The sequence below is a fragment of the Plantactinospora sp. BB1 genome (assembly GCF_003030385.1).
Lineage (GTDB): Bacteria > Actinomycetota > Actinomycetes > Mycobacteriales > Micromonosporaceae > Plantactinospora.
In genome coordinates this window covers 2,638,332-2,695,643 of the sequence record NZ_CP028159.1, presented here as the reverse complement: position 1 = coordinate 2,695,643, position 57,312 = coordinate 2,638,332, and the positions used below count along the sequence as shown (strand labels likewise).

The window sequence follows — 57,312 nt, the reverse complement described above, 5'->3', positions numbered from 1 at the left end:
CACCGTCCTGGGTCAGTGCGGCGATCGACCGGGCGCTCCTCCGCCGTGGCACGGTGGCGAGGTCGTCGCCACCGACGCGCACCACGCCCCGGCTCGGCCGTAACGCCCGGTAGACACAGCGCAGCGCGGTGGACTTGCCGGAGCCGTTCGGTCCGACCAACCCCACCGTCTGCCCCCGGTCGACGGTCAAGGACAGGTCGCGGACGAGCAGATGACCGTCGACCGCGACCGTGACGGCGTCCAGTCGCAGATCCATCGTCACCGGCCACCGAACAGGTAACCCCGGCGACGCATCAGCGCGATGAACGCCGGAACCCCGACCAGTGCCGTGATCACGCCCAGCGGAAGCTCCCGGGGAGCGACCACGGTTCGGGCGAGCAGATCGACCCAGATCATGAACAGCGCTCCGGCCAGCGGCGTCACGACCAGGACCCGGGCGTGAGAGGCGCCCACCAGGATGCGGACCAGGTGCGGCAACACCAGACCCACGAAGGCGATCGCCCCGCTGACCGCGACCATCGCTCCGGTGACCAGCGAGGTGACGACGAACAGGCCGGTACGGGCCCGGGTGCTGTCAACGCCGAGACTGGCGGCGGTCTCGTCCCCGAAGGTCATCACGTCGAGCATTCGGCTCCGGTGGTGCAACAGGAGTGTTCCGGCGAGCACCGCGACGGCGACCGGCGGCAGTACGCCCCAGGTCGCCGCACCGAAGCCACCCATCGACCAGAACAACAGCGTGCTCGTCGCCTCACTGTCCGGCGAGAAGTAGACGATCATCGCCATGACCGACTGAAAGCCGAACGACATCACCACACCGGTCAACACCAGCCGCAGCGGCGTGAGCCCAGCCCGGCTGTAGGAGGCGAGGAACACCAGCACGGTGGCGACGAGCGCGCCGACGAAGGCACCCGCGGAGACCGCGTACACACCGGCGAACGCAAGCCCGCCGGAGACGGTGACACCGACCGCCCCCACCGACGCGCCCGAGGAGACACCGAGCACGAACGGATCAGCGAGCGCGTTGCGCACCAACGACTGCACCGCGACCCCGACCACGCCCAGACCCGCACCGACCAACGCCGCGAGCAGCACCCGAGGCGTACGGATCTGCCAGACGATCTGATAGCGGGTCACCTCGTCGGCGGTGATGGTGCCACCGGTGAGTCCCGCCCACAGATACCGCACCGTGTCACCCGGCGGCACCACCGCCGCGCCGAGACCGATGACCACCGGCACGGAGACGAGCAGGGCGCCCAGCAGCAGACCGACGAGCAGCACCAGACTCCGCTTCGCCGACCCGGACGTACGCCGCATTCCACGGTGTGGCGCGGCGCGGGCATCCACCGGGTCAGGGCTGTCCACCCGGTCCCGGAGTGGCTGCGTCGACACAACGAAGTCCCCCAGTTACATGAAAGTGATTCTCGCTTTCAATCGGAGGCTAGCACGATCGAGCGGCCGCCAGCGGGCGCCCGACCAGCTCGATCGCACCGTCGAGCCGGCCGGCTCCGCCGCAACCTGCGCGCCCGCGAATCGATCGACCAGGACGCATGTGATGGCGGAGGAGCACGCGGCGCTCGTACCCGCCCGCCGCCCGGTCGTCGCGGAAGTCAGGCCTGTTGGAGCAGCGGGGAACGCAGTGCCTCGGGGCCGAGGACGAAGTCCGGGTCGACCTGTGCCGCGAGGTCCTCGCCGGTCCGGTCGTTTGCCCAGGCGGTGGCGTTGCGGAGGTGGAAGTGCACCGCCTGACGGGTGTACGTGGCCCGGTCCTGCTCCGCCGCGTCCACGGCGCCGCGCATCGTCTCCAGCGCCGCCCGGTTCGCCGGTTCGAGCGTGTCGATCGGGCCCGGCGTGCCCCGCTCGGCCTCCTTGACGTAGCCGGAGCGGCCGAGCCAGGTGAGCAGGTCGTCGCCGACGTGTTCGCGGAGGAACTCGACGTCGGAGGCGTCCTCGACCTTGTTGCCGACCACGTGCACCCGGACGCCGTAGTCGGCGGCGTAGCCGACGTACTGCCGGTAGACGCCGACGCTGCGCTGGGTCGGCTCGCAGACCAGGAAGGTGGCGTCGAAGCGGGTGAAGAGGCCGGAGGCGAACGAGTCGGCCCCGGCGGTCATGTCCACGACCGCGTACTCCCCTGGGCCGTCGACCAGGTGGTTGAGGATCAGTTCCACCGCGCCGACCTTGGAGTGGTAGCAGGCCACCCCGAGGTCCTCGCTGGTGAACGGCCCGGTCACCGCGAGCCGGACGCCGCCGATCTCGCGTACCAGGGTGTCGTAGACCGGGTTGGTCTCGGCGACTCGCAGCAGTCGGGAGCCGCGACCGGGCGGGGTGGTCTTGACCATCGCCGCGGCCGAGGAGATCCGGGGGTTCGTCCCCCGCAGGTACTCCTTGATCTCGGTCAGGTGGTCGCCCAGTGCGGGCAGCGTGATCGCCTCGTCCTCCGCGGCGCCGAGCGCCACGGCCAGGTGTTGGTTGATGTCCGCGTCGATCGCGAGCAGCGGAGTGCCGGCCGGCGCCTGCGCCGCGAGGTGGCGAGCGAACAGGGCGGCGAGCGTGGTTTTTCCGCTGCCTCCCTTACCGACAAATGCGATCTTCACGGCTGATCCTCCGGGAATGGGTACGTTTCCTGTGGTTCCGGCCACACCTTAGCGGACTTGGTAGTCGTTTCCACAAAGCCGCCACGACGTGAGACAGATGTTCCCCGAAAGCGGTACAGCCGTCCGGGCCGCCCGAGGCGGCTACGTCGGCAGGTTCCGGCGGGCCCGGATCTCAGTTGGAGACGGCGAGGTGCGGCAGAACCTCCGCACCGAGGCGCCGGATGGACGCCAGCGTGCGGTCAGGGTGCCCGGCGGCCTCGACGGCCAGCATCAGGCGCCGGGCGCCGGTGGCGGCGAGAGTGGCGGTCAGCCGCGACACGCAGCGGTCGGGTGGGCCGACTGGATGGATCGCGAGCAGGTGCTCGACGTAGGCGTCCAGGTCGCGATGCGCGGGTGGGCTGCCGTCGATCCGGACGTACTCCCGGGTGCGGGCGAGCCAGCCGGGCAGCGTGTCGCGCAGCTCCTTTTCGGCCTCGGCGACGGTGTCGGCGACGTACGCCAGGTGGGCGCTGACGTGCTCCGCCGCCGTGGTGTTCCGGCCGGTGGCCGTGGCCGTGGCCGCGTATCGGTCGAGGGTGGCGGCCTTGGCTGCGTCGTCGACGTGCATGCCGAGCAGCAGCGGGAGCCCTCGGGTGGCGGCGAGGTCCACGGTCGGCGACGTGGTGGCGGCCAGCCACACCGGCAGCGGCCGGCTCGGTCGGGGCACCATGGCGACCTGCCGGAACCGGTGCACCGGACCGCTCCCGGCGACGGTCGGCCGTCCGGAGAGCGCGTCGAGGAGCAGGTCGAGCGATTCCGGGAAGCCGGTGGTGTGCCGATCCAGTCCGGTGCCGAAGACCTCCAGGTCGACCCAGGGGCCGCCACGGGCCACCCCGAGGTCGAACCGCCCGCCGGAGACGGCGTCGAGCAGTACCGCCTCCTCGGCGAGCGCGACCGGGTGGCGGTTGGGCAGGATCGCCGCCGCGGTGCCGACCCGGAGCCGATTGGTTCGGCCGAGCAGGAAGCCGGCGAGCGTCGTCGCCGAGGGGCAGACGCCGTACGAGATGAAGTGGTGCTCGGCGAGCCACACACCGTCGAATCCGGCCGCCTCGGCGGCGATCGCGTAGTCCACCGCGTGCCCGAGGGTGGCGGCGTGGTCGGCGCCGGGGAACTGGCCGGCGAGCAGGAAGAGGTCGACGCGCGGCCGGACCGGCCGCGCGTCGCCCGGTGAGTCAGCAGTCACGCAGCTCGGGTGACTGGTTGAGCAGTTGGCCCCGGGTCGAGATGAAGGCCCGGTAGCGCTCGCCGTCCATGGCGGACGGTGAGAACGCGGCGACCCGGTGGCAGTTCTGGAAGGCCAGCTTCACTCCGAAGTGGCGCTCCAGCGCTCCTCGGATCGCGTCGCTGGCCAGCGCCCGTAGCAGTTGGCCCCGCTCGGCCTCGCTCGGTGGCGGCACCTCGTGGTCGGCGAAGTCGCCGCCGTCGCGGTCGAGGTCACCGGCGACCTCGTTGATCACCGCCCAGGCGTAGGGCAGCGAGTCGCGTACGCAGGCGACGAACTCGGCGTCGTCGACCGGGCCGGCCTCGGCCCGTTCCAGCAGGGCGGTGGGTACGTCGAGGGACATGCAGACTCCTCAATGTCGGAAGCATCACCGTCGGTGTTGGTGAATGTACTAACCGCGATTCCTACCTTGCCTGATCGGCCATTCGCCCGTCCAGCCCTCGTGCCGGCCCCGGCAATCGCCGGATGCGTTCGCCGGGGCGCGGCGGAGGCCGCGTCCCCGACTGTCCGAAGCGGGCCGTCGGGGACGCGGCGGTCAGGACGCCGCTCTCAGCCGACCTGGACCGTGTAGTTGACGGTCGGACTGGCAACTCCGGCGCCACCGTTCGCGGTGGCCCGGAACGAGAGGGTGTAGGTACCCAGCGCCGAGAACGCCCAGTTGCCGTGGGCGTGGCCACCGGCGCCGATGTTGCCGGGCCAGACGGAGATCGGGCAGCCTGCGGCGCTGTTGGAGTTGAGCCGGAAGGTCGGCGTGCCGAAGGAGTTGGTGGTGTAGAGGGCGAACCGCCCGCCGGCCGGCACGGACGACACACCGACCAGTTCCATCCGCACCGGCCCCTGGGCCGCCGGCACGTCCTCGGTGTTCCATCCGGGCCAGATCAGGTTGGGGTTCTCGGCCTGCGGCGCGACGTAGACGGTCGCCCCGGCGGCACCGAGGCAGTTCCAGGCGGATCCGCTGGGCACCGCGATGGCCGAGGTCGACCGCAGTCGCAGCGTCGTCCCCGCCGGGGAGAGGTCGTCGTTGGCAGGGCTGTACGACCTGATGTCGAGGGTGAGGGCTCCGGCGGTGTAGTCGACGTCGAGGACGTCGAGGTGGCCGGTCTCGATAGTTGCCGCGGCCGCCGGGGTGGCGGTCAGGCCGAGGACGGTGGCGGTCGCGGCCGCCACGAGGGCCAGGGTCCGGTGTACGAGTCTCATCGCTGCTCCAGTTCCGCTTCTCGGGTCGTGGCTCAGCTCTGGACCTTGAAGGTGAGCCACACCGGGTCGGAGGTGACGCGCTCGCCCGTCGCGGCCAGCCTGCCGGTGACGTCGACCTTGACCCGGTAGGTGCCGGCCGTCTCGAAGGCCCAGTTGACGTGCATGTGGCCGCCGACCGGCCGGGTGATCACGTCGGGCAGGCCGTCCTCGCTGTCGACCAGCACGTCGGGCGCGCCGAGCGGGTCGGTGACGAAGATGCTGAACCCGTCGGGACCGGTCACCCGGGTGAACCGGATCCGGACGCTGTCGCCGACGAAGACGCCCGCCTCGATCTCCTCGGTGGCCAGGCCGGCCCAGAGCAGGTTCTCGTCCTGGACCTCGGGGAGAATGTGGACGGTCGCGCCCGGGGCGCCGAGGAACGCGTACGCCGGGTCGTCCGGCACGGCCACCGCCGCCTCCGGCCTGGCGACGAAGATCACGTCGGCCGGGTCGCGCTCCACGTCGGGGTCCACGGTCTCGTCGTGGACGGAGATCTCGAACTCACCGTCCTCGAAGGCCACGTCCACCGCGTCGACGTGCCCCTGGGACAGCTGCACGGCAGCCGCCTGGGCAGGTACGGCCCCGACCAGCAGGCCGGCCGTGATCGCCGCAGTGACGCCGGTCAACGCGGTCATCCTGGCTCGCATGCGAATCCTCCTCACGCCACGGCGCCGCGCCGCAGCCAAAGCAAACGGTAACCATTTTCAGTAAACTGTCAAGCGTGTACGCCGCCGGCACCACGAGCCCTTCCGGGGACGGTCGATCGCCCACTCGACATGCCCCCGAGGGCGTGCTAACTTCCCGGCGAATCTGAAACCCGTTTTCATTTCATAGAAGGAGTAGAGGGAGGGATGACGACGAGAAATCCCAAGCGCCTCGCCGCTGCTGCCGGGGCCGCCGTCGTGTGCCTCGGCGGCCTACTGCTGCCCGGTGCCACACCGGCACTGGCGCAGGACAAGGTCGTGCTGTCCACCGGCCACACCGACGCGGTCGACGTGCACTACGAGGACGGCGAACTCGTGCTCAAGGTGCACGACGACACGGTGGAACCGTCGGTCACCCGGGATCCGGCGGACGTGACCTTCCAGGTCCTGCCGGAGGCCGCCGTCGAGGTGCCGGACCTGCCGGCGTACGCCTTCCTCGGGCCGGCGGGCTCGACGATCTGGATGCTGCCGATGACCCAGGAGCCGAACCTGCTGTGGCCGGGCTGGAACACCACCACGCTGCGATCCGGCGTGTTCCAGGGCGACAAGGTGCGGCTGAGCCTGGTCGAGGTGGCCGGGCCGGGCCGGGTGTCGGTCTTCATGACCGATCCGATCGGTCAGCCGCTGATCAAGTTTCGCAGCGACGACGGGCTGCCGGACGCGATCGACGTGCCGATCATGACCCACGCCCACGCCAACTGGGTCTTCAGCGCCCTGGGCAGCTACACGCTGACCTTCCAGGCCGACGCCACCCTGGCCGACGGCACGCCGATCTCCACCGGCCCGGTGCCGTACCGGTTCGTGGTCGGCGACCTGCCGGATCCGGACCCGGAGGTCGAGCTCTCCGTGCAGGGCCTGCAGCCCGGTTACGCCCCGGGCGCGGCGGTGACCCTGAGCGCCGTGCAGAATCCGGTCACCGACCTGGACCAGTACCGCTGGTTCAGCAGGTGCCCGGGAGCGGCGGACTTCACCGAGATCCCGAGCGAGGTGGCGGTGGCGTACTCGTTCACCGCCACGGCGCAGCTCGACGACTGCCAGTACCTGGTCCGCCTCTACCGGGACGGGAACGTGCTGGTGGCCGAGAGCGCTCCGGTGACCCTGAACGTCGAGGACGCCGGCACACCGGCGGCGTCGCAGACGATCAGGGTCACCGTCGGGGCGCAGGGCTCGTTGGTGGTCAGCGTCGACCCCGACGACCGTACGGTGAACCTGCCGGCGGCCATGCTCTCCCCGGCCGGTGACCGGTGGCAGAGCACGGGTGACCTGCGCCCGATCACGGTCACCGACACCCGGCCCGGCTCACCCGGCTGGAACGTCGCCGGTCAGCTCGGTGACTTCACCGCCGGGCAGAACCGGGTCGGCGGGAAGTACCTCGGCTGGGCACCGACGGTGCTGGCCCAGGCCCAGGGTCAGGGAGTCGTCGCGGGGCCGACGGTCGCGCCCGGCTTCACCAACGGGAACGGCCTGGCCGCGAGCAGTGTGCTCGGCACCGCATCTGCCGGCGACGGCCGGGGCACGGCCCAACTCGGTGCCGGACTGAACCTGGAACTGCCGACCGACACCGCCGCCGGTCAGTACGTCGCGACACTGACCCTGACCGCCATCTGAGGAACTTGAACACCGCCTGGAGGAAACCCGTCTCGGCAGCCGTGGGTGCACAGACCACGGCTGCCGAGACGCTTCCCGACGCTGCCCGCGGCGAACCGGAGCACACGCTCGAAGGGGGCGGGCCGGTGCGACCATCACCACCCTCGACAGGAAGGCATACAGCCGATGACGGCCGACCTCTATGCGGAATCCGGTGAGTTCATCGACGTGTTCAGCCGGGACGCCTGGCAGGCGTTCCGGACGCCGGTCGTCACGGCACTGCACCGCGCCGTCCCGGACCAGGGGCCGATCCTCGACATCGGCGCCGGGACCGGGCTGGGCACCCTGCTCGTCGCAGAGACGCTGCCAGGCGCCGAGATCGTCGCGGTGGAGCCGTCGCCGATCCTCCGCGCGGTCCTGCTGTCCCGACTCCTCGACAACGAGTCGCGGCGCCCGAGGGTGACCGTGGTCGCCGCCGGCATCCAGGACTGGACGCCTCCGGCCCGCCTCGGCGGGGTACTCGCGATGAACATGCTCGGCCACCTCGCCCCGGAGCAGCGCCGGACGCTCTGGACCGCCCTGCACGAACGCCTGACACCCTCCGCGCCGCTGATCGTGAACCTGCAACCGCCCGCCGAGGTGACCACCATCCCGCCGACCACCTTCGCGAGCATCACCATCGGCGGCCGTACCTACCAGGGCGGCGGCGAGGCCCGCCCCGCCGGCAACAACACCGTCACCTGGACGATGAGCTACCGCACCCTCGGCCAGGACGGCAACGTCGAACGCGAGATCGTCGTGGCGTACCCCTGGCACGTCGTCTCCCCGACGGAGTTGCTCGACGAACTCGCCGATGCCGGCTTCACCGCCACCGTCGGGAAGCTGGACGTCGTCGTGGCCACCCCGCACAGCTGACCCGGACACCGACCGCTCGGCGGGCGCTCACCTGCTGCAAACACCCCTGGAAGGAGACCGACGTGAACGACAGCACCGAAGCGGACAAGGCGGCCCGTGTCAAACAGGAGATGGCCGGGGTGTTCGACCGTGGCGCCCCGAGTTACGACCGGACCGGCGTGGACTTCTTCGGCCCGATGGGACGGGAACTGGTGCGCCGGGCCGGCCTCCGTCCGGGTGAGCGGGTGCTCGACGTGGGCTGCGGACGGGGTGCCGTGCTGCTGCCGGCCGCCGACGCCGTCGGGCCGACCGGCCGCGTCGTCGGCATCGACCTGGCCCCGACGATGGTCGAGCTGACCCGGGCCGACGTGGCCGCCGCCGGGCTGTCCCAGGTACGCGTCGAGGTCGCCGACGCCGAGGCCCCGCCGCTGCCGGAGGCCAGCTTCGACGCGGTACTCGCCGGACTCGTGGTCTTCATGCTCCCCGCGCCCCTCGATGCGCTGCGCGCCTACCGGCGGCTGCTCCGCCCCGGCGGACGACTCGGCTTCAGCACCTTCGCCGCCCACGACGCCCGCTTCGACGAGGCGCTGCGCACGTTGGCGCAGCACCTCCCCGAGGAGCACCGTCGGCCACCGACGGCCGACCGGGAGCCGTTGTTCGGCACCGCCGAGTCGGTCGCCGCACTGGTCGATGCCGCCGGCTTCCAGCAGGTCACGGTCGACGAGGTGCCGTTCGAGAGCCGGTTCCGCGACGTCGACCACTGGACGGCGTGGGCCTGGTCGCACGGCGCTCGCGCACTGCTGGAGCGCATTCCGGCCGATCGGCTGCCCGCCGCGCTCGCCGACGCGGCCCAGGTGCTGGCCCCGGCCGGCGGCGACCTCGTGCTGGGCACCACCGTCCGGTTCGCCTGCGGCGTAGCTGCGCCCGCACCCTCCGACAGCTAACGCACGGCCGGCGACCCTACGGTCGCAAGGTCGGGGCGCTCGTCCGTTCCCGTCGCGCCGGCGTGCTCTACCGCTGTGCGGCGGCGCCAGCGTCGGGTCAGCAGGCCGTGCCTCGGGGCGAAGAGCCAGGCGGCGAGGAAGACGGCGGTGGCGACCAGCACGATCGTGCCGCCGACCGGGGCGTCGTAGCTCCACGACAGGTAGAGCCCGACCAGTGCGGACGTGCCGCCGATCACGGGGGCGAGCAGCATCATCACACCGAGCCGGTCGGTGAGCAGCCGAGCCGCCGCCGCAGGGGTGATCAGCAGGGCCAGCACGAGGATGTTGCCGATGGTCTGTAGCGAGATCACCACGGCCAGGGTCACCAGCACGTAGAGGACGATGTCGAGCCAGAAGACCGACATGCCCATGGATCGGGCCATCTCCCGGTCCAGGCAGACCGCGACGAACTCCTTGTGCAGCGCGAAGACCAGCCCCAGGATGACCAGGCCGGTGCCGCCGACCAGGTAGAGGTCCCGGTCCGGGATGCCGGTGATCGAGCCGAAGAGGAACTGTTGCAGCGAGCCGGCGTACCCGGGTGCCTGCGAGATGATCACGATGCCGAGGGCGAAGGCGGCGACGAGGAAGACGCCGATCAGGGAGTCCTCCTTGAGCCGCCGGTTCTGCGCGAAGATCGCGATCAGCAGGGCGGTCGCTATCCCGGCGACGGCACCGCCGAGGACCAGGCTGCCCTGTAGCACGAAGGCGACCGCGAGGCCGGGGAAGACCGCGTGCGCGACGGCGTCACCGATGAAGGCCATCCCCCGGAGTACGACGTAGCAGCCGACGACGCCGCAGACGATGCTGGACATCACCGCGATGGCCAGCGCCTTGGGCAGGAAGGCGAGGTCGGGGTTGAACAGGTCGGTGAGAAAGTCGGTGATCGACACTAGGCCGCCCTCACGAGTTTCAACAGCGGGGAGGTCTCGCTGACCCCGAAGGTACGCATCCACACCTCGACGTCCTGGAGTTCGTCGGGTCGCCCGTCGGCGACGACCGTGCGGTTGAGCAGGACCAGTCGGGTGCAGGACTCCATCGCCGCGACCAGGTCGTGGGTGGTCATCAGCACCGCCCTCCCCTCGGCGGCGAGGCTGGCGAAGAGGTCGCCGAGCAGTTCCTGGGTGGGCATGTCGAGTCCGGTGAACGGCTCGTCGAGCAGCAGGATGCGCGGCGCCAGCGCGAGAGCACGGGCGACCAGGACACGTTGCCGTTGCCCGCCGGAGAGTTCGCCGACCGGGCGCCCGCGCAGTCCGGTGAGTTGCACCCGGTCGAGCGCCTCGCCGACGGCCCGCCAGTCGGCGACACCGGGACGGCGGAGCAGTCCGATCCGACCGGTCCGGCCGGTCAGCACCGCCTGCTCGACGGAGATCGGGAAGTCCCAGGTGAACTCGTGCCGCTGCGGCACGTACCCGATGCCCGCCCGGCCGGGCCGGGACGGCTTCCCTTCCACCAGCACCCGGCCGGCCCTGGCGCGGACCAGTGCCAGAACGGTGCGGAGCAGGGTGGTCTTGCCCGCCCCGTTGGGGCCGAGCAGTCCCACCAACTCCCCCGGTTCGAGGTGCAGCCGTACGTCCCGCAGGACCGGCCGGCCGCCGAGGTCCACGTCCAGGTTTTCGATCCCCAGCGCTCTCACGAACGACCGTCCGTCGGCGGCGCGCTGCGCTCGAATTCGGCCCGGCGCCGCGCCCCGGCACCGCGGACCAGCACCACCACGAGAGCCACCGCGAGCAGGACCGCGATACCGACCAGCGCGGCGAGCAGCGTCGTACCGGGGCCACCGGACGCGTCGCCGGCCTCGGCCGGCCCGTCGCCCGGTGCGCCCTGCCCGGTGGGTGCCGGGACGTCCGCCACAGCGGCGAACGCCTCGTCCGCGCTGGCCGCGTCGCCGACCGCGAAGCGCAGCGTCCGGGTCGCGGAGACCTTCTCGCCACTGATCAGGTCGGCGGAGACCTGGACCGAGACCAGGTAGACACCGGGGGTGCTGAAGACCCAGTTGGCGTGGGTGTGGGTGTTGACCTCGACCCAGATCGGCTGGGCCGCCGGCTCGGCCGAGCGCCACAGCACCTGCGGCGCGGCGAAGTTGCCGGACTGGAGGAAGGTGGTGAGGGTGCCCGGCCCGCGCACGCCGAGCAGGCTCAGCGTGATCCCGCGGTCGATGGTCCGCATCACCCGGGGATCCTGGCTGTTCCAGCCGAGCCAGACCACTCCCTGGCCCTGGACCTGTGGCACCACATGCACCCGCTTGCCGGCCTCGATGTCGAGGAAGGCGTACGCCGGATCGTCCGGTACGGGGCGCAACGCCGCGTCGGAGACCCGGAACACGGTTTCGTCGGGATCGCGCCACACCGGCTGGGCCTGGGTGCCGTCGTGCACCAGGAGGGTCCACTTGTCGTCGACGAAGCGAGGGCCGATGTCCACGTGTCCGGTCGCCAGGGTCACCCGGCCGGTGGCCAGCGGTTGGTCCGCCGCGATCGACTGTCGGAGACCCGGACTCGGCTGTGCGACAGGTCCCGCACCCGGCCGCTCGGCGGAGACCGCACCCGGCCGCTCGGCGAGCGCCGGGCTGGGCGTCGCCGCCAGCACGAGCATCGTTCCCGCGACGCACCGCAGCACCCTCGTCGCCGCGCGGGCGCCTCGCCCGCGCGTCGGCCTCGGCGCCGCGTCCCGGCGCTGCCGACCGGCCCAGCGGCGCGATCGGGCTCGTCCTGCCGTCACTGCTTCCTCCCTCATCGTGCCGTGCCCAGGCAGTCGTGCAGCGATTCGGCGTTGAACCGCATCATCCGCACGTAGTCGGTGACCTCGTCGTCGAAGGTGTCGCCGTAGATCCGGCAGATCCGCAGCCCTTCCTCCCGGGCCACCTCGGTCAGCGTGGCGGAGCGGGCCGCCAGGTTCGGTTCCAGGAACACGGCGGGGATGTCGAGGTTGCGGATCGTCTCGGTGAGCCGGCGCCGGTCGGCCAGGCTCGGCTCGGTGGCCGGGTTCGGGGTGACGAAACCCGAGATTTCGATCCCGTACGCCTGGCCGAGATAGCCGAACGCGTCGTGGGTGGTGACCAGGTGGCGTTGCGAGGGCGGGATCCGGGCGATGGTGTCCCGCACGAAGGCGTCGAGTCGTTCGAGCTCGCCGACATAGGTCGCGGCGTTGCCGCGGTACTCCCCCGCGCCCTGCGGGTCCACCCCGATCAGCGTGTCCCGGATCAGCTCCACGTAGGCGATGACGTTGCGGACGTTCTGCCACAGGTGCGGGTCGATCTCGCCGTGCACGTGCTTGCCGAGTACCGCCTGGGGTAGCTGGTGGACCTGGGTGCCCGGCCGCCCGAGGAACCGGTACCTGCGGTCGCCCGGCACCTCCCGCAGTGCCTTGTTCGGCACCTCGATCACGGTGCCGGCCGGGTCGTACACCCGCTGGTTGACCGTGCCGCCGCCCTCCGGATCGGCCAACAGATCGAGCCGACGCTGGTCGAGGTCGACGCTGATGTCCGCGTGCCCCGAGTTCAGCACCGCCGCGCCCGCCATTCCCGGCACCGAGTGCGGATCCACCCCGACGGCAAAGGTGAAGACCTGCTCCCCCATCGGCACGGGCGCGGTGTCCGGGGTGACCGCAAGCTCCGCCCGCATCGCCAGCCGGTAGACGCCCGGCTCGGTGAACGCCCAGCTCATGTGGGTGTGTGCGTCCGGTGGCAGGGTCGCGGTGTCGTCCCGGTAGCCGTTGGCCGGGTCGAACCCGTCGGTGGAGTCGACATAGAACGACGGGTCGCCGAACGACTCGGTCAGATAGGCGACGAGCCTTCCGGGACCCTCCACGGCGGTGGCGTGCAGCAGCACGTCGGAGGAGCGGTTGGCACCGTGCGCCGCGCCGGTGCCCCGGACCCGCATGCCGAGCCAGATGGTGTCCAGCGAGACGTCCTCGACCAGCGGGATGATCTCCGCCGCGTACTTCACCGCCCCTTCGGCCAGCGAGACGTTCGGTACGCCGTCGCGCAGGTTCGCGTCCAGCGCCTTGATGATCGCCTGCTCCTCCAACAGCAGGTAGTTGCTGAACGCGACGTCGGCGTACACGACGTCGCGGACGTTGCGCAGGGTCGGCTCGTAACTGTGTGGGTCGGCGCCGTCCGGCACCAGCGCGCTGACCCGTACCCGGTCACCACCGACCTGGCCGACCAGATCGCGCAGGATGCCGGTGGTGGTGACGACCTGGAGCCGCTCGTCGTGCGCGCTCAGCGTCACCTCCGACCGGCAGCCGGCGGTCAGCACCGCGACCAGCAGCGACACCACCGCCGGCAGCAGCCGGGCGCGCGGAGCGGCGCGGCGAGCATGCGGGCGGGCCCGGGTGACGACGGCAGCGGGCATCCGCGTACCTCCTCGCTCGGCGCTGCGGCGCCGGTCGGTCCCCGCCACCGTGCCGCGCGTCGCGCCGAACGATAACACGGAAATGGGAACGGTTATCAGATCTGAAAGGACGTGGCTACGGTGTGCTGGTCGCGCCGGTGCCGGGCCTGCCGCGCCGTCGTGCGGCGAGAAGCAGCAGCACACCGGCCAGCACGAGGAGCAGTCCGCCACCCACCGCCGGAAGGATCCAGGACTCACCGGTACGCGGCAGCCTGCCGTCGCCACCGGAACCGTCGCCCGATCCATCGCCCGACCCGTCACCGGAGCCGCCACCGAAGCCCGGACCCGGATCGGTGTCGTCGCCCACCGCTATCGCCAGGGTCCTGGTGTCGGTGACCGCCCTGCCGTCCGTGGTGGTGCCGCTCATCTGCACCCTCAGCCGGTAGAGGCCCGGCTCGCCGAACGCCCAGCTGCCGTGCGCGTGCGTGTTCGGCCGGATCGCCAGCCGCTGCGGCAGCGACTTGGCCGAGTCGAAGAGCACGTCGGCGGTGCCGAACGGATCGGTCTGGAAGAGCGTGAACCGGCCCGGCCCGTCGACCCCGGCGAGGGTCCACGTCACGTCGCCCCGGGTTCCGGAGATCACCGACTCGTGCTGGGTGTTCCAGCCCGGCCAGACGATCCCGGGCTGCTGCCCCTGCGGCAGCACCCAGACCTCGTCGCCCTCCTTACCCATGAAGCCCTTCCCGGCCGGGACCTTCGTCTTCGCGTTGTCCTTGGCCTGCAGGACCACGTCGGCCAGTTCCCGCCACACCGCCGGGCTGACCGCGTCGTCCTTGAGTCGGATCGTCCAGGTCCCGCCCACCAGCTGTGGCCCCATGTCGACGTGCCCATCGGAGATCACCTTGCGTTCGCCGGCCGCCGTGACGGCGTTCGCGCCCACCGGCTGGGTGGCCGAGGGCGTCGGCAGCGGTGCGGCCCGCGGCGGCGCGGGCGCCTTGGCCTTGGTCTGCGGCGACTGCCGGACGGTCTCGACCGGGGCCGCCGCGACGGGCGGCGGCAGCGCCGGTCCCGGCCGCAGTTGCGGAACACTCACCCGGTAGGTCGCCTCGGCGCGCACCGTCTCGCCCGTCGTCAACGTCGCCGACGAGCCGAGGGTGAGCCGGTAGTCCCCGGACGCGTCGAACGCCCAGACCACCGGAGTACGGGTCGCGACCGGCAGCGATGCCTCCCCGGCGCCCGCGCCGAGCAGTTGCCGGGCCGTGCCCAGGCCGGACACCGTGTAGGCGGTGAACCGGCCGGGTCCCTGCACCGCCGCCAGCGACACGGTCACCGCGTCGCCCCGGACGGCACCCCGGCCCACCCTCGTGGTGTCGAACCCGGGCATACCCACATCCCCGGAGGTCAGTGACCAGACCGGCTGACCGGGCGTACCGAGGAACGAGAACTGCGGGTTGTCCGGCACCCGTACCGTCACGCCGCCCTCCGCGCTCAGCAGCACGTCGGCCGGATCGTGCCCGACCGCGTCCCGGGCGAGCTGGCTGGCGTCACGTACCCGCATCGAGAGGTCACCGTCGACGACGGAGAGGGACACCAGATCCGCCCCCGCCGGGTCGACCGGCGTCGGCGCGGCGCCCACCGGTGCGGCAGTGCCGGCCAGCGACAGTACGGCCAGGGCGAGCCCGGCCACGCCGACACGTACCACTGGTCTTCTTCTCATCTCCCTGCCTCGCTCCACTCGAAGATTTGTCCATGTCGCGGCCGGTTCGCCGGCACGTCTGGTCCGGGTCACGGTTCGGCGCCCGGGGCCGGCGGCTCGGATGCGGCAACCGGCGTACGCCTGTCCGGCTGCGGTGGTGAGTCCGCGCCATCCGGTTGTCCCGCCAGCACGGCGGCGGCTTCGGCGCGGCCCTGCTCGCGAGCCTCGGCGACGGCCTGGGCCAGGCGCCGGGCGGCACGGCGGCGCCGACGGCGACGGATCACCAGCAGGACACAGGCCGCACTGACGACGAGTGCGCCGAGCACCAACTGAAGCCACGGCACGGCCCACACGGTGACCGTCTCCGACACCGCGACCGGCTGCGGATCGAGCACCTGATTTTCGACGGCTGTCGGAACGACGGTGGTGGTGACCGTGAGCCGGAAGAACGGCGCCACCCCGGGGAGCCGGACGGTGGTCTGGATCGCATCCCCCGGCAGGATCTCCGGCAACGCCGCGCCGGACGCGCTACGGGCCCCCAGGCCGAGAAGCCCGGCCGACTCGACCGTCGGCGCTCCGGCGAGCCGCACGTTCCCGGTGTTCCGGATCATGGCCGTGGCGACGATCTCACCCCCGGCGAACGGGTTACCGGAGGCGCTGTGAGCTATCCGGAGGTCTTCCAGGGCCAGCGCCGGCCGCAGGGCGCCGGTGACCCGCAGGTAGATCCGCGCGCCGACCCGATGGTCGACCGCGACATGGTTGCCTTGGCCGTCGCTGGCGTTGGCGGCGAGCGAGGCCACGATGCCGCCGACGTGGTCGCCCGGGGTGGCGTTCTCCGGCACGGTCAGGGTGAACGGCACGTCCATCCGGGACGTCGACGGGATCGTCAGCGTCGGAGTGGTGAGCCGGACCCAGGAGCCCACGTCGACCGGCCGCTGCCCGCCGGGCAGCAGGTCGAAGCCGCCCTGCGGTGTGGTGACGGCGTCGCTGGCATAGAGGCGCAGGGTGAGCGGCCGCGCGGAGTGGTTGGTCACCGCGACGTAGTCCGTCACCGTGGCACTGGGATCGAGTTTGTAGCCGAAGCTCGCCCGCCCGTTGGGCCCGGTCGGACTCGACGGGGTCACCCCCCACGTCACCGGCGCCGCCCGGGCGGGCGCGCTGCCGCTCGGCGACGGCGACGGCGGCGACGACGGTCCGGGCGCGGCGGCCGCCGGTACCACGCCAAGCACGGCTGCGCCGACGGTGCTGGCAACGGCGATGACGATGGACAGACGCATGGTGGGTGACGGATCCGTTCGGGTAGGGGCGTGGCCGGCGCCGGGGTCGCCCGGTGTCGGGGCGCCTGTGGTCGCCGGTCCGGCTCCCGGCACAGGCAAGACTATAAGAGCAATCGTTTTCGTTTTCATCTGGTGCCGCCGCGTCCACTGAGGTCACCGGCGCACCACGTGGCTTCGCACGTGCCGCCATGCCGGCACGCCGATCACCGCCCGTCGCCCGGTGCGCGACGATCGGCGCGCAGGCACGTGCCACAAACCCCGTACAGGTCGCTGTGCTGCGGGTTGGGCACGAAGTCCTCGTCCGCGCGTACCTGCTGGAGCCAGCGGGTCACCGTGTCGCCGGACCGCTCCACGACCAACCCGCACACCTCGCACACCAGGTGGTGGTGCGGCCCCTCGCGGCAGTGCCGATACGTCAGCTCACCGTCGCGGTGGAAGACGTGCACCCGTCCCGCGTCCGCCAGCGCGTGCAGGGTGCGGTACACCGTGGTCAACCCGACCGCCTGGCCGTCCGCGCGCAGCCGCTGGTAGATCGCGATCGCGCTCGCCGGGTGGTCATGACCGTGCAGCGCGTCGAGCACCAGCCGGCGCTGGGCCGTCGGCGCCAGGCCGGCCGCCCGCAGCTCACCGATCAGCTCACGCTGCTGGTCCGGCCCGCGCCGCTGGTGGATGCTCATCATGGCGTCACGAGGTGAGTCGACTGGGTTGCCCGACTCTCGCCCGCGACCGGCACAGCCACTCGGCCGTACCGGTCGGCCGACAACCCGAGGGCGCCGCCTGCGCGCCAGCACGCCAGGCAGGGGTTGGGGACCATGGCGCACAGGCTATACAGTAATGAAAACCAGGATCAACTGGTTCTGCTGGATATCTGCCGGAGACCGTCGGGGCGCCGGTCGTCCCGACTCCGGGGGGCCGGCGTCCCCACAGGTCAGAACGTCCGAGGTAGCTGATCTCCGCCGGTACCCCTGATCTCAAAAATGTGGCCAACTTGGTCCGGGTCGCCGCCCCAGCCGGGTGAAACGGTCGGAGCGGCGACGTCGGCGGCGAAGGGGGCCACCGGGCCGGCAGGACGATCTCCACCGCCGGAAACCGGGACGTCAGTGCGCCGACAGCGTTCCGCTGATCTCGTTCGGAATCGCATCGAGCGTAACCGATCGGACAACCTTGCCGGTGGCGAGGTCGAGCCGGTGCAACGTCCTGGTGGCCGGTTCGGTGATGTACGCGTCGTTCCCCCGGGCGAAGAGCGCCGGGCGTGGCTCCTGCCAGTTCATCGGCTCCTTCCACGCGGCGACCACCGGCCACGAGTTGGTCAGCTTTCCGGAGGTGGGATCGACCACGTGCAGCTTGCCGTCGGTCCCGAGGATCAGCCCCTCGCCCTGTGGACCACGGGCCAGCGATCGGAAGCTGTAGCTGGCGCCCGCCGGCATCGGCACGACCCGGATCTTCTGGGCGGCGGTGTCGACGAGCGCGAACTGCTCGGGGAACTCCCGTTCCGCGTCGGGGTCGACTTTGTAGTCGCCGAGGAGGACCGGCGACTTCTCCGTGCCGACCTGGGTGGCGATGGCGCCGTACGCCCGATCGCTCTTGACCTTGACGAAGGCGCCGTTCTTGAACAGCAGCACGCCGTCCTGGCAGCCGAGGGCCACGACCTCACCCTGCGCGACCGCCTCGCCGTGCACGCCGGGGCATTCCTCGCTGCGGGCGATCTCCTTGCCATCCTTGTCCACCGCGATCGCGCCCGGGCGCGACTCCTCGGTGCCGAGGGTCACCACGAGGGTGCCGTCGGCGAGTTCGATGGCCACGCCGTGGTGTGGTTGGGCGGTCTTGTACTGCCGTCCGTGGGGTTTGCCGTCCGCGAGCGCCTTCGGGTCGAAGCTGTTCACCTCTCCGCTGCCGTCGGTGAACAGAATGGTGCGGTCGCCGTGCAGCACCACGTGGCCGGGTTTGGCGCCCGGGTAGGTGACGTCGGTCATCTTGCCGACGACCGCGTCGAGCATCCGGAACCCGGACTCGGTGGAGACGACGACGTTGGTGTCGTTGCCGGCCGGGTTCACCCGGTTGAAGCCGGGCAGAGCGACGTTGTGCACCACCTCCAGCGCCTCGCCGTCGAGCACGTAGATGCCGCCCTCGTAGGTGATCGCCACCGGCTCCTTCAGTGCGTCCGCGGCGGACGACTCGGCCGGCGATCCGTTCTCACCGCCCGCGCCGGAAGCGCACGCGGTTAGCGCCAGCAAGGCGGCCACCAGGGCGACCAGGCCACGCGTTCTGTGATGGGTCACTACATCCTCCCAATATGAAACTGACAACGATTTTCATTAGAGAGTACCGGAGGGTTCCCGGACTCGACTCAGGGGGGTCAGCCGGAGAGGCCGTGGATGATCGCCTCGGTGTTGAAGCGCATCATCTCCAGGTAACTCGGGGCATCGCCGTCGGCCTCGCTGAGGGACTCGGAGTACAGGGCGATCACCTGGACCTTGATGCCGGCCTCCGAGACGAGCACTTCGGCCAGCCGCGCCGGCTGCGAGGTGTCGGCGAAGATCGCCGGCACCCGGTGTGCCTTGATGGCGGTGACCAGCGAGGCGAGGTCGGAGGCGCTCGGCGACGCGAGCGTCGTACCGCTGGGGATGATCGCGCCGATGACCCTGAGGTCGAAGCGTTCGGCCAGATAGCCGAAGACGTGGTGGTTGGTGACCAGGACTCGGCGTTCCGCCGGGATGTCGGCGAAGCGCCGCGCCAGGCTCTTGTCAAGTTCGCCGACCCTGCTCGCGTACGCCTGCGCACGCTCCCGCACCACGCCGGCGTCCACCCCGTCGACATGCCCGATGATCTCGTCGGTGAGTAGCCGCACCGCCGTGACCACCCGCGCCGGATCCGTCCAGAAGTGCGGGTCCGGTCCTCCGGCGGCGTCGCCGTCCCGGTACTCCATCGGGTCGATCCTCGCCCCCACCTCGACGGTGTCGACACCTTCGCCCTTCGCCGCCTCGACGTGTTGCAGGACGCCTTCCTCGAGTCCCAGACCGTTGTAGACGACGAGATCGGCCGTCTGCATGGCGTGCGCCTCCCGGGCCGAGATCGCGAACGAGTGCGGGTCGGCGTTCGGCTTCATCAGTACCCGCACCTCGGCCTGGTCGCCGACGATCTCGGTGACGATGTCACCGAGGATGTTCGTGGTCACCACGATGTGCGAGCGATCCGGCAAGGTGCAGGCAGCGCCGCCGGCCAGCAGGCCAGCGGTGACGGCGAGCGCCGTCACCAGTTCCCGTGTTCTCATCGGCCGACCTCCACGGCAAGATCCGGTTGTTCGGCGACCTGTAGCGTGCGGGCGGTGCGCAGCCCGTCGCGATAGTCGATCTCGTGAATGACCCGGGCCTCCGGATCGGCCAGGTAGGCGCGGTTGACGTCCAGCGTCAGGCTGGCGGCGCGCAGCGGCTTTTCGGCGAGGACCCTGCCGGTCGCGAGGTCGTAACTGATCAGCACGTCGGACGCGTCGAGCGCGAGCACCGTGCTGCCGTCCGCGGGCGACGCGACGGCCACCAGTTCGCGACCGGTGGCCGGCACGTACCGCAGGCTGGCCTTGGCCGCGTTCACCGACCAGATGCCGGTGCGGTCGGCCAGCGCGGCCTCGTTACTGCGCGGGCGGTACCCGAACCCGTTCGGCGACACCGGGGTACGCGGGGAGGCCAGCACCTTGGCGATGAGCTTGTCGCCTTCCCGCTTGACGCGTACGAGACTGTTTTCACACGCGAGGACGGCGCCGCCGCGCAGGACTGCCCAGCCGCGCGGTGCCGCGCAGGGCGTCTGCAGGGCGCCGGTCGGCCGGCCCTGCGCGTCCATGGCGACGATCCGGTCGGCCGGCTGTCGCGGGTCGTCGCCGACGGCGACCAGGAGCTGGTCCGCGTAGGGTACAGCCAGCGCGGTGGAACTGGTCGAGTCGATCGTGGCCAGCCTGACCAGCTTGCCGGCTTCGAGTTCCCGGCGGTCGAGGACCGTTACCTGCCCGTCGGCGGTGCCGATCGTGGTATGGGCCGCGAAGCCGACGATCGTCCTGATCGGGGCGTCCAGTGACAGCGTGCCGACGGACCGGGCCGCCGCCCGGTAGTAGTGGACGTGGTCGGTGTGGTCGACCGTCCACACTCCGGAGTCGACGACCTCCAGCGCGCGGTCGCCGTCGTCGACGTAGACGAAGCGGCCGTCCTCGGTGAGCCGCTCGGCGCCGATCGACAGCCCGATCTCCTTCTCCGACCCGGTGCCCAGGTCGAACAGGCGCAACTCCCGGGCACTGCGGGGGGCGTAGGCGATGGCCGACTGCGCCTCGGACAGCTCCTCGGCACCGTCGATGTAGCCGTGCGGCGTCTCCTCGACCGACTGTGGTTGGCCCGTCGAGCCGCACGCGGCCATCGCGAGCGTGAGGCCCAGGCTGACCGCGCCGAGAAGCTGCCCGGCCCTGCTGATGATCACTGACTTCCTTCCGGTGTGGGATTGGCGGTGAGTGCCGGTGTCGGCGACCGATGGCGGCTCACCGCTGCCGTGATCCGGCGCGTGCCGAGAATCGCGAAGAACATCAGTACGGCGACGGCGGCGATGGTGGCTCCGGCGGCGGTCGCCGCGTACCAGGAGATCCACAGGCCGATCACGGTCGCGGCCGAGCCGATAACGAAGCTGGTGAGCATCACCGCCGGGAGACGGCGCGCGACGAGCATCGCCGCCGCCGAGGGCGCGATCAGCATGCCGAAGGCGAGCAGTGTGCCGACGACGCTGAAGGCGACCGCCATCGTGATGGTGAGCAGGGTCAGCATCACGGCGTTGGCGATGTCCGGGCGCAGGCCGAGGGTCCGGGCCTTGCGAGGGTCGAAGGTGAGCGCCAGGAACGGCCGGTAGCAGATGGCGGAGGCCACCGCGACCACGGCGAAGGCGGCGGCGAGTAGTAGCAGGTCGGGCCAGCGGATCGCCAAGACGTCGCCGAACAGGAACGCGGTCAGGTCGGTCGCGAACGACCGCGAGTGCGAGACGACGATCACCCCGCCCGAGAGCATCCCTACGAACAGCAGCCCGATGCTGGTGTCGCGCCCGAACTCGCGGCTGTGCCGCAGCGCGTTGACGCCGACCGCCATGGCGAACGCGCTCGCCGCGGCCCCGACGACGAGGCTGCCGCCGAGGATCGACGCGATGGCGACCCCGGGCAGCATGCCGTGGCTCATCGCCTCGCCGAGGAAGGTCATCCCGCGGGCGATCACCCAGACCCCGACCAGCGCGCAGACCGCGGCCAGCAGCACCCCGCCGACCAGTGCGCGGACGACGAACGACACGGTGAACGGTTCGAGCAGTGACGCCATCACCTGCCTGACTATAATGCAACTGAAAATCGATGTCTTTAAGGGGTGGCGTTGAGCATCGAGGTCCTGACCGCCGAGCACGTGGCCTTCCGGTACGCCGGCACCCCGGTTCTGCACGACGTGAGCCTGCGCGTGGAAGCCGCGTCCATGGTTGTCGTGACCGGCGCGAACGGCTCCGGCAAGAGCACCCTGCTGCACCTGCTGGCCGGTGTCGAGGAACCGACTTCCGGCAGCATCCGGCGCCGAACCGGCTGCCGGCTGGCCCTGCTCCCGCAACGCACCAGCGGCATCGACGCGCTTCCGCTGACCGTGGCCGAGTGCGTACAGATCGGACGATTCACTCCGTGGCGGCGCCTCGGCCGTAGTGACCGCGCCGCCGTGGCTACGATCATGGAGCGGCTGGACCTCGGTCCCCTCGCCCACCGACGGCTCCGCGAACTCTCCGGCGGGCAGCGCCAACGCGCCCTTCTCGCGCAGACGCTCGTCCAAGTCGCCGACATCTACGTTCTGGACGAACCCACCGTCGCCCTCGACGCGGCAAGCCGGCTACACGTCCACGAACTGCTCGCCGAACGGGTCCGCGCCGGCGCGGCGGTGATCTTCGCGAGTCACGACACCACTGACGCCACCCTCGCCGATCGCACGGTCCGACTCGCGGGCATCACCGGCGGGACCCTACTCGCCACCTGAAATCGTCGGGACCTGGACCGGAGCTTCCTGCCCCGACCGCCGGCCTCGGCGGTGCGCCGGTTCCGGTAACCGCAGGCGTAGCCGGCCGTTGTCGTCGACGGCGACCTCCGTGCGGCCCTGGACGGCGGGGACAGGGCCGACCTTCGTCTCGGCCGCCTACTGCTGCCACACCGATTAATCACGCATTCAGCGAAGAGCATGCCTGATTCAGAGCGGCGCCGCCGACCAGCAAGAGGCGCCACCCGGCTCCGCCCGCCCGACGCACCATGGGACTCCCCTCGCCAGTAGGTAGAACACCAGGACGCGCGACGTGTCGCCGGACATCGACTGCCGCAAACTGTCTGGACTCCCTGGTCCACGGTCACTGCCGTCAGACGGTCTCGGGGACCCAGGGGTTGGGGATCTTGTTACCTCGGTAGCGATACCTGATGATCGGGATCGCACTGATCCTCCGCACTTCGATCCCGTCCGCCGCGATCGGCAGCCATCTCCCCGTGGGCATGGCGAGCCGGCGGCGGATGTCCCGCCAGTTCCAGCGGTGCCGTGCGCGCAGCAGACGAACGAGCCGGGTCCAGACCAGGTCGTCCACCTTCCTGAAGACGTGCTTCGCGACAGCGCGCCGGAAGTAGTGGACCCAGCCCTGCATGGTCCTGCTCAGGTATCAGCACCACAGCCAGGTCCCTGCTGCGACGTTCTGTGGGCAAAGAACGAATCTTCGCCTTCAGTGCCCGCAGAGGCCGGTCGGCGATGAAGGTGTAGACATACCACCTGCCCGTTCCCCTCTTGGCCTGCGTTCCACAGCTTCGCTTCGATATAGTCCGCAAATCTGGTGCTTGAGCTGGGCAAATGCCGCTTGGCCCAGTGACGTGGCGTGTCACCAGGCCGGGGTGTTCGTGCTAGTCAGGCTGTTGCGGGCGCGTTGAGGATGTGTGGCGGCTCGGTGATCTTCAGTTTGGGCGAACAGGGTCTTCTGGGGCTGGGACAGCTCGGTGCGCTGGTAAAGGTGCCGGCGGGGCCGGTGAACACGCCGATGTGCAGCCGTTCGACGTCGGCGCGGATCTTGCTCCAGGTGTGGCCGGTGGTGTTCTCGGCGACGCGGATAAGCAGCAGCGCGAGCCAGCAGAGCAGGATGTGTGCGCGGATGCAATCTTCGCGGCGGTGGAACACGAGTCGCAGGTCCAGGGTGGCCTTCATGTCGCGCCAGCCGCGTTCGACTTCGAGGAGTTGCTTGTACCCGGGGCGATGTCCTCGGTGCTCAGTTTCGGGTCGGAGCAGCGCAGCAGGTACTTGCCGTCCAGGCGCGTCACGGCCTTGACCGCCGTTTGGTCGATGCACAGCAGGCCGCGCGGTGCGATGCGCAGGTAGCGGTGCAGGCCGGGCTTGGTGGAGATCACTCCGCGCAGTTCGGCGCGCTTCGTGGCGCTGAGCTTGTCCGAACCGTCGATCTTGGCGGTGAGCTGGGCGATCAGCCGCTCTCGGATGGCGGCGTCACGTTCGGCGGCCTCGGGGTTGAAGCAGATCACGAATCGCTCGTCGGCGCCGATGTCGACTTCCTTGACCTGCGCAGCCTTCCCGTCCTCGGCCCACCTGCGTACCGTCTGCGGGTGTTGCGATCCTCGCCCGGCGCGGGGGGCGGGCGCAGCCTCGGCCGTCTCCAAGCCCCACTTCGGCAACCTGGTTGCGATCCTCGACTGGCGCGAGCACCGGGCGCAGCATCCCTCCAGGCCCGCAAGAACCACCCAGAAGCCACGCAGTTGCGATGCGGGCGCCGAGCGCAGCAGACACGGAATCCGCGTCGATCAAAGACCTAGATTTTCAACAGCCTCCGACTGTTCTGGATTGAGACGGCGCTGTCGGCGGTCATTGGGGCCCCGGCTATCACCCGCCCGGGGATGTCCCTCTCGGGGACAGGCGTCGAGCGGGTAATACAGCGACCGATCCGTACGTAGCGACACGGGCCGGCACCGCCGTACTACACGGTTCTGCGCCCCACATTCCGGCCCAGTCACCTCGGACAACCCGAGGAACAGAAACAACCCCTGGTCAGAGGCGACTTCTTCGGGCGTTTCAACACTGGTCGCCGAGGCGTAGTGTGGGGCGCTGGGTGACCACGGCTGTGACCACGAGATCACAAACAATCGGCACCAGTCGATGACTGGCGCCGATTGACCTGCACAAACACAAGGTGGAGCCGAGGGGACTCGAACCCCTGACCCCCACACTGCCAGTGTGGTGCGCTACCAGCTGCGCCACGGCCCCTTGCTTTACTGCCTGCCCGGTCTCCCGGGCACCCGCGCAATAGTACACACCCTCGCGGCCCGGGTCATCCGAGGGGCCACCGTGCCGTCCAGGGTCAGTTGAGCAGTACGTCCGGCGGGAAGTGCGCGACCGCCGCCATGATCCCGCCCTGCCGGCGGAGCACCATCGGCCAGAGATCGTCGGGGCGCTCCATGAACGCGTCGCCGGGCAGGGCGTCCAGGACGAACCAGGAGCCCCGGGCGACCTCCTCCTCGACCTGTCCCGGGGACCAGCCCGAGTAGCCGGCGAAGACGCGGATCCCGGTGACGGCGTCCCGGAGCCGGTCCGGGTCGACCGAGAGATCCACCGTGCCGACCGCCCCGGTGACCTGGTGGATGCCCTTCACCCGCTGGGTCGGGGTACGCATCCGGGCCAGGCAGATCGCCGACTCCGGCTGTACCGGACCGCCCTCGAAGAGCACGGCCGGGTCCCGGGCCAGCCCGCCCCAGGCGCCGAGCACCTCGGAGACCGGCACCTCGGTCGCCCGGTTGAGCACCACCCCGAGTGCGCCACCCGCCTCGTGCGCGACCAACAGCACCACGGTCCGGTCGAAGTTCGGGTCCTTCAGCGCAGGGGTCGCGACCAGCAACTGCCCGGTCATCGACTCCATTGACCGTCCCCCGATCGCCTGCCCCTCGCCGTACACGCCAGCCACCGTTACTCGGCCGGCCCGAGGACCAGGAACCACTCCCCGGGCCCCCGCCGCGTCTTGTCATCGGTCATTACGGCCCGGCCCTTCACCGGCCTCGCCGGATCGACAGGATCGATGGTGATCCTGCGCGCAGTAAACGCCATGCCACGCACCATAGCTTGCGGCACTGGCCCTGGTTAAGGTCTGTAGGGCTAGTCCACAGAGCGCTTTGACGACAATCGGCAGCCTGGACGAGCGTTGAGCAGGAGAGGCGGGGGCATGGGTCCGCAGGCGGAACTCGCGGTGATCGGCGGATCCGGGCTCTACGCCCTACTGGAGGACGCCACCGAGCACCGGGTCGAGACGCCGTACGGGCCGCCCTCCGATCCGATCACGGTGGCGCAGGTGGCGGGTCGCGCGGTCGCCTTCCTGCCCCGGCACGGGCGCGATCACCGGTTCCCGCCACACCTGATCCCGTACCGGGCGAACCTGTGGGCGTTGCGCTCGCTCGGGGTACGCCAGATTCTCGCCCCCTGCGCCGTCGGCGGGCTGCGCCCGGAACTCGGCCCGGGAACGTTCGTGGTTCCGGACCAGCTCGTCGACCGGACGAGTGGCCGGGCACAGACCTACTACGACCGGGGCGCGGTGCACGTCTCCTTCGCCGACCCGTACTGCCCCCGGGGCCGCGGCACCGTACTGGCCGCCACGGCCGCACACGGGATCGAGGCGCAGGACGGCGGCGCGATGGTGGTGGTGGAGGGGCCGAGGTTCTCCACCCGGGCCGAGTCCCGCTGGTACTCCGCGATGGGTGGCGCGATCATCAACATGACCGGGCACCCGGAGGCGGTACTCGCCCGCGAACTCGCACTCTGCTACACCGCCGTGGCGCTGGTCACCGATCTCGACGCCGGCGTGGAGGGTGGACACGCGGTGACCCAGGAGGAGGTGTTCCGGGTCTTCGGCGAGAACACCGCGCGGCTGCGGGAGGTGTTGCTCGACGCGGTCGGACGGCTCTCCACCGACCGCGACTGCCCGTGCCCGCAGAGCCTCGACGGCATCAGGCTGCCGATCGACCTGCCCTGAGCACGGGTGGCGCCGGCCCGGACGGATCAGTTCAGGTCTCCCCGCCGATGTCCGTCTGGTACGCCTCGTAGACCAGGTCGGCACCGCGCTGCCGGTGCCGGGAGAGTTCCCGGAGCAGGTCGGTGACCCAGGTCCGGAGTTCGGTGACGCCGATCTCCGGCAGGTCGACCCGGCGTTGCAGGGCGGCCATCGTGTCGATCACCGCCGCGTGTTCCCGGATCAGCACGTGTACGCCCCGAGCCAGTCGCGGCGCGTGGTCCAGCAGTTCGGCATAGAGGCCGTCCGGTCCCTCGGTGCTCACCATGTGCTCGGCGAAGGCGCAGCGCAGCCCGCCGAGACTGGTCCGGACCCGGGGTCGCCAGCCGGGATCCCGGGCCGGCGCGGCGATCGCCTGCTCCAGGGAGTGGATCTCGCCGAGCAGCGCGGCCCGGCGGCGGCGAACCATCCGCAACGTGGCCGACCCGGTCGACGTCCCCGGTACGGGTGACGCGGACGGCACGGAGATCGACAGTCGGTGCTGGTGCGAATCGGTCGGCATGACCACCTCCCGCGGAGCGGCACTACCGGATGTAACCCCGATGGTGCGGCTCAGCGCGTACCGCTGTCGACCCTTGCGACCCGGCTCATCTGTCCCGTACGTCCCATCCGTCCCAGCCACCCCAGCAGCCCCGGCGACCCTGCTCGGTCCTCGGGCGGGCAGCCGCGGATACGGCTGCGCCCCGGTCCCTGTGGACCGGGGCGCAGCCGTTGTCGTGGAGGTGCCGGGAATCGAACCCGGGTCCTTCGTCGCCTTGCCAGGGCTTCTCCGAGCGCAGCTCGCTGTGCCTCTACTCGGCCCCTCCGATCACGCGAGCGAGTCGGTGTGACGGGCCCAGTCGCTGATTAATCTCGCCGCACGGACCCCGCGACCGGGTCCGGTTGGCCAGCCTCCTAGCTGATGCCGGCTAGCTGGGTCGAAGGCACTCCCAGGCCGACAGACTTGCTACTCGCCTCAGGCGGCGAGAGCGAAGTCAGCGCGATTCTGCTTGGCGCTTATTGGTTTCCGACGAACGATTCTCGAGACGACGTCGGCTTCCTCGGCTCGCTTCCCCTGCCGCAACGTACGAAGTCGAAACCAGTCACCCCCTGTGTCCTACCGGCCCGGGTGGGCCGATGGAGTTTCCGCACCGCCTCTCGGCGGCCACCCCAAGCCTAACGCCTCGCCCCGCCGACTTCATTCCAGATACCGGCCCGGCACACCGCCGAACCGGACAAGGCGACGGTAACCTCCGTCACAGCCGTCCCAGCGCTCCCAAACGGCAGACCCCGGACACGGGGCCGGACGACTCGGGTCAGGCCATGCCCTTGCCGCGCCTGCCGGCAACCTTGGCGATCTCCCGGTCGGCGTCCCGCTTGGCCAGATCCTGCCGCTTGTCGTACGACTTCTTGCCCTTGGCCAGGCCGATCTCGACCTTGGCCCAGCCGTCGGAGAAGTAGACCGAGAGCGGCACCAGGGTCAGCCCGCTCTCCTTCAGCTTGCCGATCAGCCGGCTGATCTCCTGGCGGTTCAGCAGCAGCTTGCGGGTACGCCGAGGTTCGTGGTTGGTCCAGGTCCCCTGGGCGTACTCCGGGATGTGCATGCCGTGCAGGTAGATCTCGCCGTCCCGCTCCTGGGCGAAGGCGTCGACCAGGGACGCGCGGCCGGCCCGCAGCGACTTGACCTCGGTGCCGGTCAGCGCCATGCCCGCCTCGTAGGTGTCGAGGATGGCGTAGTCGTGCCGCGCCTTGCGGTTGGAGGCGACGACCTTCCGCCCCTTCTCCCGTGGCATCGGCGCCACACCCCTTCCTCGTCGTGCTCGTGCGTGTTCCTCGTCGTACCCGTGAACAACCGCGCAATGCTACCTCGCGGCGCAGGGCCCCTGGCTCGCGCTTTTCGCGCCGTGCCAGAGGCCCTGCGGTTGATCGACGGCCGCCGCGGCGGCGGAGGGCTAGACCCTCAGGTAGAACCGAAGCGTCACCCAGGCGGTGACGGCACTGACCAGACCACCGACCCCGGCCATGAACGGGAACATCAGCAGCACCGTGCTCCACTCGATCGGTGTGAGCAGGTCGGTCAGGTCCCGCAGCGACCCGTCGAGCAGGAAGATCTTGCCCAGTACGAGCGCGCCGAACCCGATGATCGCGCCGAGCAGGCCGGCCACCACGGCCTCCAGCACGAACGGCGCCTGGATGAACCAGTTCGAGGCACCGACCAGCTTCATCACCGCGACCTCACGGCGCTTGCTGTAGGCGGCCACCTGGATCGTGTTCGCGACCAGCAGCAGCGCGGCGATCGCCATCACCGAGGCGGAGACCAGTGCCATGTTCTGGATCGCGTTGAGGATGTTGAAGATCTGTTCGAGCAGCCGACGCTGGTCGATGATGTCGTCGATCCCCTCGCGGTCCTTGTAGTTGTCGAGGATCTGCTCGTACTGCTCAGGGTTGACCAGGTTGACCCGGAACGACTCGGGAAGCTTCTCCGCCTGCACCGCCTCGACCAGGTCGGGCGAGTCCGCGAAGAGCTTCCTGAACCGCTCGTAGGCCTCCTGCTTGGACTCGTACTTGACCTCCCGGACGAGCGGGTCGCCCTCCAGGGCGGTCTGCAACTCGGTACGCTGCGCCTCGGTCACCCCGGCATCGAGGAAGATCGACACCTCGATGTCCTTGTAGTACGCGTCTTTCATGGCGTCGACCTGGAGGTACATCAGGCCGCTGGCGCCGAGCATGGTGAGTGAGACCGCCATCGTGATGATCATCGCGATGGTCATGGTCACGTTGCGCCACAGCCCGACCAACACCTCGGACAGGACGTATTTCAAGCGCATCGGGGGTTCCTTCCGGATCTCCGCAGGGGTCGTTCATCGTCGATTCAGGGCCGGTGCCGGGCGGGACGGGGGCTGGTCCGCGCCCGGGCGGCAGGGCACGGTCAGCCGTAGACGCCCCGGGCCTGGTCACGCACGATGCGACCACTCTCGATCTCGATGACGCGACGACGCATCTGGTTGACGATGTTGGAGTCGTGGGTGACCATCACGACCGTGGTACCGGTGCGGTTGATCCGGTCCAGCAGGCGCATGATCTCGATCGAGGTGTCCGGGTCGAGGTTTCCGGTGGGCTCGTCGGCCAGCAGGATCAGCGGCCGGTTGACGAAGGCCCGCGCCACCGCGACACGCTGCTGCTCACCGCCGGAGAGCTCGTGCGGGTACCGGTGCTCCTTGCCACCGAGCCCGACCAGTTCCAGCACCTCGGGCACGACCCGGCGGGCGACCGCCTTGGTCTTGCCGATGACCTCCAGGGCGAACGCGACGTTCTCGTACGCCGTGCGGTTGGGCAGCAGCCGGAAGTCCTGGAAGACGCAGCCGATCGAGCGCCGGAAGTTCGGGATCTTCCAGGAGCGCATCGAGGTGACGTCCTTGTTGTTGACCATCACCCGACCCTTGTTCGGGGTCACCTCGTGCAGCAGCAGCTTGATGATTGTCGACTTGCCGGAACCGGAGGGACCGATGAAGAAGACGAACTCACCCTTCTCGATCGAGACCGACACGCTGTCGAGCGACGGCCGGGACGCCTTCGGGTACGTCTTCGTCACTTGCTCAAGCTGAATCACGGGTGGTGAGTCTACGCGTCGTAACGAAAAGGCCAAGCCCGGAGCCCGGCCTGTCCGGGCGACATTTATCGTGAAACTGCACTGCGTCCGGCGTTCCTCACGCCCTGCACATGGAAACGATCACCGATGTCGACGCACCGCAGCGACGCGGACGCGAGCCGTGTTCACGCCGCGTCACCGGCGAGCTGACGCTGCTTGCGCCAACGGATGCCTGCCTCGATAAATCCGTCCAAATCACCGTCGAACACCGATGCCGGGTTGCCCGTCTCCTGCTCGGTACGCAGATCCTTCACCATCTGATACGGGTGCAGGACGTACGAGCGCATCTGGTCGCCCCACGACCCGGCGGCGTCGGTCTTCAGGCCCTCCAGTTTGGCCTGCTCCTCCTGGCGCTTGCGCTCCAGCAGCCGGGCCTGGAGCACGCGCAGCGCGGACGCCTTGTTCTGGAGTTGGGACTTCTCGTTCTGGCAGGTGACCACGATCCCGGTCGGGATGTGTGTGATCCGCACCGCCGAGTCGGTGGTGTTCACGCTCTGCCCACCCGGCCCCGACGAACGGTAGACGTCGACCCGCAGCTCGTTTTCCGGAATGTCGATATGGTCGGTCTGTTCGGTGACCGGCAGCACCTCGACCCCGGCGAAGCTGGTCTGCCGGCGCCCCTGGTTGTCGAAGGGACTGATCCGGACCAGCCGGTGCGTGCCGGCCTCGACACTGAGCGTGCCGTACGCGTAGGGGACCTTGACCGCGAAGGTGGCCGACTTCAGGCCCGCCTCCTCGGCGTACGACGTCTCGTAGACCTCGGTCGGATAGCCGTGCCGCTCGGCCCAGCGCAGGTACATCCGGAGCAGCATCTCCGCGAAGTCGGCCGCGTCCACCCCGCCCGCGCCCGCCCGGATCGCGACCAGCGCCTCCCGGGAGTCGTACTCCCCGGACAGCAGGGTACGGACCTCCATCTCCTGGATGGCCTTGGTCAGCCCGCCGATCTCCGTCTCGACCTCGCCGAGCACGCCCGCGTCGGCCTCCGCCTCGGCGAGTTCCAGCAGCACCCGGGCATCGTCGAGCCGGGCGCGCAGGCTCTCCAGCTTGGCGATCTCCCCGTTGACGTACGAGAGCCTGGAGGTCACCTCCTGGGCGCGGGCCTGGTCGTCCCACAGGTCCGGCGCGGAGGCCGCCTCCTCCAGCTCCGCCTTGGCCTGACGCAGGCGGTCGACATCGAGGACGGCCTCGATGTTGCGGAGAGTAGCGTCAAGATCCTTGAGTTGGTCGGCGTACTCGGCAGCGGTCACGACAGTCAAGAGTACTGGTCGTCCGCGGGACCGGGTCGCCGCCGGCAGCGAAGCGCTCCGGCGCGTCCGTCGGGCGTCGCCCGGACCGGCCCGCCGGGCCGGTGCCGACTCAGACCGGTGCGCTCTTCAGCCAGGACAGCGCCGCCTTGTGGTACGCGACCGCGAACTCCAGGGCGGCGGCACCGTACGAGTCACCGGCCTTCTTGGCGTCCCGGGCCTGCTCCCGGGCTGCCGCGAGCGCCTCGGTGTGGTACTCGTTGGCGCTGCTCATCAGGTTGCGCAGCTGGGTGGCCGAGTGCTGTGGGCCGAAGGCGACCCGGAGCGCGGTCGGGTTACGCACCGTGTCCCGCCCCGGCGTCTCGGTGAGCCAGCGGGAGAAGGTCCGCTTCCCGGCCGCCGTGATCGCGTACGGCTGACTGGACCGGGGGCCGGGCTTGCCGAGCCGAACGAGTCCCTGCTCGGCCAGGGCCGGCAACTCCCGGTAGACCTGGCTCCGGGTCATCGACCAGTACGGCGCGAGGCGCCGCTCGGCGGCGGCCATCAACTGGCCGCCTGTCATCGGTCCTTCGTGGAGCAGCCCGAGCAGGGCCGCCGCGGTGGGATTGATTGCAACATCCGCCATGGCCTCCACGCTGCCACTTTGCCGGCGCCGCGTCCAGGATTTGGCACTATCCGCTGGTCGTCGTCTCCACTGTGCACTGTTCTGGGACGACAGTCGGATGAGGACGATCGATGGATCGGGGGTCGCCGGGCACGGCGGAGCCGACCACCCGACGCGGGCGCCGGCCCGCCGGACGCTTCCGCGCACCCCTCCGCGCACCCCTCCGCGAGCCGCACCGCGCCACCCGCCGGAGCAACCCGCCGGAGCAACCCGCCGGAGCCACCCGACCGAACGGTACCGAGCCGTCCGGCGGACCGCCTCGCACGGTCCCGGCGGCGCGTACAGCCGGTCACGGGCAAGTGTCAATTGGGGAGGTTAGTCAACTTTCATCGCTTATGTAGGCTTTTGCCGGAAGGCCGTCGCCCGACGTCGGGCTCTGCCGGCGGCACACCCCGGGCGGTACGGGTCGGCCCGGCGGCACCGGGGCTCGGCGGCGGGCTGCCGACGGGTGCCCCGGAACCCTCCGGCGCCGAGCCGGCGAGACTCGGTACGACGGGTACCCCGCCCCGGTGCCGATCGTCTGCCGTTCCGGCATCCGTCAGTACGGTGGCCAGCAACGTCACGGCGACGAGCGCACCGGCGCCCACCAGCGCGGCCGCCTCGGGAGGCCGGCTGCGGCGGCCACCGGTCCGCGGCACCACCGGCGGGTCGGGCCGCGGTTCGGCGCCGGCCGGGCCGGACGAGCCCTGCCCGGCGGTTCCGGAGCGGCCCGGACCGGACCCGGGCCGGCCCCGTCCGGCGGGGGCGGACCCACCCGGACCGGCGGGTGACGGGTACCCGATCCACCCGGCGGTTCCGGAGCCGCCCGGACCACTGCCCGGCACGATCGTCGGCCGGTCCGGCCGGCGGTCGACCGGTGCCCTCCCGGTCACCGGGCCGGCGCTCCGGGGCCACCAGGTGACCTGGTCGGGGGCGGGCCTGGGCAGCGCGGTCAGTCCGTCCAGCGCCGGCTCCATGCCCCGCAGCCGGGCGGCGGCCCGCACCGCGTCGGGCCGGTCGGTCGGATCAGCCGCCAGGCAGTCCTCGATGAACTGCCAGACCACCGGAGGCAGTCCGGGCGGCGGCACCGGGCGGCAGGTGCGGTGCCGGTGGAGTACCTCGGCCGGCGGCCCGCCCCGGTACGGGCTGCGCCCGCTGACCAGTTCGAAGAGCACGACGCCGAGTGCGTAGACGTCGCTGGCCGGGGTGGGCGGGCCGCCGCCGACCACCTCCGGAGCGACGTACTCGGGAGTGGCCTGGGTGTTCGGCCAGGCCGGTCCGGCACCCACCCGGCGAGCCGCGCCGAAGTCGACCAGCCGGACCAGGCCGCCGTCCGCCGGCACCACCAGGTTGCCCGGCTTCACGTCGCCGTGCACGATCTGCCGAGCGTGCAGGTAGGCCAGCGCACCGGCGAGTTGTGCCGACACCTCGGCCGCGATCGCCGGTGGGACCGGCCCGGCGCGGTGCAGCCGCCGCCGCAGGTCCTCCCCCTCGACCAGTTCCATCACCAGCGCCCGCTCCGGCCCCTGCCCGAGTACGTCGCGCGGCCGTACCAGGCAGGGATGGTCGAGGCCGGCGACCAGCTCCGTCTCGGCGACGAACGCGGCCACCAGGTCCGGCCGGCCGGCGGCGCGCGGCCGCAGCGTCTTGACCGCCACCGGTTCGCCGCCGCGCAGGTCCACGGCCCGCCAGACCACCCCGGTCGCGCCCGAGGCGACCTCCCGGACGATTCGGTAGCGGCCGCTCAGCACGTGATTGATCACGTGTCCTCCCCTGACCCGGGTCGCCGTCCGCTCCACCGGCACCGGCCGGCGGAGCGGACGATCACCTTCCGTTGTCTGGGAGTGACGCTAGGTCGATCGGATCGGGCGGCGCGCCGGGCGCGGCCGGGCTGGCACGAACCGGGGAGGCCGGGCGGGCGTCAGCCCATGTGCGGGTAACGGTGGTCGGTCGGCGGGGCGAAGGTCTCCTTCACGGTGCGCGGCGACATCCACCGGGCCAGGTTGTGCCAGGAGCCGGCCTTGTCGTTCGTACCGCTCGCCCGGGCACCGCCGAACGGCTGCTGCCCGACCACCGCACCGGTCGGCTTGTCGTTGATGTAGAAGTTGCCGGCCGCGTACCGCAGGGTTTCGGTGGCCCAGTCGACCACCCGACGGTCGGTGGCGAAGATCGAGCCGGTCAGGGCGTACGGGGCGACGGACTCGGCCTGCCGCACGGTCTCGGAGAAGCGGGCGTCCTCGTAGACGTGCACGCCGAGGATCGGCCCGAAGTATTCGGTGGTGAACGACTTGTGCCCCGGGTCGTCGCACTCGAAGAGGGTCGGCCGGACGAACCAGCCGACCGAGTCGTCGGCGGTGCCGCCGGCCACGACCCGGCAGGCGGAGTCGCTGCCGATCATGTCGAGCGCGGCGGTGTGCCGGGCGAACGCCTTGGCGTCGATCACCGCACCGCCGAAGTTGGTGAAGTCGGCGACGTCGCCGTACGCCAGCCCGTCGGCGGTGGCGGCCAGCCGGTCCCGCAGCCCGCCCTCCCAGAGCGAGCGGGGCACGTACGCCCGGGACGCGGCCGAGCACTTCTGCCCCTGGTACTCGTACGCCCCGCGGATCAGCGCGGTGTGCAGCGCGTCCACGTCGGCGCTCGGGTGCGCGACCACGAAGTCCTTGCCGCCGGTCTCGCCGACCAGCCGGGGGTAGCCGCGGTAGTTCGCGATGTTCTCCCCGACGCCCTGCCACAGCTTCTGGAAGACCTTGGTCGACCCGGTGAAGTGGATGCCGGCCAGGTCGGGGTCGGCGAGGGTCACCTCGGAGACCGCGATGCCGTCCCCGGTGACCATGTTGATCACGCCGGGCGGCAGGCCGGCCGCCTCGAAGAGCCGCATCGTGTAGTGCGCGGCGAGCTGCTGGGTCGGTGCCGGCTTCCAGACCACCGTGTTGCCGACCAGCGCGGGCGCGGCGGGCAGGTTGGCGGCGATCGCGGTGAAGTTGAACGGCGTGACGGCGTAGACGAAGCCCTCCAGCGGCCGGTGGTCGAACCGGTTCCACACCCCGCTCGACGAGAGCGGCTGCTCGGCGAGGAGCTTGCGGGCGAAGGCGACGTTGAACCGCAGGAAGTCGATCAGCTCACAGGCGGAGTCGATCTCGGCCTGGATCGCCGTCTTGGACTGGCCGAGCATCGTCGCCGCGTTCAGGGTGTCCCGCCAGGGTCCGGCGAGCAGGTCGGCGGCCCGGAGGAAAACGGCGGCCCGGTCTGCAAAGGACAAATCACGCCACATCGGGGCGGCTTGCTTCGCGGCCGTCACCGCCGCCTGCGCATCCGCGTTGGTTGCGTTGTGGGTGACCCCCAGCACATGCTGGTGCCGGTGCGGCGCTACGACGTCGATCGCGGCACCCGCGCCCATCCGTTGCGCACCGCCGATGGTCATCGGCAGTTCGAGCCGTTCGGCGGCCAGCTCGGCGAGCCGGCGTTGCAGGCTGGCCCGCTCGGCACTGCCGGGCGCGTAGTCGCGGACCGGCTCGTTGCGCGGCTCGGGTACGGAGAGAACGGCGTCCATGGGATTCTCCTGGGCGATCTCGACAGCGACGGCGAAACCGGACCCGCTGGTGCCGACCGGTGGGCCGGGCACCTCGACCCCGTGCTCCGGGAGATGCCGGGAGTACGGGGGCGGGACCTGCGCCAATCCTTGCATGGTTGCCGCTGCCGGCCGGCTCGGCGGGGCACGCCCGTGGAGGCGGCCGCGGTCGATCGCCACCCGTCGGGTACTCCCCGGTCACCGGGGCGGCCAGCACCGGCCGGCCGGTCGACGCCACCCGTCGCAGAGATGCGGTGCGGTCCGTCCGTACCGGCACCGGGCCAGCGCCCCGAGCGGCCCGCGTACGCTGAGGAATCGGCGGCCGGGCCGGACCACCGCAGCCTCCCGTCGCCGCCGCGCCACCGCGCCGGCCATCCGCTGAAGGGGAGATGATGACGAACGAGTCCGGCACGACCGCGACCCCGGCCCCCGACCAACCGGTCGAGCCGGAGGCGCCGGTGACGGCCGCCCCGCCCCCGGTGCCGGCGCCCGGCGCGCTCGTCCTCGCGGTACTGGCCCTGGGCTGGCTGGCCGCGATGCTCTGGTCGGCCAGGGCCGAGATCTCCTCGGCCGGGCTCAGCTCGATGGCGACCGTCCAGACGGCGTACGCACTGCCCGGACTGGTCTCGGCAAGCCTGCTCGGCGGGGCCGCGGTAAGCCTCGTCCTGGGCAACCTGATGACCCGGCTCGGAATCTGGCGCAGCACCCCCCGGTTCGCCGTGTCGCTGGCCGTCGGCGTCTCCGTCGGGTTCCTCGCCGCGCTGGTGGTCACCCTCAGCTACGGCGACGGTTCGGCGATCATGGTCCTCGCCGGCACCGTCGCGGCGGCCGCCACGGTGGGCACCATCGTCGGCGGGCTGCGCAACACGCTGGTGGTGGCCGCCATCGTCGCCGCCGGGCTGGCCGTCTTCGCGGTCGGCTACGCACTGAACTACGTCAAGGACCCGTTGCTCGACCTCTACGGTTTCGGCGATACCGAGGTGTCGCAGCTCACCGCGTACCGCTGGTTCAACCGGACCGTCTCGCTGGCCAGCGGCCTGGCCGCCGGTCTGCTGGTGTTCGGCTACCTCCGGACGGCCGGACGACGGGCCGTCGAGCGGGTCACCGGCACCGGGCCGCAGCTGCGCTGGCCGGCGTACCTGATCACGGGTGCCGGGCCGGGTCTGCTGCTGCTCACCACGGAGATCCTCATCCGGACCGCCGGGGCGGAGGTGATCCGGCTGGCCGGCGCGATCAGCGACGCCGACCAGATCGTGCAGGCCGACCTCGGCCGCTCCCGGATCAACCACCTGCTGCTGGTGCTCTTCGTCGGCGCACTCACCGCGCTGATCGCCTTCGGCCGGACGCTCCGGCCGGCCGAGGAGTCGGCCGGGACGCCGTCCGGCCCCGACGACTCCGACCGGGGCGGTGCCGAGGGCACCGGGCCGACGGAGATGGTCGACGACCCGGCCGAGGATCCGACCGCCGAAGATCTCGCCGCCGAGGATCAGACCGCCGAGGCCGCCGAGCCGTCCGCCGAGGGCGAGGAGAGCCCGCGCAGCGACGGGGACGACGACCACCAGCCGGCGGAGCGCCCCGAACCGGTCGCCAAGGCCGGTCGCTGAGCGCAGCCCGCATTCCGGTACGCGCCGCATTCCGGTACGCGCCGCACGCCGACCGCCCTCGCGCCGACCGCCCTCGCGCCGGGCGGCCGGGGCCACCGGTCCGAAGCGGCGGGACATAGACTGGCATCATGGTCAACATCCTCAGAACGGCCGCCGCCACCCTCGTCGCGGCAGGGCTCGCGCTCGCCCTGGCCGGCTGTGCGGACGACGCCCCCGACCGGGACGACGTGGTGGCGAAGGTCCGCACCGACCCGCGCATGGCGGGTACCTCCGAGAAGGCGATCAACTGCCTGGCCGACTGGTACATGGAGAACGCGACGGTGGAGCAGCGCGAGGCGTACGTGGCGGGCGAGAAGAGTACGAACCCGGACGAGATCGCGGCGGTCGACGGCGCCGTGCTCAACTGCCTCAGGATGGCGGCCGGAACGCCCTGAACCGCCGCACCCGGGCCAGCAACTCCGGGTCGCAGGTCCTGACTGGGGTCAGCCGATCGCGCCGGAGAGCGCGTCCAACTCGGAGGGGTCGTACCACTCCAGTTCGTGGTCCTCGGCGCCGTCCACGGTGAACTGCGCGTCCGGGTCGCCGGCCAGGGCCTGTTCGACCACCTCGACCGCCGCCTCCACGTCGTCCGTCGCCTCGGCACCGTCCAGATGGATGGCGGCGACCGAGCCGATGCCGATCCGCCCGCCCAGCCGTACCGTGCTGGAGCCGAGTTCGGGATCGGACCGAGTGACGGTCCCCGGGGGCAGATCGACGGCGACGACGACCCGCCGCCGGGGCGCCTGCGGATCGGCTCGGAGCAGCCGCAACGCCTCCTGCGCGGCTCGGGTGAAGGCGACGTACTCCAGCTCCTCCTCGTCGCCCTCGGCGTACCACTCGCGCAGTTCGGGGGTGACGGCGTGCCCCTGGGCCGCCATGATCCAGCCCTCCTGGCGCAGTTCGGCGAGGATCGGCAGGGTGGCCGGGACGTACACCCGGACGAGCTGCTCTGTCACCGTAGGTCTCCCCCGCTCGACGCCGACCCGCGACGGTGCCCGGTCCGGGCCACGGCGTCGCGCCACTCACCCGCGACGGTGCCCGGTCCGGGCCACGGCGTCGCGCCACTCACCCGCGACGGTAGTACACCGGGGGCGGGCCGAGCGGCAGCGGACCCGGGACCACGGTGGTCGCACCGCCGCCGACCGCACCCGAGCGGTCAGCGGGGCACCGCCGCCGGCCGCACCGGGGCGGTCAGCGGGTCGACGGCCCGGGTCACCAGGTCGGCCTCGGCGACCCGGATCGGGAAGCCCTCCCGGATCCAGTACTCGATGCCGCCGATCATCTCCTTCACCCGGTAGCCCCGGCTGGCCAGCGCGAGGGCCGCCTTCGTCGCGCCGTCGCAGCCGGGCCCCCAGCAGTAGGTGACCACCGGGACGTCCGGGTCGAGCAGCCGGGCGGCGCGCATCGGGATCATCCGGGTGGGCAGGTGGATCGCGCCGGGGATGTGCCCCTGCCGCCAGGCAGCCAGGTCCCGGGTGTCGACCAGGGCGAAGCCGGGGTCGCCGGTGTCGAGCGCGGCGTGCACGTCGGAGACGTCCGTCTGCACCGCGAGCTTGCCGGCGAACCAGGCGGCGGCCTGGTCGGGCGCGGCCGGCGGCACCGCCAGCACCGGGTTCGAGGTCGTGGTCATGTCGAAACGGTACGGCCGCAGCCTCCCCGTCAGAAGGCAGATTCCCCGGCGCCGGGCTGGGACCGCCAGCAAAACGACGGTATCGTGCGCTCGTGACCGGTGATTCCCCGAGACTCGACGCGACCGACTGGCGAATTCTCGCGGAAATCCAACGGGACGGCCGGGCCAGCTTCGCCGAGCTCGCCCGGCTGGTGTCGATGTCGCCGAGCGCGGTCACCGAACGGGTACGCCGACTCGAAGAGGCCGGGGTGGTCGCCGGCTACCGCGCCGTGCTGGTGCCGGAGCGGATCGGCCTGCAGATCCTCGCCTTCGTCCGGCTCCGCTATCCGACCGGCAACTACCGCCCCTTCCACGCGCTGCTCGACAGCACTCCGGAGATCGTGGAGGCGCACCACGTGACCGGGGAGGACTGCTTCGTACTCAAGGTCGTCGCCCGGTCGATGGGCCACCTGGAGCAGGTGGCGGGCCGGATCGCCGGGCTCGGTGCGGTGACCACCAGCGTGGTCTATTCCAGCCCGCTACCCGGGCGGGACCTGACGGTGGAGGCGACGAGGCCGCAGTCGATGGCAAACTAAGGCAGCCACCGACTACCGGGAGTTCTCTGTGGAACCCAGGTTCCTGCTCTTGTCCGACGTCGCCGCCGAGCTGAACGTCTCGGACTCGCAGGTCTACCACATGGTGCGCAGCGGCGAACTGCCGGCGATCAAGATCGGCGGCCGGGGGCAGTGGCGGGTGGAGCGCACCCGCCTGGAGGAGTACATCGCGCGCAAGTACGCCGAGACCGCCGAGTGGGTGGCCGGCAACCCGTTGGTGGAGCGCCTGCCCGAGTAGGCCCCGGACACGTCCCGGGCGGTGTCGGACCGTCCGGGTACCGTCCACTCCGGCTCGGCCACCGTCTCCTTCCACCCCACCCCGTGCCCCGGCGGCGTACCGCGAACCCGAGGGCACGGGCCTGGCGGAGCTGTCCCGAGGACGGGCGGGCCGCTGTCTCCGGGGCCGGGTCAAGGAGCTACCCGACGACGCGCCGATCGGATTCGAGTCATTGACGGCGGCGAGTGGATCGGTTAGAAATTAGCCCGTCGGAGGCAAACGAAAGCAAACGCAAGATCAAGGAAGGAGTGAAATGCCCGTCGCCCGCACCCGGCCGCCTCGCCGGCCCACCGTGCGCCTGCGCCCCGTACCGCCCCTTGATCCGCCCTTCGACGACGAACGTGTCCCGGAGACCTGGGTCGACCTGACACCACCGCCCCGAGCCGTCCCGCCCGCGGTCGAACGGTTCCGGCCGGCGGCGACCGAGAGTCGGCGCCCGGGCCGGATCGGTCACCCGCTCGCCGTGCCGACGACCTCCTCCCGACCCACCGCCCCGGTGAGCACGCCCGTTCCGCACCCCCACCCGGCCGGCCTGCGGGCGGCCGCTCCGACGCACCAGGGCAGTGCCGGCAGGGCTCGCCCGGCCCCGGACCCCGCCCGAGCAGCCGCCTCGGAGGGTCCAGGTGCCGCCGGGACGACCACCCCACCACCGGTCCCGGAGGCGGTGGCCGGCGCGACCCCCGAGGCGAAGCGGGCGGCGAAGCGGTTCCTGGACACCTGCCTGGAGATCGTCAACGGCTACCGACCGGCCGGGCACGTCCGCGCGCTGGCCAGCCCCACCGACGCGGCCGGCATGGTCGCGCAACTCGCCTCCGCCACGAGCCGGGTCTCCGGTCGGCGTCGGCCCGGGCAACCGGTCCGCACCGTGCGGCTGCGCCGGCTGAGGGTCTGTGAACCCCGGCCCGGAGTCGTCGAGGCGGCCGCCGCGGTCGGGGTCGCCGGGCGTACCTGGGCGATGGCGTTCCGGATCGAACGGCGCCGGGGAAGCTGGGTCGGTACCTCGGTGGCCCTGCTCTGACCGGCCGCGGCCGCCGCGCTCGGTCGGGCCCGGCCGGCGCACCTCCCGCCGGACCGTCCAAGTCACCGGTGCCGTGCCTGAGACAGCGGTGCCCCCGACCGCCGAGCGACGGTCGGGGGCACCGGACGATCAGGCGCCTGCGGGCGGTCAGGCGCCGCCGGGCGCTCCGTGGCAGCGCTTGTACTTCCGGCCCGACCCACAGGGGCAGGGCGCGTTCCGGGAGGGGGCGTTGGCGCCGACCGTCTGGCCCTGAGCGGGCCGGCGGGACGCCGCGGGCGGGGGCGGGCCGCCCACGCCGAGCGCCGGTGCCTGCGGACGCTCGACCGCCACCCCGCCGGTCGCCGGAGCCTCGCCGTCGATGGTCGGTGCGGAGTACTGGAGACCCTGGGTCCGGGGTGCCCGGCCCAGGCCCTTGGCCCGGATCTCCACGGGCGAGTCCGTCGGCACCTGCATCGGGGCCGGCCCGGCGTCGGCCTCGGCCGGAGCCGGCTTCGCCTCCTCGACCTGGACCTCCAGGTTGTAGAGGAAGCCGACCGTCTCCTCCTTGATCCCGTCCATCATCGTGGCGAACATGTCGAAGCCCTCGCGCTGGTATTCCACCACCGGGTCACGCTGGGCGTAGGCCCGCAGGCTGATGCCCTCCTGGAGGTAGTCCATCTCGTAGAGGTGCTCGCGCCACTTGCGGTCGATGACCTGGAGCAGCACCATCCGCTCCAGCTGCCGCATCGCCTCGCTGCCGAGTTCCTCCTCGCGCCGCTGGTACGCCGCGAAGGCGTCCTGCTTGAGCTGTTCGAGCAGGAAGTCGGCGTCCAGGCTGGTCCGCTCGCCGCCGGACTCCTCGACGATGTCGTCGATGGTGACACCGATCGGGTAGAGCTGCTTGAGGCTGGCCCAGAGCTGGTCGAGATCCCAGTCCTCGGCGTAGCCGTCCGAGGTCGCGCCGGTGACGTACGCGGTGACCACGTCGTCGATCATGTGCCTGATCTGGTCGTTCAGGTCCTCGCCGTCGAGCACCCGCTTGCGCTCGGCGTAGACCACCTGGCGCTGCTTGTTCATCACCTCGTCGTACTTGAGGACGTTCTTGCGGATCTCGGCGTTCTGGCCCTCGATCTGGGCCTGGGCGCTCTTGATCTGCCGGGTCACCATCTTGGACTCGATGGGGACGTCCTCCGGGATGTTGAACCGCTCCATCACGGCCTCGACCGCGCCGGCCCGGAACCGCTTCATCAGCTCGTCCTGGAGCGAGAGGTAGAACCGGGACTCACCGGGGTCACCCTGCCGGCCGGACCGACCGCGTAGCTGGTTGTCGATCCGCCGCGACTCGTGCCGTTCGGTGCCGAGCACGTAGAGGCCGCCGACCGAGGAGACCTCCTCGGCCTCGGCGTCGCAGGCCTCCTTCCAGCGCGGAAGGATCTCTTCGAGCGCCTTGGCGTAGTCGTCGCCGTGCTCGACCGGGTCCAGGCCGCGCTGCCGCAGCTCGGTGTTGGCCAGGTATTCCGGGTTGCCGCCGAGCAGGATGTCGGTACCCCGGCCGGCCATGTTGGTGGCCACCGTGACCCCGCCCTTGCGCCCGGCCTGGGCGATGATCTCCGCCTCCTTGGCGTGGAACTTCGCGTTCAGGACGGCGTGCGGGATGCCCCGGCGGCGCAGGAGCTGGGAGAGCACCTCGGAGTTCTCCACCGAGACCGTGCCGACCAGCACCGGCTGGCCGAGGGCGTGCCGCTCGGCGATGTCCTCGACGACCGCGTTGAACTTGGCCCGCTCGGTCTTGTAGATCACGTCCGGCCGGTCGATCCGGACCATCGGGCGGTGCGTCGGGATGGTGACCACGCCGACCTTGTAGACCTTGTTGAACTCGCCGGCCTCGGTCTGGGCCGTACCGGTCATGCCGGAGAGCTTGTTGTAGAGCCGGAAGTAGTTCTGCAGGGTGATCGTGGCAAGAGTCTGGTTCTCCTGCTTGATCTCCACGCCTTCCTTGGCCTCGATCGCCTGGTGCATGCCCTCGTTGTAGCGGCGGCCGTGCAGGATCCGGCCGGTGAACTCGTCGACGATCAGGACCTCGCCCTCGTTGACGATGTAGTCCTTGTCGCGCTTGTAGAGCTCCTTGGCCTTGATCGCGTTGTTCAGGTAGCCGACCAGCGGGGTGTTCACCGACTCGTAGAGGTTGTCGATGCCGAGCCGGTCCTCCACCTTGGCGACGCCGCGCTCGGTCACCGCGATGGTCCGCTTGGCGTAGTCGACCTCGTAGTCGCCCTCGCCGTCCTTGCCGGGCTGGAGCCGGGCCACCACCCCGGCGAACTCCGAGTACCACCGGGCGGAGTGCTCGGCCGGGCCGGAGATGATCAGCGGGGTCCGGGCCTCGTCGATCAGGATCGAGTCGACCTCGTCGACGATCGCGAAGTTGTGCCCGCGCTGGACCAGGTCCTCCTTGCTCCAGGCCATGTTGTCCCGGAGGTAGTCGAACCCGAACTCGTTGTTGGTGCCGTAGGTGATGTCGGCCTCGTACGCGGCCCGGTGCTCGGCGGCCGGCCGGTTCGGCAGGATCACCCCGACGGTCAGGCCGAGGAACTCGTGCACCCGCCCCATCCAGGCCGCGTCCCGCTCGGCGAGGTAGTCGTTCACCGTGACGATGTGCACGCCCTTGCCGGAGAGCGCGTTGAGATAGGCCGGCAGCACCGAGGTCAGGGTCTTGCCCTCACCGGTCTTCATCTCGGCGATGTTGCCGAAGTGCAGGGCCGCGCCGCCCATGATCTGCACGTCGTAGTGCCGCTGGCCGAGCACCCGCGACGCCGCCTCGCGCACCGTGGCGAACGCCTCGGGCAGCAGGTCGTCGAGGGTCTCGCCGTCGGCCAGCCGCTCCCGGAACTGGTCGGTGAGCGCCCGCAGCTCCTCGTCGGTGAGGTTGACGTAGTCGTCCTCGATCGAGTTGACGGCGTTGGCGATCGCCTTGAGGCGGCGCACCATGCGCCCCTCGCCCGCGCGTAGGACCTTTTCCAGAATCGACACGGATCAACGCTCCCCTAGACAGTCTGCCGAACCATCGTAGGCGCATCACCGGCCCGATCGTCAGTCGCGCCGCCCCTCCCGTTCAGCGAACCGGACATTCTGTCCGATAGTAGCCTTGAGGGCCGGTAAATCCGGTTACGCCCAGGGCGAACCCTCCGGCACGATGGCCCGATGAACCAGAACAGCAGGCCGGACGGGGTCGAGATCGTCGAGGCGGGGCTGCTGCTCCGGCCCTGGCGGGCCGAGGACGTCGAGGACGTACACCGGGCGTGCCAGGATCCGGCCATCCAGCGCTGGACCGCCGTGCCGAGCCCGTACCGGCTGGAGGACGCGATCGACTTCGTCACCAAGCGGGCTCCGCGGGCCTGGTCGACGGGGTCCGGAGCGCCCTTCGTGGTCCGCGACGCGGCCACCGGCGAGTTGCTCGGTTCCTGCGGGCTGATCAGCATCGACCCGGTGCTCCGCTCCGGAGAGGTCGGCTACTGGACCGCCCCCTGGGCCCGGGGCCGGGCGGTGGCGGTCCGGGCCACCCGGGCGGTGTGCCGATGGGCCTTCGCGGAGTTGGGGCTGCGCCGGATCGTCTGGCAGGCCGAGGTCGGCAACCACGCCTCCCGGCTGGTCGCGCTCCGGGCCGGCTTCCAGGTCGACGGGCGGCTCCGGCTCGCCGACCCGCACCCGCACGGCGTCCGGGACGGCTGGGTCGGCTCGCTGCTGCCGGACGACCTGGCCGCCGCCGACCCGGACGGCACGGAATCGACCGACGGCCCGGCCGGCAAGGGCTCGCTCGAGGCCCGCCGGACCGCCGTCTTCGCCGCGCCGCAACCGGTGCTCTTCGCCCGGCCCGCCGACGGTACGGAGCTGCGGCTCCGCCCCCTGCACGAGCCCGACCTGGACGCGATCGTGCGGACCTGCCGCGACCCCGAGAGCATCCGCTGGACCACCGTGCCCGACCCGTACCAGCGCTCGGACGCGGAGTTCTTCGTGCACGAGCACGGCCCGACGGTGTGGCGGCGGGGTACCGGCGCGGTCTTCGCCATCGTCGACGAGTCCGACCGGTACGCCGGGGTGGTGGAGCTGCGGATCTCCCCGAGCGATCCGCTCGTCGCCGACCTGGGTTTCGTCGTCTCGCCGTGGACACGCGGCCGGGGCTACTGCCCGGCGGCGGTCGCGGCCGTCTGCGTCTGGGGCTTCACCGCCCTGAACCTGGCCCGGATCGAGTGGCGGGCCAACACGGGCAACACCGCCTCGCGCCGGGTAGCGGAGAAGGCCGGCTTCACCTTCGAGGGCACCGCGCGGCACGCCCTCAACCACCGGGGCAACCGGGTCGACGCCTGGGTCGGCGCGCTGCTTCCCGGTGATCTCGGGCTGCCGGCGGACCCCGGCCGGGCCGGAGCCGACGACTGACCGCCGCGCGCCGGTCCCCTGCGGTGAACGCCCGGCACCGGCGGTCGTGGGTGCGGCACCGGCCCCGGGCGCCTGCCCGGGGCCGGTGGAACACCGTGGAATCAGGTGGTGGCCAGGGCGATGATGCCGTAGTCGTAGCCCTTGCGCCGGTAGACGACGCTGGGGCGGCCGGACTCCTTGTCCAGGAACAGATAGAAGTCGTGGCCGACGAGTTCCATCTGGAACAGCGCGTCGTCGACCGTCATCGGCTCGGCCGGGTGCAGCTTCTCCCGGGCGATGTGCCAGGGCTGCGCGTCGTCGTACTCGTCGAACTCCGGCTCGGCGGTCGCACGGCCGTTGCCGTTCGACTTCGCCGGTGCGGGGGCGGTGAGGGTGGCCAGCGCCGAGTCGCTGGCATCGACGACCGGCAGCCGGGCCGTGGCGGCGGCGACGGAGACCGGGGCGTGCCGGCCACGGTGTACGCGGCGGCGGTCGGCGGCCCGACGCAGTCTCGTGTCAAGTTTCGAGATCGCCGCGTCGAGGGCACTGTAGAAGTCCTTCGCGCACGCCTCCGCACGGACCACGGGTCCGCGGGAGATGCAGGTAATCTCTATTCGCTGGCAGTGATCGGACTGTCGCGGATTGCGTTCGTGAAAGAGTTCCACGTCGATCCGAATAAGCTTGTGGTCGTAGCGCTCGATCTTGGCGAGCTTCTCGGCTACGTGCACTCGGTAATGATCCGGCACCTCGACGTTTCGACCCTTGACCACGAGATCCATGCGTGACCTCCCTGCGCCATCGGAGAGTCTGCGGAAACAAAAATCCCGGTCAGCCCGCCCCTGGAGTTTCCATTCGGCTTGACCGGATCGGGAACAACGGCGATGCCTCCCTCCAGGTGCGTCCGCGGGGCGTTGAACACCCGTCATACCCCCGGTAAATAAGACGCTAACCCCAATCGACCCGCCAGTCACCCCGGACGGCAAGACCAATTCGAGAAGATTTGCAGGAACCGCACGACAGGGTGAATCTGGCAACACGTAGAGTGAGCATTTCTCATCTCGACCGGCGTGAGAGATGCGGCCGGCGCACACCCTCCGGTCAGCCACGCCCGCGCCGGACGGTCGCCGCCAGCACCGCCGCCGCGTACACCGGAATGCCGGCGCTCTCCAGCCGCCGGGCCACCGCCGCCAGGGTGACCCCGGTGGTCACGACGTCGTCCAGCAGCACCACCACCCGGCCGGCGGCGAGCCGGCGGACCGTGCCCGACCGCCCCTCCCGGAGCCGGAACGCGTCCCGCGCCGCCGCCGCCCGGCCGGCGCTGTCCAGCGTGGCCGAGTCGGGCCGGGGCACCGCGCGCAGCGGATGGGCCACCGCCACCGGCCAGCCGGCGGCCCGCAACCGGTCGGCGGAGTGTCGGGCCAGCCGGCGCAGATGGTCGCCGTGCCGGGCCCGTACCGCCCGCGCGGTCGCCGGCACCGGCACCAGCAGCACCGGCCGCCGCCCACCCACCGCCTCCGCCACCACCTCCGCGAGCAACCTGCCCAGCGGCCGGGCCAGGCCGTGCCGACCCCGTTCCTTGTACGACAGCAGCGACTCCCGCAACGCGCCCCGGTAGCTGCCCAGCGCCACGCAGTCCGGCAGGCCCGGCGGTGCCGGGGTGGGGCGTACCGGGGCCGGGCGCAGCGCCGCCAGGCCGGCGGAACAGGTCGCGCAGACGCCCTGGCGCAGCGGCAGCCGCTCGGCCCGGCAGCCCGCGCACTCGGCCGGCAGCACCAGGTCGGTCAGCTCGGCCCAGACCCCCGCCAGCACCACGCCCCCGCTCAGTAGAGGTAGAAGGAGGCGGTGGCCGAACTCACGTCGGGTGGCGGCGCGCCCCAACCTGGCGCGATCTGGCCCGGGGTGATGACGGTGGACTCGGAGACGAAGGCGACCTCGTTCGCCTCGTACGTCAACGGCAGCGGCTGCGTCGCCAGGAAGGTGGGGTCCGCGGCGAGCGCCTCGACGGGAGCCCGGCTGACGTACCTGATTTCCTGCCGCTCCAGCGAGCCGTCGACGTTGATCCGGTTGATCACCTTGGCGTTCTCGCCGTCCACGCCCGCGACCACGAGCGAGTTCTCGCTGAACCAGTCCACCGCGCTCAGCGAGTGCAGCGAGATGGCCAACTGACGGGGCGACTCGACGTTCAGCCCACCGTCGTCCGGGCGCACCCCGGCGACGTAGAGCCGGCCGCCGGAGACGAAGGCGATCCGGTTGCCGTCCATCGACGCCGCCACCGCCGTCACGCCGGGGGACGCACCGGGGAAGGAGACCAGGGTCAGCTCGGGGTTCCCGGCGGTGAAGGTCCAGAGCTTGCCCTCGGCCACCACCAACCCGACCGGCCCGCCGAGCCCCGCCTCCTTCAACCAGACCGGCCGGCTCATGTCGGGGTAGGGCCGCTGGCCGGTGAGCAGCGTGCTCGCCGCCCCCGGGCCGGTACCGGTACGCAGCCGGAACGACTGGCCGTCCCGAACGACCAGCGCCACCGCGACGTCGTCGCCGTTGCGGCTCACCCCGGCGGTGACGATGTCGTGGTTGTCGTTGGCGGGGATGGGCACCGGCTTCGGTTCGCCCGGCTTGGTCAACGGATAGATCCGGCCGGCGAACACGCCGTACCGGGCCGCGCCGCCGTTGAGCTGGTAGAGCGGGTGGTCCCGCCGGTAGTCGTCGGCGACCTCGATCATCCTGGACTGGTTCTGGATCTTCAGTTCCAGCTCGTTGTCGAGCAACTGGTTGCTCCGCAGCGACCAGACGATCTGGGTGAACAGCCGTTCCAGGTCGAGCTTGGTCTCGAAGGCACCGGCCCGGGCCGCGAGGTTGATCTCAAGCCGGCCACCCTGCTCCGGCGCCGGCACGTTACCCACCGGGGTGGTGCCCTCCGGCAGCGCGACGGCCGACTTGAGCCATTCCGCCGGGCCACCGGTCAGCCAGTCGAGCACCGCGGTGGCGTGCTGCGGCACCGGCACGGTACGCGGCAGGTAGCGCAGGTCCGGCACCAGCGAGGTGCCGTTGGCGTTCCAGAAGTAGATGGTCTGTTCCTCGTAGTAGTCCCGCAGGGCGTCGTCGGTCATCAGCAGCACCGACGGGTGCTTGAGCACCCACAGCCCGCCGCCCGTCCCCGGGTCACGCGGCGCGGCGCCGACGACGAAGTCGTAGACCGTCTCCTGGCGTACCGGCTCGCCGATCGAGCCGTTGGCCCGGAGTACCCCGATCTGCTGGACCGTGACGATCACCTTGCTGGTGCCGTCCTTGTTCTGGGTGACCTCGATCCCGCCGCCGTCGAGGTCGACCCGGACGACGTTGATGTCGCCCTTGTCGTCCGCCTTCGGCTTGAACCGCTCGCTGTCTTCGATGTACTCGTTGAACCGCTTGTACGCCTCACCCGCCTCGCCGGCCGCAGCGGTGAGGAAGTTCCTGGCGAACGCCTCCGGGTCGCTGCCGCTCGCGGTACGGTCGGGCGGCCGGGCAGCCGGACGGTCCGCCGGAGCGGCGTTCGCCACCGGCCCCCGCCCGTCGACCCGCACGTCGCTCTCACCCGGGATGCCACAGCCGACCAGCCCGGAGAGCAGCACCGCCACGGCCCCGAGCGCGATGCCGCGCCGGCTCATCTGGTCACCTCGCTCCGCTCGGCGTCGGCCGGGGTCCTCGGGCCGGCCAACCCACCTGGTACGGGGTCGACGCTCTCGTCCGGGGCAGCCGTCCCGGCCGGCCCGTCGGCGGAGCCCGTCACCCCGTCGGTCGGCCCGGCCGGACCAGCCGCCCCGGCCGCACCGCCGACGGGCGAGACCCGGCCACCGACAGACGGGACCTCGTCACCGGCGGGCGGGACCTCGTGGCCGACGGCCGGGACCGCGCCACCGGCGCCGCCGCCAGCGGGCTGCGATTCCGTGGCCCCGGCGCCAAGTTGCGCTTCCGTGGCCCCAGCGCCGAACTGCGATTCCGTGGTCGCAGCGCCGAATTGCGATTCCGTGGTTCCACCGGCGACGGGGGTCGGTATGGTCCAGCCGAGGTCGTCCGTGACCGCCAGCGGCGCGTCGGCCGGCACCAGCCGCAACGGTGACGAGGTGAGCCGGTCACCGGCCCGGGCCGGCAGGGTCAGCCGGAACTGGGCGCCCTCGCCCGGTGCGCCCCACGCCTCCAGCCAGCCGCCGTGCAGCCGGGCGTCCTCCAGGCTGATGGAGAGGCCGAGCCCGGTGCCACCGGTCTGCCGGGCCCGGGACGGGTCGGCCCGCCAGAACCGGTTGAAGACCAGCTTCTCCTCGCCGGGCTTCAGCCCCACGCCGTGGTCCCGGACCGTGATCGCCACCGCCGTCTCGTCCGCCGCCAGCACCACCGCCACCGGTTTGCCGGCACCGTGCTCCACCGCGTTGCCGACCAGGTTGCGCAGGATCCGCTCCACCCGGCGCGGGTCGACCTCGGCGATCACCGGGGTCTCCGGCACCGTCACCCGCAGCGGGGTGCCGCAGCGGGTGGCGAGCGACTCCAGCCGGTCGGCCACCCGGTGCACCACCGGCACCAGGTCGGTGGGCTCGGCGTCCAGCATGGCGAAGCCGGCGTCGAACCGGCTGATCTCCAGCAGGTCGGTGAGCAGGTCCTCGAACCGGTCCAGCTCGGCGTGCAGCAACTCGGCGGTACGGGTGACGGCGGGGTCGAACTCGTCGCGCTCCGCGTAGATCAGGTCGGCCGCCATCCGTACGGTGGTGAGCGGGGTACGCAGCTCGTGCGAGACGTCCGAGGTGAACCTCCGTTGCAGCCGGGACATCTCCTCCAGCCGGACGATCTGGCGTTGCAGGTTCGTCGCCATCTGGTTGAACGACGAGGCGAGCATCGCCAGGTCGTCCTCGCCGTTGACCACCATCCGCTGGTCGAGCAGCCCCGCCGAGAGCCGCTGGGCGGTACGGGCGGCGACCCGTACCGGATTGACCACCAGCCGGGTCACCAGCCCGGAGAGCAGCCCGAGCAGGACGACCAGGGCGAACCCGGTGGCCAGTACGGTGGCCCGGGAGCCGTCGGCGATCTGGTCCCACCGGGTCAGCGGGACGAAGTAGTACAGCTCGACCTGACCGAGCCGGGTCGGCACCGGCGAGCCGTAGACCAGGTATTTCGTCGGCCCCTTGTCGAAGAGGTCGCCGGTGCGGAACTGGTGCGCGATGTCGCCGCCCTTGACCGCGTTCTCCAGCCCCGGGGTCAGGATGCCGCTGACGTCCACCTGGGGGGAGGTGGCCGGCGCGACGCCGGTGACCCGCAACGTCACCACCACACCGCCGAGCTGGGCCGGGTCTCCGCCGGCCAGGTAGTTGACGGTGTTCTCCAGGGTGGTACGCAGCCGCTGCTCCGCGACCGTCGTGTGGTTGCTGAGCTGCTCGGAGGCGTACTCCTGACCGTCCTGGAGCCGGCTCTTGACGTCGCTGGTCGCGTTGTCCAGGACGATCTCGGTGATGTTGTCGGCGACCAGATAGGCGAACCCGCCGACCAGCAGGCTCGACGCCACCAGGGTGATAGTGACGACCCGCACCTGGAGCGAGCGCCGCCAGGTGCGGTGCAGGCCGGTGGCCGCCCTCGCCAGCCGGACCGAACTGACGCGCCGCAACCGCCGCCCGGTCGCGGCGGCGCGGCCGAGCAGGGCGGACGACGAGGTCAAAGTACGGGCCACAGTGCGCCCCAGGCTATCCGGTGCCCGCCTTGTAGCCGACTCCCCGCACCGTCAGGATCACCTCGGGTCGCTCCGGATCCGGCTCGATCTTGGCGCGGAGCCGCTGGACGTGCACGTTGACCAGGCGGGTGTCGGCGGCGTGCCGATAGCCCCAGACCTGCTCCAGCAGGACCTCCCGGGTGAAGACCTGACGCGGCTTGCGGGCCAGCGCCACCAGCAGGTCGAACTCCAGCGGGGTCAGCTTGACCTCCTCGCCGTCCCGGCTGACCGTGTGCGCCGGCACGTCGATGTTGATCTGGTTGCCGGGCGGACCGATGGTCAGCAGCTCCGGCGCGGCGTCCTCGCCCCGGCGCAGCCGGGCCCGCATGCGCGCGACCAGCTCCTTGGGCTTGAACGGCTTGACCACGTAGTCGTCCGCGCCCGACTCCAGCCCGAGCACCACGTCCACGGTGTCGCTCTTGGCCGTCAACATCACGATCGGAATGCCCGACTCGGACCGGATCGCCCGAGCCACGTCGATGCCGCTCATCCCCGGCAGCATCAGGTCGAGCAGGACGATGTCGGGCCGGTTCTCCCGGAACGCGGCCAGCGCCCGCTCCCCGTCGGCGACGAACGAGGGCAGGAAACCCTCGCTGCGCAGCACGATGCCGAGCATTTCGGCCAGCGCGGGGTCATCGTCGACGACCAGTACCCGGGCTCTCATGACACTAATATTCCACCCTCTTTTCCACGGCGTGGTCCCGGCACCTCCCGGCGCGGCGCACCGCCTGGCCATCCCTGGGCGCGAGGCGCAGTAGCTTACCCTGGTCAACCACCCCGCACCAGGGATGATCACCACCGATCAGCCGCCGCGCGACGCACACCGAACCGTGACTCGGGAACCGGTCGAGCGGCTCCGGCCGGGATGAGCCGGCGTGACACCATGACTGCTGCGGCGCGTACCCCCGCCACCCCCGATGCCCGCCAGGAGTTCGTTTGCCCGACGCCGGCCCGACCGCCGTACTGCCGCTGCGTCCGCTCATCGTCGGTGAGCTGATCGACTCGGCGGTGCTGCTGCTCCGCGACCACGCCCGGGTGCTGGTACCGGTCGCACTGGTGCTGGCCGCGCTGGAGCAACTCCTGCTGCATCCGCTGCGGCTGGTCGCCGAGGTCACCCCGCCGGCCTACCTGCCGAGGATCGACGAGCTGCCGGCGTACTGGTTCCTGCTGGCCGTCGGCGCCGCCTGCGAGGCGGTGATCGTCGCGCTGCTCGGCAACCTGACCGGCCGGGCGGCCGGTACGGTCCTGCTCGATCCCGGTACCCGGGTCCGCCGGCTGCTCCACCCGCGCGGCGCCCGGCTGCCGGCGACGCTCCTGGTCGCCCTGCTGGCCGGTGCCGTGATGTTCGTGGCGTCCCTGGTCATGCCGCTCTGGGTGGTCGGGTTCGCGCTGCTCGGCTCGGTGGCGCCGGCGATCGTGCTGGACCGGCTGGGACCGTTCCGGGCGCTGTGGCGCTCCGCCACCCTCGCCCTGCGCACCGGCGGCCGGGCGGCGGCGGTACGGGTGCTCGGCTACCTCGTCTGGTGGCTGTTGCGGATCGGCCTCGCCGTCGGTGCCGTCACCGGCCTGAACTCGCTCGGACTGCTCGCGGAGGAGTGGCAACTGCCGGTCGGGCTGGCGGTCTGGGCCCTGGTCAACAGCGTCGCCTATCCGGCGCTCGCCTGCCTCGACGCGGTGGTCTACCTGGAGGGGCGGATCCGCACCGAGGGGCTGGACATCGTCATCGACCGGGCCCGGCGCACCGGATCGCCGATCCTCACCCCGCTGGCGGGCCGACGGTGAGCTTCAGCCGCTGGTGGACGGAGACGACGGCCGCGCTCGGCGACCGGATTCCGCTCTCCCTCGTCGCCCTGCTGCTGGTGCTCGCCGCCGTGCTGGTCGCGCTCGGCTGGTTCCACTACCCCGCCTGGGTGCCCCGCCGGCTGCCGCGCTGGCGACTGTCCCGGTGGCGGCGACGGCGCAAGCCCCGCCCGACACCGGCCCCCGAGCCCGAGGCGGCGGCGGAGGAGGATCCGGAGCTGCCGGACGTACCGGCGGAGCGGCTGGTCGCCCTCGCCGACCGGTTGGCCGCCGAGGGCCGGTACGCCGAGGCGGTCCGCGAGCGGTTCCGGGGAATGGTCCGGGAGCTGGTCGACCGTGGAGTGTTCGAGCACCGGCCCGGGCTCACCGTCACCGAACTCGCTGCGGCGGCCGCCCGGAACCGGCCCGAGGTGGAGCCCGCGCTCTCCGAGGCCGGTCGGCTCTTCTCCGACCTCTGGTACGCCCAGCGTCCGGCCCGTCGCGAGCACGACGACCGGATGCGCATCCTCGCCACCGACCTGGACCGGATCCTCGACGGCCCGCCCGGCACCGCCGCACGACCGTCCGGTACCGGCGACGCCCCGCCCGGGACCGCCGAGGGGATGGCCCGGGAGCCGCGCGAGGGGATCGCCCAGCACGGGACGGTTCGGCAGACGACCCAGGAGCGGGCGGCCCCGGAGACGACCCAGGACGGGATGGTCCGGAGATGACCCCTGCCCCGGAAACACCCGCTCCGGACGACCACGGCGGCCGGGACGCGCACGCCCCGGACGCGCACACTTCGGACGCGCACACTTCGGCCGGCGAGCGGCCCGGCGGTGCCGAGCGTCCCGGGCCGGACCGGTCGGCGGCGCCGGCAGCGGCGGGACGCCGACGGCGCCGCTGGCACCGGATCGCGATCCCGCTCGGCGCGGTCGCCGTACTGCTGGCGGTCACCGGGATCACCCGGGCGATCGACCAGCCCGATCCCGGCTCCGCCGGCTTCCTCTCCCCGGTCAACACCGGCGACGAGGGCGGCAGCCGGCTCGCCGACCGGCTGCGCGCCGAGGGTGTCACCGTCGAACGGTTCACCAGTACCCGCCGGGCGCTGATCGAGGCGACCAGCCGGGGATTCACCCTCTTCGTCCCCTCGCCGGGGCTGGTCCACCCGCTCTATCTGCCGTACCTCGCCGAGCCGGCCGTCCGCGCCCGGGTGGTGCTGGTCGACCCGCCGCAGCGGGTACTGGACGGCACCGAACTGCCGCTGGCCGTCGCCGGCCGGCGCTGGGCCGCCGGTGCGGTCGAGGCCGACGCCGACGGCCGCCCCTGCCCGCTGCCCGAGGCGACGAGGGCCGGCCGGGCCGCCGCACTGCTACAGCGGTACGCCAGCCCGCCCGGCCTGGGCGACGGTACCGACCACTGCTACGCGGGCGGGCTGGCCCGGACGGAGCGGCGGGGCAGCGAGGTCGTCGTGATCGGCGCCAGCGACCCGTTCCGGAACGACCGGATAGCCGAGCAGGGAAACGCCGTACTCGCCACCGGGCTGCTCGGTACCCGCGACCGGGTCGTCTGGCTCGACCTCGCCGGACCGGAGCCACCGCCGCCGTACCACCGCGACGGCGAACTGGAGCCGTGGACGTCGATGCCGGACGGCTCCGACGGCGAATCCGACGGCGAATCCGAGGAGGGCGACGGCAACGGGGAGTACGAGGGCCGGCCCCAGCCGCAACCCGGGCAGGACGACCAGGGCGCCCCGCCGGAGCGGCGCAATCCGCTCTGGGACGCCTTCCCGCCCTGGTTCTGGGCCCTGCTGGCGCAGCTCGCCCTGGCCCTGCTCCTGGTGGTGCTCTGGCGGGCCCGCCGGCTCGGGCCACCGGTCGCCGAGCCGCTGCCGGTGACCGTCCCGTCCGCCGAGACGGTGCTCGGTCGCGGCCGGCTCTACCAGCGGGCCCGGGCGTACGGGCCGGCGGCGGAGACGCTGCGGGCGGCCGCCCTGCACCGGCTGACGCAGTCCCGGGCCGTACCGCCCGACGCCGGCCCGGACGAGTTGGCCGCCGCCGTCGCGGCGCGTACCGGCCGGAGCGCCGGCGAGGTGCACGACCTGCTGCACGGTCCGGCCCCGGAGACCGACCAGGAACTGCTGGAGCTGGCCCGGGCGCTCGACGACCTGGCCGCCTCCCCCGGCACCGCCCCGTCCGACCAGCCCCGGCACGACCGCCCCATCGAAGGAGAAGCCCGGTGACCCGACCCGCCGGAACGACCGACCCGCGCTACGCCGCCGCGCCGTACCCGGTTCCGGCCCAGGCCGGCGCCCCGGCGGAGGCCGACGAGGCCCGCGCCGCCCTGCACCGGCTGCGGGCCGAGGTCGCCAAGGCGGTCGTCGGGCAGGACGCCGTCGTCACCGGGATGGTGATCGCGCTGCTCTGCCGGGGGCACGTGCTGCTGGAGGGCGTACCGGGGGTGGCCAAGACGCTGCTGGTGCGCACCGTCGCCGCCGCCCTGGACCTTGAGTCGAAGCGGCTCCAGTTCACCCCGGACCTGATGCCCGGTGACGTCACCGGGTCGCTCATCTTCGACCCGCGCACCGCCGCCTTCACCTTCCGGGAGGGGCCGGTCTTCACCAACCTGCTGCTCACCGACGAGATCAACCGGACGCCGCCGAAGACCCAGGCGGCGCTGCTGGAGGTGATGGAGGAGCGGCAGGTCTCGGTGGAGGGGAACCGCCGGCCGCTGCCGGACCCGTTCATCGTGGCCGCCACCCAGAACCCGGTGGAGTACGAGGGCACCTACCCGCTGCCCGAGGCCCAGCTCGACCGGTTCCTGCTGCACCTGACGATGCCGCTGCCGAACCGGGACGAGGAGCTGGGCGTACTCCGGGCGCACCACGCCGGCTTCGACCCGCGCGAGCTGACCGCCGCCGGGGTACGCCCGGTGGCCACCCCCGCCGACCTGGCGCTGGCCCGGGCCGCGGTGAGCCGGGTCGCCGTGGTGGAGAGCGTGCTCGGCTACATCGTGGACCTCTGCCGGGCCACCCGGGCCGCGCCCGCGCTGGAACTCGGCGCCTCGCCCCGGGGCGCGATCGCGCTGCTGGTCACCGCGAAGGCGTGGGCCTGGCTGGCCGGGCGCGACCACGTCACTCCGGACGACGTCAAGGCGATCGCCCGGCCGACGCTGCGGCACCGGCTGCGGCTGCGGCCGGAGGCCGAGCTGGAGGGCGTCACCACCCGGTCGGTGCTGGACGCGGTGCTCGGCACCGTGCCGACGCCACGATGACGGGACGGGCGGCGGTCCTGCTCGGCGCGGGCGCGCTGACCCTGCCGCTCTGGCCGGCCCCGTGGCTCGGCGTGCTGGTGATGACCGGGCTGGTGCTGGCGCTGACCGTGTTGGACTGGCGGCTGGCCGCCCCGCTGGGCGCGATCGAGGCGAGCCGGGACGGCGACCGGGCGGTCCGGCTCGGCGACACCGCCACGGTCTCGGTGCGGCTGCACAACACCTCCGACCGGCCGCTGCGCGGACTGGTCCGGGACGCCTGGGTGCCGTCCGCCGGGGCACGGTTCGACTTCCCCGGCGCCCCGACGGTACGCGTCGAGCCCGGTGCCCGGGCGGAGCTGCCCAGCCGGCTGACCCCGACCCGGCGCGGGGACCGGCCGGCGCTGCGGCTGACACTGCGCTCGTACGGGCCGCTGGGGTTGGCGTTCCGGCAGCGGACGGAGCGGCCGGCGACACCGCCGTGGACCCTGCGGGTGCTGCCCCGGTTCGAGTCCCGCCGGCACCTGCCGGAGAAGCTGGCCCGGCTGCGGATCATCGACGGCACCGAGGTGGCCCGGGGCCGGGGCCAGGGCACCGAGTTCGACACCCTGCGCGAGTACGTGGTCGGCGACGACGTGCGCTCGGTCGACTGGCGGGCCAGCGCCCGCCGGGCCGACGTACTGGTCCGGACCTGGCGGCCGGAGCGTGACCGGCGGGTGGTCTGCGTACTCGACACCGGGCGTACCTCGGCGGTGCGGGTCGGCGACGAGCCCCGGCTCGACGCCGCCATGGACGCCACCCTGCTGCTGGCGGCGCTCGCCGGCCGGGCCGGTGACCGGGTCGACCTGCTGGCCGTGGACGCGGCCGTCCGGCTGGCGCTGACCGGGGGCGCCCAGTCGACGCTGCTGGCCCGGATGGTCGACGCGCTCGCCCCACTCCAGCCGGCGCTGGTGGAGACCGATTTCGAACTGGTCGCCGGGGAGATCCTCCGGCGGCAGCGCCGACGCTCCCTGGTGGTGCTCTTCACCGCCCTGGAACCGGGTGCGCTCGGCGAGGGGCTGCTGCCGGTACTGCCCCGGCTGGCGACCCGGCACCGGGTGATCGTGGCGTCGGTGCACGATCCGGTGCTGACCGACCTGACCACCCGCCCGCCGGAGACGGTGCAGGACGCGTACGCGTCGGCCGCGGCCTGGCGGGCGCTCGGCGACCGGGACCGGGTACGCGCGGCGCTGGCCCGGCACGGGGTGACGGTGGTGGACGCCCCGGCCGACCGGCTGGCGCCGATGGTCACC

53 protein-coding genes, 1 tRNA gene, 1 other RNA gene and 1 pseudogene (2 of these 56 running past the window's edge) are annotated in these 57,312 nt (G+C 71.7%); 16 read left to right on the top strand and 40 right to left on the bottom strand.

Features of this window, described 5'->3' with window-relative positions; genetic code table 11:
• The 7 genes from C6W10_RS11660 to C6W10_RS11630 form a co-directional block, all read right to left on the bottom strand.
• On the bottom strand, window positions 1-256 hold the start of the coding sequence (locus C6W10_RS11660) for an ABC transporter ATP-binding protein (RefSeq protein WP_107258079.1). 524 nt of this gene lie to the left of the window's left edge; 256 of the gene's 780 nt are visible here — the first part of the coding sequence; it begins with the start codon at window positions 254-256; its stop codon lies beyond the left edge, outside the window.
• Window positions 257-258: 2 nt separating this feature from the next.
• Window positions 259-1,278: an iron ABC transporter permease gene (locus tag C6W10_RS11655; protein ID WP_234361708.1), complete on the bottom strand. Its 1,020-nt coding sequence runs from the start codon at window positions 1,276-1,278 to the stop codon at window positions 259-261.
• 329 nt (window positions 1,279-1,607) lie between these two features.
• Window positions 1,608-2,594 (bottom strand): ATP-binding protein, encoded by a 987-nt coding sequence (locus C6W10_RS11650; protein ID WP_107258077.1) that lies wholly within the window; start codon window positions 2,592-2,594, stop codon window positions 1,608-1,610.
• 172 nt (window positions 2,595-2,766) lie between these two features.
• A complete protein-coding gene (locus tag C6W10_RS11645; RefSeq protein WP_107258076.1) occupies window positions 2,767-3,816 on the bottom strand; it encodes an LLM class flavin-dependent oxidoreductase in 1,050 nt (349 codons plus the stop codon).
• Complete coding sequence (locus C6W10_RS11640) at window positions 3,806-4,198, bottom strand: SCO5389 family protein (protein WP_107258075.1); 393 nt, start codon at window positions 4,196-4,198, stop codon at window positions 3,806-3,808. Before C6W10_RS11640 ends, C6W10_RS11645 begins: the two co-directional genes overlap by 11 nt.
• A gap of 206 nt (window positions 4,199-4,404) precedes the next feature.
• Window positions 4,405-5,052, bottom strand: a complete 648-nt coding sequence (locus C6W10_RS11635) for a choice-of-anchor M domain-containing protein (protein ID WP_107258074.1) — start codon at window positions 5,050-5,052, stop codon at window positions 4,405-4,407.
• 32 nt (window positions 5,053-5,084) lie between these two features.
• Window positions 5,085-5,738 (bottom strand): choice-of-anchor M domain-containing protein, encoded by a 654-nt coding sequence (locus C6W10_RS11630; RefSeq protein ID WP_234361707.1) that lies wholly within the window; start codon window positions 5,736-5,738, stop codon window positions 5,085-5,087.
• Between the two features lie 204 nt (window positions 5,739-5,942).
• Between C6W10_RS11630 and C6W10_RS11625 the strand changes: the two genes are divergently transcribed.
• From C6W10_RS11625 to C6W10_RS11615, 3 genes are all read left to right on the top strand, one after another.
• Window positions 5,943-7,403, top strand: coding sequence for a choice-of-anchor M domain-containing protein (locus C6W10_RS11625; RefSeq protein ID WP_107258072.1), 1,461 nt, complete (start codon window positions 5,943-5,945; stop codon window positions 7,401-7,403).
• Window positions 7,404-7,568: 165 nt separating this feature from the next.
• Window positions 7,569-8,297, top strand: a complete 729-nt coding sequence (locus C6W10_RS11620; protein ID WP_107258071.1) for a trans-aconitate 2-methyltransferase — start codon at window positions 7,569-7,571, stop codon at window positions 8,295-8,297.
• Window positions 8,298-8,407: 110 nt separating this feature from the next.
• Window positions 8,408-9,220, top strand: coding sequence for a class I SAM-dependent methyltransferase (locus tag C6W10_RS11615; RefSeq protein ID WP_107263868.1), 813 nt, complete (start codon window positions 8,408-8,410; stop codon window positions 9,218-9,220).
• On the opposite strand, the gene C6W10_RS11610 is transcribed toward C6W10_RS11615, so the two are convergent.
• From C6W10_RS11610 to aztB, 11 genes are all read right to left on the bottom strand, one after another.
• Window positions 9,217-10,149 (bottom strand): anchored repeat-type ABC transporter permease subunit, encoded by a 933-nt coding sequence (locus C6W10_RS11610; RefSeq protein WP_107258070.1) that lies wholly within the window; start codon window positions 10,147-10,149, stop codon window positions 9,217-9,219. The genes C6W10_RS11615 and C6W10_RS11610 overlap by 4 nt on opposite strands.
• The gene (locus C6W10_RS11605) at window positions 10,149-10,862 is read right to left on the bottom strand and encodes an anchored repeat-type ABC transporter ATP-binding subunit (protein WP_369938677.1); all 714 of its coding nucleotides are present in this window, start codon (window positions 10,860-10,862) and stop codon (window positions 10,149-10,151) included. Before C6W10_RS11605 ends, C6W10_RS11610 begins: the two co-directional genes overlap by 1 nt.
• Before the next feature lie 26 nt (window positions 10,863-10,888).
• Entirely contained in the window at window positions 10,889-11,848 is a 960-nt protein-coding gene (locus tag C6W10_RS11600) for a choice-of-anchor M domain-containing protein (RefSeq protein ID WP_107263867.1), read from the bottom strand.
• Window positions 11,849-11,985: 137 nt separating this feature from the next.
• Entirely contained in the window at window positions 11,986-13,608 is a 1,623-nt protein-coding gene (locus tag C6W10_RS11595) for an anchored repeat ABC transporter, substrate-binding protein (protein ID WP_107258068.1), read from the bottom strand.
• A gap of 115 nt (window positions 13,609-13,723) precedes the next feature.
• Entirely contained in the window at window positions 13,724-15,304 is a 1,581-nt protein-coding gene (locus C6W10_RS11590; protein WP_107258067.1) for a TIGR03773 family transporter-associated surface protein, read from the bottom strand.
• Window positions 15,305-15,372: 68 nt separating this feature from the next.
• Complete coding sequence (locus tag C6W10_RS11585) at window positions 15,373-16,560, bottom strand: WxL protein peptidoglycan domain-containing protein (protein WP_107258066.1); 1,188 nt, start codon at window positions 16,558-16,560, stop codon at window positions 15,373-15,375.
• A 203-nt stretch (window positions 16,561-16,763) separates the two neighbouring features.
• Entirely contained in the window at window positions 16,764-17,240 is a 477-nt protein-coding gene (locus C6W10_RS11580; RefSeq protein WP_107258065.1) for a Fur family transcriptional regulator, read from the bottom strand.
• A 417-nt stretch (window positions 17,241-17,657) separates the two neighbouring features.
• Window positions 17,658-18,839, bottom strand: a complete 1,182-nt coding sequence (gene aztD / locus C6W10_RS11575; protein WP_107258064.1) for a zinc metallochaperone AztD — start codon at window positions 18,837-18,839, stop codon at window positions 17,658-17,660.
• Window positions 18,840-18,916: 77 nt separating this feature from the next.
• Window positions 18,917-19,831, bottom strand: coding sequence for a zinc ABC transporter substrate-binding protein AztC (gene aztC, locus C6W10_RS11570; protein WP_107258063.1), 915 nt, complete (start codon window positions 19,829-19,831; stop codon window positions 18,917-18,919).
• Window positions 19,828-21,018: a hypothetical protein gene (locus C6W10_RS11565; protein ID WP_107258062.1), complete on the bottom strand. Its 1,191-nt coding sequence runs from the start codon at window positions 21,016-21,018 to the stop codon at window positions 19,828-19,830. The genes aztC and C6W10_RS11565 overlap by 4 nt, the downstream gene beginning before the upstream one ends.
• Complete coding sequence (aztB, locus tag C6W10_RS11560) at window positions 21,015-21,893, bottom strand: zinc ABC transporter permease AztB (protein ID WP_107258061.1); 879 nt, start codon at window positions 21,891-21,893, stop codon at window positions 21,015-21,017. Before aztB ends, C6W10_RS11565 begins: the two co-directional genes overlap by 4 nt.
• Before the next feature lie 51 nt (window positions 21,894-21,944).
• Here aztB and aztA point away from each other — a divergent pair, with 51 nt between their 5' ends.
• The gene (gene aztA / locus C6W10_RS11555; RefSeq protein WP_107263866.1) at window positions 21,945-22,583 is read left to right on the top strand and encodes a zinc ABC transporter ATP-binding protein AztA; all 639 of its coding nucleotides are present in this window, start codon (window positions 21,945-21,947) and stop codon (window positions 22,581-22,583) included.
• Window positions 22,584-22,953: 370 nt separating this feature from the next.
• Here aztA and C6W10_RS11550 read toward each other — a convergent pair whose 3' ends face one another.
• From C6W10_RS11550 to C6W10_RS11535, 5 genes are all read right to left on the bottom strand, one after another.
• On the bottom strand, window positions 22,954-23,229 hold the full coding sequence (locus tag C6W10_RS11550; protein ID WP_107258060.1) for a group II intron maturase-specific domain-containing protein: 276 nt from the start codon (window positions 23,227-23,229) through the stop codon (window positions 22,954-22,956).
• A 254-nt stretch (window positions 23,230-23,483) separates the two neighbouring features.
• Entirely contained in the window at window positions 23,484-23,777 is a 294-nt protein-coding gene (locus tag C6W10_RS37960; RefSeq protein ID WP_199853913.1) for a hypothetical protein, read from the bottom strand.
• Window positions 23,774-24,241 (bottom strand): hypothetical protein, encoded by a 468-nt coding sequence (locus tag C6W10_RS37955; protein ID WP_199853912.1) that lies wholly within the window; start codon window positions 24,239-24,241, stop codon window positions 23,774-23,776. The genes C6W10_RS37960 and C6W10_RS37955 overlap by 4 nt, the downstream gene beginning before the upstream one ends.
• 528 nt (window positions 24,242-24,769) lie before the next feature.
• Window positions 24,770-24,842, bottom strand: a tRNA-Ala gene (locus C6W10_RS11540).
• 94 nt (window positions 24,843-24,936) lie between these two features.
• Window positions 24,937-25,527: a YqgE/AlgH family protein gene (locus C6W10_RS11535; RefSeq protein WP_234359603.1), complete on the bottom strand. Its 591-nt coding sequence runs from the start codon at window positions 25,525-25,527 to the stop codon at window positions 24,937-24,939.
• 264 nt (window positions 25,528-25,791) lie between these two features.
• On the opposite strand from C6W10_RS11535, the gene C6W10_RS11530 reads away from it, so the two are divergent.
• Entirely contained in the window at window positions 25,792-26,595 is an 804-nt protein-coding gene (locus tag C6W10_RS11530) for an S-methyl-5'-thioadenosine phosphorylase (RefSeq protein ID WP_107258058.1), read from the top strand.
• 31 nt (window positions 26,596-26,626) lie between these two features.
• Here C6W10_RS11530 and C6W10_RS11525 read toward each other — a convergent pair whose 3' ends face one another.
• From C6W10_RS11525 to pruA, 9 genes are all read right to left on the bottom strand, one after another.
• Window positions 26,627-27,133, bottom strand: coding sequence for a hypothetical protein (locus C6W10_RS11525; protein ID WP_234361705.1), 507 nt, complete (start codon window positions 27,131-27,133; stop codon window positions 26,627-26,629).
• A 212-nt stretch (window positions 27,134-27,345) separates the two neighbouring features.
• Window positions 27,346-27,721, bottom strand: a transfer-messenger RNA (tmRNA) gene (gene ssrA, locus C6W10_RS11520).
• A gap of 205 nt (window positions 27,722-27,926) precedes the next feature.
• Window positions 27,927-28,403 (bottom strand): SsrA-binding protein SmpB, encoded by a 477-nt coding sequence (gene smpB, locus C6W10_RS11515; RefSeq protein ID WP_107263864.1) that lies wholly within the window; start codon window positions 28,401-28,403, stop codon window positions 27,927-27,929.
• Window positions 28,404-28,562: 159 nt separating this feature from the next.
• Complete coding sequence (gene ftsX / locus C6W10_RS11510) at window positions 28,563-29,438, bottom strand: permease-like cell division protein FtsX (RefSeq protein WP_107258057.1); 876 nt, start codon at window positions 29,436-29,438, stop codon at window positions 28,563-28,565.
• A gap of 101 nt (window positions 29,439-29,539) precedes the next feature.
• Window positions 29,540-30,220: a cell division ATP-binding protein FtsE gene (ftsE, locus tag C6W10_RS11505; RefSeq protein WP_101369892.1), complete on the bottom strand. Its 681-nt coding sequence runs from the start codon at window positions 30,218-30,220 to the stop codon at window positions 29,540-29,542.
• Window positions 30,221-30,384: 164 nt separating this feature from the next.
• The gene (gene prfB, locus C6W10_RS11500; RefSeq protein ID WP_107258056.1) at window positions 30,385-31,506 is read right to left on the bottom strand and encodes a peptide chain release factor 2; all 1,122 of its coding nucleotides are present in this window, start codon (window positions 31,504-31,506) and stop codon (window positions 30,385-30,387) included.
• 109 nt (window positions 31,507-31,615) lie between these two features.
• A complete protein-coding gene (locus C6W10_RS11495; protein ID WP_107258055.1) occupies window positions 31,616-32,128 on the bottom strand; it encodes a PadR family transcriptional regulator in 513 nt (170 codons plus the stop codon).
• Between the two features lie 365 nt (window positions 32,129-32,493).
• Window positions 32,494-33,909: a serine/threonine-protein kinase gene (locus C6W10_RS11490; protein WP_159104544.1), complete on the bottom strand. Its 1,416-nt coding sequence runs from the start codon at window positions 33,907-33,909 to the stop codon at window positions 32,494-32,496.
• 158 nt (window positions 33,910-34,067) lie between these two features.
• Window positions 34,068-35,696, bottom strand: coding sequence for an L-glutamate gamma-semialdehyde dehydrogenase (gene pruA / locus C6W10_RS11485; protein WP_107263863.1), 1,629 nt, complete (start codon window positions 35,694-35,696; stop codon window positions 34,068-34,070).
• 407 nt (window positions 35,697-36,103) lie between these two features.
• Here pruA and C6W10_RS11480 point away from each other — a divergent pair, with 407 nt between their 5' ends.
• Both C6W10_RS11480 and C6W10_RS11475 read left to right on the top strand, forming a co-directional pair.
• Window positions 36,104-37,318 carry a hypothetical protein gene (locus C6W10_RS11480; protein ID WP_199853911.1) on the top strand — a complete coding sequence of 405 codons (1,215 nt, stop codon included), beginning with the start codon at window positions 36,104-36,106 and terminating at the stop codon, window positions 37,316-37,318.
• A 128-nt stretch (window positions 37,319-37,446) separates the two neighbouring features.
• The gene (locus tag C6W10_RS11475; RefSeq protein ID WP_107258053.1) at window positions 37,447-37,752 is read left to right on the top strand and encodes a hypothetical protein; all 306 of its coding nucleotides are present in this window, start codon (window positions 37,447-37,449) and stop codon (window positions 37,750-37,752) included.
• Between the two features lie 48 nt (window positions 37,753-37,800).
• Here the strand turns inward: C6W10_RS11475 and C6W10_RS11470 are convergent, their stop codons facing one another.
• Entirely contained in the window at window positions 37,801-38,313 is a 513-nt protein-coding gene (locus C6W10_RS11470; RefSeq protein ID WP_107258052.1) for a hypothetical protein, read from the bottom strand.
• A gap of 200 nt (window positions 38,314-38,513) precedes the next feature.
• Window positions 38,514-38,987 (bottom strand): rhodanese-like domain-containing protein, encoded by a 474-nt coding sequence (locus C6W10_RS11465; RefSeq protein WP_107258051.1) that lies wholly within the window; start codon window positions 38,985-38,987, stop codon window positions 38,514-38,516.
• A 92-nt stretch (window positions 38,988-39,079) separates the two neighbouring features.
• On the opposite strand from C6W10_RS11465, the gene C6W10_RS11460 reads away from it, so the two are divergent.
• From C6W10_RS11460 to C6W10_RS39690, 3 genes are all read left to right on the top strand, one after another.
• Window positions 39,080-39,562, top strand: coding sequence for an Lrp/AsnC family transcriptional regulator (locus tag C6W10_RS11460; RefSeq protein ID WP_107258050.1), 483 nt, complete (start codon window positions 39,080-39,082; stop codon window positions 39,560-39,562).
• 28 nt (window positions 39,563-39,590) lie between these two features.
• Complete coding sequence (locus C6W10_RS11455) at window positions 39,591-39,818, top strand: AlpA family transcriptional regulator (RefSeq protein WP_107258049.1); 228 nt, start codon at window positions 39,591-39,593, stop codon at window positions 39,816-39,818.
• Between the two features lie 703 nt (window positions 39,819-40,521).
• Window positions 40,522-40,875, top strand: coding sequence for an Rv3235 family protein (locus C6W10_RS39690; RefSeq protein WP_369938254.1), 354 nt, complete (start codon window positions 40,522-40,524; stop codon window positions 40,873-40,875).
• Window positions 40,876-41,022: 147 nt separating this feature from the next.
• On the opposite strand, the gene secA is transcribed toward C6W10_RS39690, so the two are convergent.
• On the bottom strand, window positions 41,023-43,881 hold the full coding sequence (gene secA / locus C6W10_RS11445; RefSeq protein ID WP_107258048.1) for a preprotein translocase subunit SecA: 2,859 nt from the start codon (window positions 43,879-43,881) through the stop codon (window positions 41,023-41,025).
• A gap of 171 nt (window positions 43,882-44,052) precedes the next feature.
• On the opposite strand from secA, the gene C6W10_RS11440 reads away from it, so the two are divergent.
• A complete protein-coding gene (locus C6W10_RS11440) occupies window positions 44,053-45,285 on the top strand; it encodes a GNAT family N-acetyltransferase (RefSeq protein ID WP_107258047.1) in 1,233 nt (410 codons plus the stop codon).
• A 101-nt stretch (window positions 45,286-45,386) separates the two neighbouring features.
• Here the strand turns inward: C6W10_RS11440 and hpf are convergent, their stop codons facing one another.
• From hpf to mtrA, 5 genes and pseudogenes are all read right to left on the bottom strand, one after another.
• Window positions 45,387-46,043 carry a ribosome hibernation-promoting factor, HPF/YfiA family gene (gene hpf, locus C6W10_RS11435; RefSeq protein ID WP_107258046.1) on the bottom strand — a complete coding sequence of 219 codons (657 nt, stop codon included), beginning with the start codon at window positions 46,041-46,043 and terminating at the stop codon, window positions 45,387-45,389.
• Between the two features lie 319 nt (window positions 46,044-46,362).
• Entirely contained in the window at window positions 46,363-47,073 is a 711-nt protein-coding gene (locus tag C6W10_RS11430; protein WP_199854014.1) for a ComF family protein, read from the bottom strand.
• Between the two features lie 11 nt (window positions 47,074-47,084).
• Window positions 47,085-48,908 (bottom strand): LpqB family beta-propeller domain-containing protein, encoded by a 1,824-nt coding sequence (locus C6W10_RS11425; RefSeq protein ID WP_107258044.1) that lies wholly within the window; start codon window positions 48,906-48,908, stop codon window positions 47,085-47,087.
• Between the two features lie 416 nt (window positions 48,909-49,324).
• A pseudogene (gene mtrB, locus C6W10_RS11420) lies at window positions 49,325-50,923 on the bottom strand (MtrAB system histidine kinase MtrB); the annotation flags it as partial.
• Between the two features lie 43 nt (window positions 50,924-50,966).
• Window positions 50,967-51,656: an MtrAB system response regulator MtrA gene (gene mtrA, locus C6W10_RS11415; RefSeq protein WP_101369873.1), complete on the bottom strand. Its 690-nt coding sequence runs from the start codon at window positions 51,654-51,656 to the stop codon at window positions 50,967-50,969.
• Between the two features lie 272 nt (window positions 51,657-51,928).
• On the opposite strand from mtrA, the gene C6W10_RS11410 reads away from it, so the two are divergent.
• From C6W10_RS11410 to C6W10_RS11390, 5 genes are all read left to right on the top strand, one after another.
• Window positions 51,929-52,774, top strand: coding sequence for a hypothetical protein (locus tag C6W10_RS11410; protein ID WP_107258043.1), 846 nt, complete (start codon window positions 51,929-51,931; stop codon window positions 52,772-52,774).
• Entirely contained in the window at window positions 52,771-53,502 is a 732-nt protein-coding gene (locus C6W10_RS11405) for a DUF4129 domain-containing protein (protein WP_107258042.1), read from the top strand. The genes C6W10_RS11410 and C6W10_RS11405 overlap by 4 nt, the downstream gene beginning before the upstream one ends.
• Window positions 53,499-55,013, top strand: coding sequence for a DUF4350 domain-containing protein (locus tag C6W10_RS11400; RefSeq protein ID WP_199853910.1), 1,515 nt, complete (start codon window positions 53,499-53,501; stop codon window positions 55,011-55,013). The genes C6W10_RS11405 and C6W10_RS11400 overlap by 4 nt, the downstream gene beginning before the upstream one ends.
• A 101-nt stretch (window positions 55,014-55,114) precedes the next feature.
• Window positions 55,115-56,044 carry a MoxR family ATPase gene (locus C6W10_RS11395; RefSeq protein WP_234361895.1) on the top strand — a complete coding sequence of 310 codons (930 nt, stop codon included), beginning with the start codon at window positions 55,115-55,117 and terminating at the stop codon, window positions 56,042-56,044.
• Window positions 56,041-57,312, top strand: the 5' portion of a protein-coding gene (locus tag C6W10_RS11390; protein ID WP_107258040.1) for a DUF58 domain-containing protein. The gene runs 39 nt beyond the window's last position; the window shows 1,272 of its 1,311 coding nt (coding positions 1-1,272); its start codon is at window positions 56,041-56,043; the stop codon falls past the right edge of the window. Before C6W10_RS11395 ends, C6W10_RS11390 begins: the two co-directional genes overlap by 4 nt.

Coding starts and splice junctions, on each gene's coding strand:
- C6W10_RS11640 (WP_107258075.1), bottom strand. CDS start 4,198: ATGTCCCTCGACGTACCCACCGCCCTGCTGGAACGGGCCGAGGCCGGC.
- C6W10_RS11635 (WP_107258074.1), bottom strand. CDS start 5,052: ATGAGACTCGTACACCGGACCCTGGCCCTCGTGGCGGCCGCGACCGCC.
- C6W10_RS11630 (WP_234361707.1), bottom strand. CDS start 5,738: ATGCGAGCCAGGATGACCGCGTTGACCGGCGTCACTGCGGCGATCACG.
- C6W10_RS11625 (WP_107258072.1), top strand. CDS start 5,943: ATGACGACGAGAAATCCCAAGCGCCTCGCCGCTGCTGCCGGGGCCGCC.
- C6W10_RS11620 (WP_107258071.1), top strand. CDS start 7,569: ATGACGGCCGACCTCTATGCGGAATCCGGTGAGTTCATCGACGTGTTC.
- C6W10_RS11615 (WP_107263868.1), top strand. CDS start 8,408: ATGGCCGGGGTGTTCGACCGTGGCGCCCCGAGTTACGACCGGACCGGC.
- C6W10_RS11600 (WP_107263867.1), bottom strand. CDS start 11,848: ATGCTCGTGCTGGCGGCGACGCCCAGCCCGGCGCTCGCCGAGCGGCCG.
- C6W10_RS11595 (WP_107258068.1), bottom strand. CDS start 13,608: ATGCCCGCTGCCGTCGTCACCCGGGCCCGCCCGCATGCTCGCCGCGCC.
- C6W10_RS11590 (WP_107258067.1), bottom strand. CDS start 15,304: ATGAGAAGAAGACCAGTGGTACGTGTCGGCGTGGCCGGGCTCGCCCTG.
- C6W10_RS11585 (WP_107258066.1), bottom strand. CDS start 16,560: ATGCGTCTGTCCATCGTCATCGCCGTTGCCAGCACCGTCGGCGCAGCC.
- C6W10_RS11580 (WP_107258065.1), bottom strand. CDS start 17,240: ATGATGAGCATCCACCAGCGGCGCGGGCCGGACCAGCAGCGTGAGCTG.
- aztC (WP_107258063.1), bottom strand. CDS start 19,831: ATGAGAACACGGGAACTGGTGACGGCGCTCGCCGTCACCGCTGGCCTG.
- aztB (WP_107258061.1), bottom strand. CDS start 21,893: ATGGCGTCACTGCTCGAACCGTTCACCGTGTCGTTCGTCGTCCGCGCA.
- C6W10_RS11550 (WP_107258060.1), bottom strand. CDS start 23,229: ATGCAGGGCTGGGTCCACTACTTCCGGCGCGCTGTCGCGAAGCACGTC.
- C6W10_RS37960 (WP_199853913.1), bottom strand. CDS start 23,777: ATGAAGGCCACCCTGGACCTGCGACTCGTGTTCCACCGCCGCGAAGAT.
- C6W10_RS11530 (WP_107258058.1), top strand. CDS start 25,792: ATGGGTCCGCAGGCGGAACTCGCGGTGATCGGCGGATCCGGGCTCTAC.
- C6W10_RS11525 (WP_234361705.1), bottom strand. CDS start 27,133: ATGCCGACCGATTCGCACCAGCACCGACTGTCGATCTCCGTGCCGTCC.
- smpB (WP_107263864.1), bottom strand. CDS start 28,403: ATGCCACGGGAGAAGGGGCGGAAGGTCGTCGCCTCCAACCGCAAGGCG.
- ftsX (WP_107258057.1), bottom strand. CDS start 29,438: ATGCGCTTGAAATACGTCCTGTCCGAGGTGTTGGTCGGGCTGTGGCGC.
- C6W10_RS11495 (WP_107258055.1), bottom strand. CDS start 32,128: ATGGCGGATGTTGCAATCAATCCCACCGCGGCGGCCCTGCTCGGGCTG.
- pruA (WP_107263863.1), bottom strand. CDS start 35,696: ATGGACGCCGTTCTCTCCGTACCCGAGCCGCGCAACGAGCCGGTCCGC.
- C6W10_RS11480 (WP_199853911.1), top strand. CDS start 36,104: ATGATGACGAACGAGTCCGGCACGACCGCGACCCCGGCCCCCGACCAA.
- C6W10_RS11475 (WP_107258053.1), top strand. CDS start 37,447: ATGGTCAACATCCTCAGAACGGCCGCCGCCACCCTCGTCGCGGCAGGG.
- C6W10_RS11465 (WP_107258051.1), bottom strand. CDS start 38,987: ATGACCACGACCTCGAACCCGGTGCTGGCGGTGCCGCCGGCCGCGCCC.
- C6W10_RS11440 (WP_107258047.1), top strand. CDS start 44,053: ATGAACCAGAACAGCAGGCCGGACGGGGTCGAGATCGTCGAGGCGGGG.
- hpf (WP_107258046.1), bottom strand. CDS start 46,043: ATGGATCTCGTGGTCAAGGGTCGAAACGTCGAGGTGCCGGATCATTAC.
- C6W10_RS11425 (WP_107258044.1), bottom strand. CDS start 48,908: ATGAGCCGGCGCGGCATCGCGCTCGGGGCCGTGGCGGTGCTGCTCTCC.
- mtrA (WP_101369873.1), bottom strand. CDS start 51,656: ATGAGAGCCCGGGTACTGGTCGTCGACGATGACCCCGCGCTGGCCGAA.
- C6W10_RS11400 (WP_199853910.1), top strand. CDS start 53,499: ATGACCCCTGCCCCGGAAACACCCGCTCCGGACGACCACGGCGGCCGG.